The organism is Rothia sp. 18CD1-1 (genome assembly GCF_055285355.1).
The window spans coordinates 1-57,671 of the sequence record NZ_JBUZLI010000005.1; the positions used below are offsets into that span (position 1 = coordinate 1).

54 protein-coding genes, 2 tRNA genes and 2 rRNA genes (1 of these 58 running past the window's edge) are annotated in these 57,671 nt (G+C 53.6%); 31 read left to right on the plus strand and 27 right to left on the minus strand.

Going from position 1 to position 57,671, the window contains the following annotated elements:
* Positions 1–154: 154 nt before the first annotated feature.
* The 3 genes from ACS1BR_RS05280 to ACS1BR_RS05290 all read right to left on the minus strand — a co-directional run bounded on the left by ACS1BR_RS05280 (position 155) and on the right by ACS1BR_RS05290 (position 6,384).
* Positions 155–469, minus strand: coding sequence for a hypothetical protein (locus ACS1BR_RS05280; protein WP_463560769.1), 315 nt, complete (start codon positions 467–469; stop codon positions 155–157).
* Between the two features lie 150 nt (positions 470–619).
* On the minus strand, positions 620–5,098 hold the full coding sequence (locus ACS1BR_RS05285) for an FtsK/SpoIIIE domain-containing protein (RefSeq protein WP_463560772.1): 4,479 nt from the start codon (positions 5,096–5,098) through the stop codon (positions 620–622).
* A gap of 479 nt (positions 5,099–5,577) precedes the next feature.
* Complete coding sequence (locus ACS1BR_RS05290) at positions 5,578–6,384, minus strand: biotin synthase BioB (RefSeq protein WP_463560776.1); 807 nt, start codon at positions 6,382–6,384, stop codon at positions 5,578–5,580.
* A gap of 111 nt (positions 6,385–6,495) precedes the next feature.
* On the opposite strand from ACS1BR_RS05290, the gene ACS1BR_RS05295 reads away from it, so the two are divergent.
* The 6 genes from ACS1BR_RS05295 (at position 6,496) to ACS1BR_RS05320 (ending at position 10,594) form a co-directional block, all read left to right on the plus strand.
* On the plus strand, positions 6,496–7,020 hold the full coding sequence (locus tag ACS1BR_RS05295) for a TetR/AcrR family transcriptional regulator (protein WP_463560778.1): 525 nt from the start codon (positions 6,496–6,498) through the stop codon (positions 7,018–7,020).
* A gap of 72 nt (positions 7,021–7,092) precedes the next feature.
* On the plus strand, positions 7,093–8,466 hold the full coding sequence (locus tag ACS1BR_RS05300; protein WP_463560780.1) for a galactokinase: 1,374 nt from the start codon (positions 7,093–7,095) through the stop codon (positions 8,464–8,466).
* Positions 8,467–8,595: 129 nt separating this feature from the next.
* Positions 8,596–8,796, plus strand: a complete 201-nt coding sequence (locus ACS1BR_RS05305; protein ID WP_463560782.1) for a CsbD family protein — start codon at positions 8,596–8,598, stop codon at positions 8,794–8,796.
* Positions 8,797–8,912: 116 nt separating this feature from the next.
* Positions 8,913–9,215: a glutaredoxin domain-containing protein gene (locus ACS1BR_RS05310; RefSeq protein ID WP_463560784.1), complete on the plus strand. Its 303-nt coding sequence runs from the start codon at positions 8,913–8,915 to the stop codon at positions 9,213–9,215.
* The gene (locus ACS1BR_RS05315) at positions 9,215–10,045 is read left to right on the plus strand and encodes a shikimate 5-dehydrogenase (protein ID WP_463560878.1); all 831 of its coding nucleotides are present in this window, start codon (positions 9,215–9,217) and stop codon (positions 10,043–10,045) included. Before ACS1BR_RS05310 ends, ACS1BR_RS05315 begins: the two co-directional genes overlap by 1 nt.
* Positions 10,046–10,276: 231 nt before the next feature.
* Positions 10,277–10,594: a DUF3800 domain-containing protein gene (locus ACS1BR_RS05320; protein WP_463560786.1), complete on the plus strand. Its 318-nt coding sequence runs from the start codon at positions 10,277–10,279 to the stop codon at positions 10,592–10,594.
* 981 nt (positions 10,595–11,575) lie between these two features.
* On the opposite strand, the gene ACS1BR_RS05325 is transcribed toward ACS1BR_RS05320, so the two are convergent.
* Positions 11,576–12,190 carry a rhomboid family intramembrane serine protease gene (locus ACS1BR_RS05325; protein ID WP_463560788.1) on the minus strand — a complete coding sequence of 205 codons (615 nt, stop codon included), beginning with the start codon at positions 12,188–12,190 and terminating at the stop codon, positions 11,576–11,578.
* Positions 12,191–12,461: 271 nt separating this feature from the next.
* Positions 12,462–12,989, minus strand: a complete 528-nt coding sequence (locus tag ACS1BR_RS05330) for a peptidylprolyl isomerase (RefSeq protein ID WP_463560790.1) — start codon at positions 12,987–12,989, stop codon at positions 12,462–12,464.
* Positions 12,990–13,182: 193 nt separating this feature from the next.
* On the opposite strand from ACS1BR_RS05330, the gene ACS1BR_RS05335 reads away from it, so the two are divergent.
* A complete protein-coding gene (locus tag ACS1BR_RS05335; protein WP_463560792.1) occupies positions 13,183–13,701 on the plus strand; it encodes a hypothetical protein in 519 nt (172 codons plus the stop codon).
* A gap of 144 nt (positions 13,702–13,845) precedes the next feature.
* Here ACS1BR_RS05335 and rrf (ACS1BR_RS05340) read toward each other — a convergent pair.
* The 15 genes from rrf (ACS1BR_RS05340) to dnaA form a co-directional block, all read right to left on the minus strand.
* A 5S ribosomal RNA gene (gene rrf, locus ACS1BR_RS05340) occupies positions 13,846–13,962 on the minus strand.
* Positions 13,963–13,965: 3 nt separating this feature from the next.
* Positions 13,966–14,038, minus strand: a tRNA-Ala gene (locus tag ACS1BR_RS05345).
* A gap of 257 nt (positions 14,039–14,295) precedes the next feature.
* Positions 14,296–14,748, minus strand: coding sequence for a DUF3349 domain-containing protein (locus ACS1BR_RS05350; RefSeq protein ID WP_463560793.1), 453 nt, complete (start codon positions 14,746–14,748; stop codon positions 14,296–14,298).
* A 33-nt stretch (positions 14,749–14,781) separates the two neighbouring features.
* Positions 14,782–15,078 (minus strand): hypothetical protein, encoded by a 297-nt coding sequence (locus tag ACS1BR_RS05355; protein WP_463560795.1) that lies wholly within the window; start codon positions 15,076–15,078, stop codon positions 14,782–14,784.
* Complete coding sequence (locus ACS1BR_RS05360) at positions 15,075–16,349, minus strand: anion permease (protein ID WP_463560796.1); 1,275 nt, start codon at positions 16,347–16,349, stop codon at positions 15,075–15,077. Before ACS1BR_RS05360 ends, ACS1BR_RS05355 begins: the two co-directional genes overlap by 4 nt.
* Before the next feature lie 434 nt (positions 16,350–16,783).
* Positions 16,784–16,900: ribosomal RNA gene (gene rrf, locus ACS1BR_RS05365) — 5S ribosomal RNA — on the minus strand.
* Positions 16,901–16,999: 99 nt separating this feature from the next.
* Entirely contained in the window at positions 17,000–17,119 is a 120-nt protein-coding gene (locus ACS1BR_RS05370; RefSeq protein ID WP_463560798.1) for a DLW-39 family protein, read from the minus strand.
* Between the two features lie 18 nt (positions 17,120–17,137).
* Positions 17,138–17,211: transfer RNA gene (locus ACS1BR_RS05375), tRNA-Ile, on the minus strand.
* Between the two features lie 113 nt (positions 17,212–17,324).
* Positions 17,325–17,849, minus strand: a complete 525-nt coding sequence (locus ACS1BR_RS05380; protein ID WP_463560799.1) for a DUF3566 domain-containing protein — start codon at positions 17,847–17,849, stop codon at positions 17,325–17,327.
* Between the two features lie 59 nt (positions 17,850–17,908).
* A complete protein-coding gene (gene gyrA, locus ACS1BR_RS05385; protein WP_463560801.1) occupies positions 17,909–20,539 on the minus strand; it encodes a DNA gyrase subunit A in 2,631 nt (876 codons plus the stop codon).
* Between the two features lie 68 nt (positions 20,540–20,607).
* On the minus strand, positions 20,608–22,638 hold the full coding sequence (gyrB, locus tag ACS1BR_RS05390; protein ID WP_463560803.1) for a DNA topoisomerase (ATP-hydrolyzing) subunit B: 2,031 nt from the start codon (positions 22,636–22,638) through the stop codon (positions 20,608–20,610).
* A 335-nt stretch (positions 22,639–22,973) separates the two neighbouring features.
* A complete protein-coding gene (locus ACS1BR_RS05395) occupies positions 22,974–23,582 on the minus strand; it encodes a DciA family protein (protein ID WP_463560805.1) in 609 nt (202 codons plus the stop codon).
* A complete protein-coding gene (gene recF, locus ACS1BR_RS05400; protein ID WP_463560806.1) occupies positions 23,572–24,744 on the minus strand; it encodes a DNA replication/repair protein RecF in 1,173 nt (390 codons plus the stop codon). The genes ACS1BR_RS05395 and recF overlap by 11 nt, the downstream gene beginning before the upstream one ends.
* 38 nt (positions 24,745–24,782) lie before the next feature.
* Positions 24,783–25,910, minus strand: coding sequence for a DNA polymerase III subunit beta (dnaN, locus tag ACS1BR_RS05405; RefSeq protein WP_463560808.1), 1,128 nt, complete (start codon positions 25,908–25,910; stop codon positions 24,783–24,785).
* A gap of 440 nt (positions 25,911–26,350) precedes the next feature.
* Positions 26,351–27,973 carry a chromosomal replication initiator protein DnaA gene (gene dnaA / locus ACS1BR_RS05410; protein ID WP_463560810.1) on the minus strand — a complete coding sequence of 541 codons (1,623 nt, stop codon included), beginning with the start codon at positions 27,971–27,973 and terminating at the stop codon, positions 26,351–26,353.
* A 518-nt stretch (positions 27,974–28,491) separates the two neighbouring features.
* Between dnaA and rpmH the strand changes: the two genes are divergently transcribed.
* From rpmH to ACS1BR_RS05455, 9 genes are all read left to right on the plus strand, one after another.
* Complete coding sequence (rpmH, locus tag ACS1BR_RS05415) at positions 28,492–28,629, plus strand: 50S ribosomal protein L34 (protein WP_463560812.1); 138 nt, start codon at positions 28,492–28,494, stop codon at positions 28,627–28,629.
* A 57-nt stretch (positions 28,630–28,686) separates the two neighbouring features.
* Positions 28,687–29,097 carry a ribonuclease P protein component gene (gene rnpA, locus ACS1BR_RS05420; protein ID WP_463560813.1) on the plus strand — a complete coding sequence of 137 codons (411 nt, stop codon included), beginning with the start codon at positions 28,687–28,689 and terminating at the stop codon, positions 29,095–29,097.
* A 5-nt stretch (positions 29,098–29,102) separates the two neighbouring features.
* Positions 29,103–29,525 (plus strand): membrane protein insertion efficiency factor YidD, encoded by a 423-nt coding sequence (gene yidD, locus ACS1BR_RS05425; RefSeq protein ID WP_463560815.1) that lies wholly within the window; start codon positions 29,103–29,105, stop codon positions 29,523–29,525.
* 15 nt (positions 29,526–29,540) lie between these two features.
* Positions 29,541–30,518, plus strand: a complete 978-nt coding sequence (gene yidC, locus ACS1BR_RS05430; RefSeq protein WP_463560817.1) for a membrane protein insertase YidC — start codon at positions 29,541–29,543, stop codon at positions 30,516–30,518.
* A gap of 21 nt (positions 30,519–30,539) precedes the next feature.
* Entirely contained in the window at positions 30,540–31,064 is a 525-nt protein-coding gene (locus ACS1BR_RS05435) for a Jag family protein (protein WP_463560819.1), read from the plus strand.
* On the plus strand, positions 31,061–31,699 hold the full coding sequence (rsmG, locus tag ACS1BR_RS05440) for a 16S rRNA (guanine(527)-N(7))-methyltransferase RsmG (RefSeq protein ID WP_463560821.1): 639 nt from the start codon (positions 31,061–31,063) through the stop codon (positions 31,697–31,699). Before ACS1BR_RS05435 ends, rsmG begins: the two co-directional genes overlap by 4 nt.
* Before the next feature lie 97 nt (positions 31,700–31,796).
* A complete protein-coding gene (locus ACS1BR_RS05445) occupies positions 31,797–32,888 on the plus strand; it encodes an FAD-dependent oxidoreductase (protein ID WP_463560823.1) in 1,092 nt (363 codons plus the stop codon).
* Positions 32,889–33,259: 371 nt separating this feature from the next.
* Positions 33,260–34,114, plus strand: coding sequence for a ParA family protein (locus ACS1BR_RS05450; RefSeq protein WP_463560882.1), 855 nt, complete (start codon positions 33,260–33,262; stop codon positions 34,112–34,114).
* A gap of 278 nt (positions 34,115–34,392) precedes the next feature.
* Complete coding sequence (locus ACS1BR_RS05455) at positions 34,393–35,727, plus strand: ParB/RepB/Spo0J family partition protein (protein ID WP_463560825.1); 1,335 nt, start codon at positions 34,393–34,395, stop codon at positions 35,725–35,727.
* Between the two features lie 226 nt (positions 35,728–35,953).
* Here the strand turns inward: ACS1BR_RS05455 and trxA are convergent, their stop codons facing one another.
* The 5 genes from trxA to ACS1BR_RS05480 all read right to left on the minus strand — a co-directional run bounded on the left by trxA (position 35,954) and on the right by ACS1BR_RS05480 (position 40,966).
* Positions 35,954–36,280 (minus strand): thioredoxin, encoded by a 327-nt coding sequence (gene trxA / locus ACS1BR_RS05460; RefSeq protein ID WP_463560826.1) that lies wholly within the window; start codon positions 36,278–36,280, stop codon positions 35,954–35,956.
* A gap of 16 nt (positions 36,281–36,296) precedes the next feature.
* Positions 36,297–37,322, minus strand: a complete 1,026-nt coding sequence (gene trxB / locus ACS1BR_RS05465) for a thioredoxin-disulfide reductase (protein ID WP_463560828.1) — start codon at positions 37,320–37,322, stop codon at positions 36,297–36,299.
* 88 nt (positions 37,323–37,410) lie between these two features.
* Positions 37,411–38,706 (minus strand): serine/threonine protein kinase, encoded by a 1,296-nt coding sequence (locus ACS1BR_RS05470; RefSeq protein ID WP_463560830.1) that lies wholly within the window; start codon positions 38,704–38,706, stop codon positions 37,411–37,413.
* An 81-nt stretch (positions 38,707–38,787) separates the two neighbouring features.
* The gene (gene murJ / locus ACS1BR_RS05475) at positions 38,788–40,398 is read right to left on the minus strand and encodes a murein biosynthesis integral membrane protein MurJ (protein WP_463560832.1); all 1,611 of its coding nucleotides are present in this window, start codon (positions 40,396–40,398) and stop codon (positions 38,788–38,790) included.
* 64 nt (positions 40,399–40,462) lie between these two features.
* Positions 40,463–40,966 (minus strand): NUDIX hydrolase, encoded by a 504-nt coding sequence (locus ACS1BR_RS05480; protein WP_463560834.1) that lies wholly within the window; start codon positions 40,964–40,966, stop codon positions 40,463–40,465.
* 90 nt (positions 40,967–41,056) lie between these two features.
* Here ACS1BR_RS05480 and ACS1BR_RS05485 point away from each other — a divergent pair, with 90 nt between their 5' ends.
* The 9 genes from ACS1BR_RS05485 (at position 41,057) to ACS1BR_RS05525 (ending at position 52,037) form a co-directional block, all read left to right on the plus strand.
* Positions 41,057–42,469, plus strand: coding sequence for a CCA tRNA nucleotidyltransferase (locus ACS1BR_RS05485; RefSeq protein WP_463560836.1), 1,413 nt, complete (start codon positions 41,057–41,059; stop codon positions 42,467–42,469).
* Positions 42,470–42,620: 151 nt separating this feature from the next.
* A complete protein-coding gene (locus ACS1BR_RS05490; protein WP_463560838.1) occupies positions 42,621–45,032 on the plus strand; it encodes a nitric-oxide reductase large subunit in 2,412 nt (803 codons plus the stop codon).
* 2 nt (positions 45,033–45,034) lie between these two features.
* Positions 45,035–45,847, plus strand: coding sequence for a transposase (locus tag ACS1BR_RS05495; protein ID WP_463560840.1), 813 nt, complete (start codon positions 45,035–45,037; stop codon positions 45,845–45,847).
* Between the two features lie 44 nt (positions 45,848–45,891).
* Complete coding sequence (locus ACS1BR_RS05500; protein ID WP_463560842.1) at positions 45,892–46,704, plus strand: slipin family protein; 813 nt, start codon at positions 45,892–45,894, stop codon at positions 46,702–46,704.
* Between the two features lie 170 nt (positions 46,705–46,874).
* Complete coding sequence (locus tag ACS1BR_RS05505) at positions 46,875–47,855, plus strand: ABC transporter ATP-binding protein (RefSeq protein ID WP_463560845.1); 981 nt, start codon at positions 46,875–46,877, stop codon at positions 47,853–47,855.
* On the plus strand, positions 47,855–48,715 hold the full coding sequence (locus tag ACS1BR_RS05510) for a hypothetical protein (RefSeq protein ID WP_463560850.1): 861 nt from the start codon (positions 47,855–47,857) through the stop codon (positions 48,713–48,715). Before ACS1BR_RS05505 ends, ACS1BR_RS05510 begins: the two co-directional genes overlap by 1 nt.
* Positions 48,716–48,734: 19 nt before the next feature.
* A complete protein-coding gene (locus tag ACS1BR_RS05515) occupies positions 48,735–50,087 on the plus strand; it encodes a sensor histidine kinase (RefSeq protein ID WP_463560852.1) in 1,353 nt (450 codons plus the stop codon).
* Positions 50,088–50,155: 68 nt separating this feature from the next.
* On the plus strand, positions 50,156–50,866 hold the full coding sequence (locus ACS1BR_RS05520; RefSeq protein WP_463560854.1) for a response regulator: 711 nt from the start codon (positions 50,156–50,158) through the stop codon (positions 50,864–50,866).
* On the plus strand, positions 50,859–52,037 hold the full coding sequence (locus ACS1BR_RS05525) for a nuclear transport factor 2 family protein (protein WP_463560855.1): 1,179 nt from the start codon (positions 50,859–50,861) through the stop codon (positions 52,035–52,037). The genes ACS1BR_RS05520 and ACS1BR_RS05525 overlap by 8 nt, the downstream gene beginning before the upstream one ends.
* On the opposite strand, the gene ACS1BR_RS05530 is transcribed toward ACS1BR_RS05525, so the two are convergent.
* Positions 52,034–52,405 carry a TM2 domain-containing protein gene (locus ACS1BR_RS05530; protein ID WP_463560856.1) on the minus strand — a complete coding sequence of 124 codons (372 nt, stop codon included), beginning with the start codon at positions 52,403–52,405 and terminating at the stop codon, positions 52,034–52,036. The two genes, ACS1BR_RS05525 and ACS1BR_RS05530, sit on opposite strands and share 4 nt — an antisense overlap.
* 332 nt (positions 52,406–52,737) lie before the next feature.
* Here ACS1BR_RS05530 and rpsF point away from each other — a divergent pair, with 332 nt between their 5' ends.
* The 5 genes from rpsF to ACS1BR_RS05555 all read left to right on the plus strand — a co-directional run bounded on the left by rpsF (position 52,738) and on the right by ACS1BR_RS05555 (position 54,981).
* Complete coding sequence (rpsF, locus tag ACS1BR_RS05535; RefSeq protein ID WP_463560858.1) at positions 52,738–53,043, plus strand: 30S ribosomal protein S6; 306 nt, start codon at positions 52,738–52,740, stop codon at positions 53,041–53,043.
* Between the two features lie 95 nt (positions 53,044–53,138).
* Complete coding sequence (locus ACS1BR_RS05540) at positions 53,139–53,759, plus strand: single-stranded DNA-binding protein (RefSeq protein WP_463560859.1); 621 nt, start codon at positions 53,139–53,141, stop codon at positions 53,757–53,759.
* A gap of 83 nt (positions 53,760–53,842) precedes the next feature.
* Positions 53,843–54,079: a 30S ribosomal protein S18 gene (rpsR, locus tag ACS1BR_RS05545; RefSeq protein WP_168615119.1), complete on the plus strand. Its 237-nt coding sequence runs from the start codon at positions 53,843–53,845 to the stop codon at positions 54,077–54,079.
* Positions 54,080–54,100: 21 nt separating this feature from the next.
* The gene (gene rplI, locus ACS1BR_RS05550) at positions 54,101–54,550 is read left to right on the plus strand and encodes a 50S ribosomal protein L9 (protein ID WP_463560861.1); all 450 of its coding nucleotides are present in this window, start codon (positions 54,101–54,103) and stop codon (positions 54,548–54,550) included.
* A 104-nt stretch (positions 54,551–54,654) separates the two neighbouring features.
* Complete coding sequence (locus ACS1BR_RS05555; RefSeq protein WP_463560863.1) at positions 54,655–54,981, plus strand: hypothetical protein; 327 nt, start codon at positions 54,655–54,657, stop codon at positions 54,979–54,981.
* A 3-nt stretch (positions 54,982–54,984) separates the two neighbouring features.
* Here the strand turns inward: ACS1BR_RS05555 and ACS1BR_RS05560 are convergent, their stop codons facing one another.
* Complete coding sequence (locus ACS1BR_RS05560; protein ID WP_463560864.1) at positions 54,985–56,112, minus strand: NADH:flavin oxidoreductase/NADH oxidase; 1,128 nt, start codon at positions 56,110–56,112, stop codon at positions 54,985–54,987.
* 265 nt (positions 56,113–56,377) lie between these two features.
* Here ACS1BR_RS05560 and dnaB point away from each other — a divergent pair, with 265 nt between their 5' ends.
* Positions 56,378–57,671, plus strand: the 5' portion of a protein-coding gene (gene dnaB / locus ACS1BR_RS05565; RefSeq protein ID WP_463560867.1) for a replicative DNA helicase. 65 nt of this gene lie beyond the right edge of the window; the window shows 1,294 of its 1,359 coding nt (coding positions 1–1,294); the start codon lies at positions 56,378–56,380; its stop codon lies beyond the right edge, outside the window.

Below are 57,671 nucleotides of genomic sequence, written 5' to 3' on the forward strand. Positions count from 1 at the left end.
GAAGACCACGACGAAGGATTACCCGGACACGGATCCCCACCCGTCAAAGGCTCCCAACTACTCGGACGAGACATAATAAAATCCTTTCACTTTGAGGTGCAATATATCTTTATGGCCACAAAAATTTTCTTTGCTTTGATCTCTATTTTTTCTATTAGTTCTCTCTTGCCTTTTCTTTTGCATCGTCACTTCTGGGATCAAAGAGAGCCCCTGCCTGATCGGCGGCCTTGAACGCATCGTGAGCGTCCTGGACTCCATCACGGGCGTTGCTGTAGGAAGTTGTTGCGCTGGTAATCATGCCTGAGTCTTGGGGTTTCACCTGGTCGTTATGATGTGTCATCACGGGGTCTGAGTCAGACTCAGGACTTGCCGCGGCGGTATATCCCGCGGTCTCGATATCCGAGCGGGCGGATTCGAAGGCATCAATAAGAATTTGCAGGGTTTCATAATCGAAACGCAAGTCAGCCATGAATGTTCACTTTCTGTCAGAGCGGCAAGCAGCTTCCCTGCCCCGCTTTTCTTGAGCTTATCTGTCTTCCGAGCTAGTTTCTATGTTCAGGGACCCATACGGTTTCCTCTCCAAGATTTTCTTCCTGTGCGGTGTTGCGGGTGTGGTGGTTTAGTGGGCTATCTGGATATAGGTGATCTTTCCGTCACCGAGATTGACCAGTCCCCGCCCCACAGGTCGGGGTTGTTTCATAATTTCTGTGGTGATATGCAACCCGTAAGGTTTGAAATCTGATAGCCCTGAAGGTGCCAAGACACCACCGCGGCGGCGTTTGGCTATTTCGTAGGTCCACAGCAACATGCTTATACGGTCCCATTCGTCTATACCGTCAGCAGTAATAATGTGGGTGTTTTTAGTATTGATCGCGGTCCCCAGCCTTTGAAGCTCGTTAATGACCAGGGTATCGGTGATACTTGCTGCATCATCAACAATAAGCACCAGGTCCTGGATAGCCAGTGCTGTGCGGATAGCATCGGCGGTGATCTGATCCCCACTATAGTGAGCGATCAGGTTCTTATGCCCGGCCAAATCGGATAGGGGTGAGCGTAGCGGGGTTAACAGGACCACCGGGGCCCCGGCATCAAGACAGCACCGAGCCAGGGTTTTTAGGGCGGTGGATTTACCCGAGCGAGGTGGACCCCCGATCAGAAAGGTGGGTATTTCGGTCAGGTCAATAGCTGCCGGGGCTAGGCTTTCTCCCTCGATACCCAGTAGAGGCTTGAACGGCTCCAGCGCACCGGGTCCACCGGCAGCAGCTATGAGGTCTTCATACGTAATGTCTGTGGCCAGGTCCCTAAACTCTAGGGGCTGGTGGAAGACCGGTTGCTGGTTCTGTTGCCTTTCTGCTTCCCGACCGATCTCTGCGAGGGCTTGCGTTTGTGCCCGGCTACCGGGGTCCTTGGCCAGCAGGGCAATCTGGGTTTCCCGCCCGGTATTAGCCTCGAAGGCCCGACCGTTGGCGATAGTCTCGGGTAAGGTTCGAGAAATGATTCCTGCCGTGTTGTAGTCGGTGCGATTGGCGAGGCGCAGGATAAGTTTGTTATCGACCAGTGTGTTTGTCTGCGTGGACAGCAGGGACCTGTCCCCGGTAATAATCAGGTGAATACCCGCCGACGCTCCCTCCCGAAGGAGGGTGAGTGCGATTTGGCGGAGACTGTTCTGTACATCGCTTCCGATACCGTTGATAAATCCTTCCCACTGGTCGAAAAGGACCACCATATGCGGAATCCTATCCTTACTCGGGACGTGCCTACGCTGCTCGGCAACCGAAGCAAACCCGGCCTGAGCTAGCAGATTCCGCCGATGAGCAACCTCTCTCTCAAGATAGGACAAGAAACGTCTTAGAAGAACCTCCTGGGTTCTGGTAATAACAGTCTTACAGTGCGGCAAACTCAACAGCCCGGCCAGCCCACCATTACCAAAATCCACCCCGTACAAGTGCACATCATTCACCGAAATACGCGCGGCGATAGACCCGGCCAGAGTACGCAGGGTCTGGGTCCTCCCCGAACGTGGGGACCCCACAATAAACAGGTGGGACAGGGTCTCAAAATCCAGGGTCAGAGGCTTCTGAGTCTGAGACTCGGGAAAATCCTGAACACCAAAAGGAACCAACGGTAAGGCTGTGCTACCGTCACCGGCCCCATGATCGCCAGTAGTCCCGGTTTCAGAGAGAGCATCAACCTGATCCAGGGTAATATTCTCCGCCAGAGCAGGCAGCCAAGGACTGGGCTGGACCTCGATACCGCCCCTGTGAGTAGCCTCAGCCAAGGCCTCCACCAAAACCTGCACATCGGTCACCGGAGAATCCTCGACCGCGGTGTTTTTAGACTCGGGCAGCGGATACCCCAACCTATCCCAGGGCAGAAGGTGCACCAGAGGATCGGGAAGATGATCGGGGTCGAGTCTGGCACCACCCTCATTATTACCCGCTCCCCTCCTCTGCTGGGTAACGGGCCGCGGCCCTCCAACCCGCGACGCCTGGAAAGGTAGTAGAGGCTCCGCGCCCACCTTCATAAACGCCCGTCCTGGTGTGGTGGTGGATATCTCCGCCGCATCAGCACTACCAATCACGTCTTTACTCTCCAGGCTATTAGCCATACGCAAAGCAATCCGCAAATTAGTATTAGCCAAAATATCAGCAGTAATAGCCCCCTGAGGCCTTTGAGTAGCCATCACCAAATGAATCCCCAAAGACCTACCCCGCTGAGCAATATTGACAATACCAGCCACAAAATCAGGCAACTCAGCCTTCAGTGCCGCGAACTCATCAATCACCAAAACCAGCCGCGGTAACGGCGGCAACTCCTCTTCTCCTTCTTCTGCGGCCCGGCTACGAGTCAGGATATAGTCATCAATATCCTTAGCCCCAGCAGTAGCCAACAAATGCTCACGACGGCGTAACTCTGCTCTAAGCGAGACCATCGCCCGAGCCACCAGATGATCATCCAGATCGGTGACAATACCCACCGTATGCGGTAGCGCAGCGAAATCGGTAAAAGCAGCCCCACCCTTGTAATCAATAAGAACAAAGACCATCTCATCGGCCCGGTTAGCCAAAGCCAAAGAAGCGATTAGGGTTTGCAGTAGTTCTGATTTACCGGCCCCGGTCGTACCAGCAATCAGGGCGTGGGGGCCGTCGGTGACCAGATCAAAACTAAAAGGCCCGTCCATACTGACCCCGATCGTGGCCCTGGTCGAGCGAGGGGTTAGGGCCCAGGTACTCAGGATGGTTTCAGGCTCGGGATCGGTGAGATCAACCGTTTCTAGAAACCGGGCCCGGGCCGGTAACCCAGCATCAGCCTCATCAGTAGCATCACGCAAAGGAGCCAGGGCGCGACTAACCCGATAGAACCAAAAAGATTCGGGCATGTCAGCAGTAAGATTGGTGATAGCACTCTCGCGGTCACGCTTAAGCGTAACGGGACCCTTATCCTGTGCAGTCACGATAGCCTTAGACTCTTCCGGCAGATAATGCTCTTCAGTTTCGGTACAGACAGCATAAATACCGAAAGCCGGCCCCTCAGCAAGAAGACGGGCCGTGGCCGGAAACTGCCGCAGAGCGCGTGCATGATCAAAAACCACCACCACAGCCGGATAGGCAGTAACCGGGTTAACCTTAGACCCGTTGAATCCGGTACCGCTCTGCGCATCTCTCTGTCGCCGCTCAAGAATATCTATCAGCTCAGTCAACCGCTGGCTAATACTGCGAATATCATTGCCAATACTCACCGGACTCTTCCCACTCTTGGCATGGGGTAGCCAACGCACCCACTCCCAATAACCCTTGCTTTCAGACGTAGTGAGCACGGTGATACTCAAATCACGCGGACTATGGGTAATAGCCAGCTGGGCAACAGCCCAGGCCGCAATCTGTTGGGTACTGACAGGATCCCCGCAGATACCAACCACACCATAATCAATCAGGCTGACCGGCACCGGCACATCCGGTGCGGTAATTTTTTGGGTGCGACGGTGGTCAAGCTCTTCAGGCCGATAAAGACTAATATCGGTGGTAGCCTCGGTAACTCCGATCCGAAGATTCAGATAATCCGGGTCGACCCGGCGGCGTTCCCATAGCCGGGGCGTGGGCAGGGTCGCCATCAGACCCGCGGTCACCGGATCCGGTAAAGAAAGACGCTGCTCCTGGGTGTAATCCACCACCGCCTGGTTAATATCCCGATCAATGGCAGCAATAGTTCTACGATATTTAGCAATACGCTGCCGGTAGCTGGTTTTACCGTTCTTGCGGTTATTGATATAGCTGGCCACCATCATGACCGGCGACATCAGACCAAAAATGAGAAAGTAGGGCCGCTGCATCACGGCCGCCAATGTGATCGCCAAGAGTAAGGGAATGAGCATGGCCAGGATCGGCAGCGGGCTACGGGCAGTCTGCTCGGGTTCTGCGGGGTATTTGAAACTGGTTTCCCGCGGGTGAGGCAGTAGCCGCGGAGGCCGGTTAAAATCAATCAAACCCGGCTTAGACGACATGCTGATAGACGCTGGAACCGGAGGGGTCGCAGATATTTCAAAGATATACTCACCGATACGGATCCAGTGGCCCTCCTCCCAGTCCACCGGCTCGGTGACCGGAGTGCCGTCGAGTGACACCGCGCTGGTCTTGGTGGTGTTCTCAATCGTGCAGCGATCCTCCTCGACAGTAATAGCGGCCGAGGTGAGAGGTAGATCAGGGTCATCCAGGGTCCAGGTACAGCGGGAATCAGAACCAAAAGTCCCAACACCGGGAGTATCCAGGCAATAGTAGCTACCAGCATCGGGCCCAGACGTTTGGCTGATGATAAATGAACCGGTGAGGCGGTCACCGGAATATGCTCCTCGCGGGCGGTCCCTGATAGTCCCCTCCGAGAGTATGAGGGCCCCGTCGGCGATATCGAGTTCTGACCACGTCATATCAGACCCGCAGGTATAAGAGGTTCCCTCACCGGTCTCGGCGGCGAATGAGATATTTAGCCCGGTAGCCCGGTTGATAGCCTCTGCTACCCTGTGAGCCGGCGTGTCCCGGTGGGCATCAACCATAAGATGGATAAGTTCGCCGGTTTCTGCTTTCACGGAGATATGAACTACCACGTAACTAACTGTCTTTCACTACTGTGCCTGCACACGGGCGATCCGAATGGGCATGACCGCACCTTTTTGTTGCATTCACCAGTTACCCCCTGGTAAATTGCTTTACAAAGAAACTAATTTGTACTTGAAGGGTGACGGCACCATGGGGAGATGCCCCCACCCCCAAGCATGTTGCTTAAACTAATATGTTCAGCAGGGGCTTGTCCACCCCTTCTCACGCTCACCCGAGGCGCAAAAATTACCCCCAAAATGTCTACAAAACCGACATTCCTGCACTGTCTCTTACAGAGATGTCAGGCTATAAGTAAATAGCTCGGAATACATTTGACCATGCCAGAAACGCATTGTATTTGTGCCACAGAACGGGAAATGGCCACCAGCCGCCCCCACCTATACTGTGGGCCATTTGGGGGATAACACCGGAACCGGTTCCCGAAAAAATTTTTCTGTTAGAACCGATACACCCAACGAAATCCAGACTAGGAGCAGCAGCCGCCCCCGCAACCGGCGGCCGGCGACTTCTCAACATCTTCCACCGACCGGGACCCGCAACCACCCGAACCGCAACCGCAGCCACCTGCACCGCCGCAGCCGCCAGAGCCCTCGGCTGAAAACACCTCACCGGCATAGACGGAAGCATCGGCAACCCCCTGCCCCTCCAGGTAAGAAATATAATCCTCAACAAGGTTGCGATGCTCAGCGCCAAGAACACTCAACCCCGCACCGTCAATCATCTTCAAATCTTCAAAAACAGCTCGGGGCCCCAGCTCTCTATAGTCGCTCAAAAAGGTGGAATCAATCAGATGAAAGGCCAGCGACTGTAGAGAGCGCATATGCGCCTCTCTTCCGGCAATCACCCGCAGGCTCTTTGCCGGTGCCGCCAGCCGACATGCAGCCAGAACCCGGAGGCAGTACATGGGTGTCAAAGAATCAGCGGCGCTTGTGTCCTCGCCACCGGGTACCACAAAATCAATACTGATATGCGGCACCGAACTGTCGGCGGCTAGAGCAGAAATGCTGTGCGCCAGCTCTTCAGGAGTTTCACCGGCACCCACCCGCACAGCACCCCCGTGCGCGGGCGTGGAGGGAGCTTGCCTCCCGCCCTCACCCACGAGGTTGGTCACCTCCAGGGTGTTGTGGAAATAGGTTCGACGATACTCCGCCGCCACCTCAACCAGCGCAAAGGTAGCACCCGGGCCGGCATTGAGTATATCTAGAAGATCTTTTTCACCGGCGGTCTCCCCCGCGCGCATTTTCTGGGTAAGCTCTACAAAATTGAGTGTCATGTTTCCATTCAACCGCATTACGGGAGCACATACAGCCCCGCTCAGGCTGAGAGCATACAGGAATAATTTTCTGACACCTCCCGTCTCTTTTCACTGTTTTACAATGGGCAGGTGGCTCTCTCTCGCGAAATAATTTTGGATACAGCTTTTACCCTGCTCAAGCAGTACGGGCTGGCCGATCTTTCCATGCGCAGGTTAGCCACCGAACTCGGGGTCGCCCCCGGCGCTATCTACTATCACGTAAAAAATAAGCAGGAGCTGCTTGCTTCCCTAGCCTCACGCATGGTTGAGCACATCAGCTTTGAGGGCCAAGACCCGCAGCGGGCCCTGCTCTGCGGTGCCCTGGACCTCTACTCCCGCACGATACAGGTCCCCGAGTCGGCAGAAGTGATCCGCCTAGCCCTCGCCATTCGCCCCCAAACACTGGTTTTTATCACCGCCTCCAGCCAACTTTTAGCGCGGCTGGGAGTCAAAGAACCCGAGCTGGCAGCAAAATGTCTGCTTCACCTCTGCCTGAGCCTGATAGAAGAAGAACAAACCGGGTCGCTCTTGCGGTCCTCTCCCCCGCCGGTAACAGCCCCCAGCACCTACCGGGTCGCTGTACATAGCATCGTGGCCGGGTGGGATAGGGAATAACACTGTCCGTCTCAGCCTTATATTCTCGGTTGTTTACCCGATTCGGCAACACCTCGCACAGAAAGTTGATTCATGACATCCTTTGCCGCACCCCACTGGGAGGTTCTTCCCGACCACCGGAAACAGGTGGAGAAAGTTCGCTCCGCTTTCATCGAAAAATACGGGGTGGAGCCCGACGGCGTGTGGTCGGCACCGGGTCGCCTCAACCTGCTAGGTGAATACATCGACTTCTTGGGTGGCTCCTGTATACCTATGCCGCTCCCCTACCGAACCTATGTGGCCGGCAAGCTACGCACCGACGGGGTCTTGCGCGCCGAATCACTGCAAATGCCCGGTGATGAGCGCACCGTGGTGATCCGAGATATTCAGCCGGGCAGACTGAAAGGCTGGTTCACCTATGTAGCCGGTGTTGCCTGGGCTATGAACCAGGAAGGTGGAAGGGATATTTCGCTTCCGCTGAATTTTGGGGCCGACCTCCTGTTTGACTCCCGTGTACCGGTGGGTGGCGGACTCTCATCTTCGGCGGCGATTGAGTGCTCCACCGTGCTTGCCCTGCTTGATTTGTCCTGCCCCATCCGTGAGGGTTGCGACCAGTCTGAACCGCTTCCCTCCGATCGGGGGCCAAACAACGATTCTTTACGGGCCCGGCTCGCCCAGGTGTGCATAAGGGCTGAAAACGATGTTGCCGGTGCCCGCACCGGTGGGCTTGATCAAACTGCGTCTTTGAGATCTAAACCCGGTAAGGCTCTGGTGATTGATTTTCATGATTTTTCGATTGACCCGGTAACCGCCGATCTTGATTCGGCCGGTCTTGCTTTTCTGGTGATAAACACCAACACTCCGCACAAACTTGCCGGGGACCAGTTTGCTGCCCGGCGGCAGGCGGCCGAGGCATGCACCGAGGCGCTGGGTTTAACCTATCTACGCGATGCCCTACCCCGGGATCTTTCCTGCACCGGCCTCAATGAGAGAGAGGCCAAGCTCCGGCGGCTGAACCTGGTTGATGAAACCACTACCGGTGCCCTGGACGCTCTCGAGGGCACCCGGCAGCCGCCGTCTTTTCCCCGCGGGTGGATTCGCCATGTTTTCCACGATATGGCGCTTGTTGAGCGGGCGGCCTATCTTCTGAAAAATACGGGTGTTTTGGGTAGTTCCGCCTGGGAGGAATTGGGGCACCTGTTCACCGAGTCGTTTGTTTCTATGCGCGATGAGTTGAGAGTTTCTCGCCCGGAAATTGATCTTTGCGTTGACACCTGCCTTGCTGCCGGTGCCCTGGGGGCGCGCATTGTTGGCGGCGGATTCGGTGGGGCAGTTATGGCGCTGATGGAGAAGGATAAGCTCAATGACACCGCTGAGGCTGTTGCTCTTGCCTATGCTGCCGCCGGGTATGAGGCGCCGGAATTTTTGCCCATGGTGGCGGGGTTTGCGGCGGATAAAGATATGTAGTCCGCTGCGGGTTGAGTTCACGGGTAGAGTAATTCGACAACACGCTGGGTATCTACCGTTCTTATAAGTAAACTTATAGGTGGTGCGTGTGACCTTCGCAGGCGCCCAGAGATATCTAAGGAGATAATCATGAGTGCAGCAGATAAGTTCAATGAGTTTTCAGGCAAGGTCAAAGAGGGCGTGGGCAAGCTAGCTGATGACAGCAAGCTTCAGACCGAGGGCAAGGCGGATCAGGTGAAATCCAAGGTTGAGGGCGCTGTTAACGATGCCAAAGAAAAAGTAGAGGGCACGGTTCAGGGTCTCAAAGATTCTTTTTCGAAAAACGACTAGTCCACCCATCGCATAAACACTGCCCGGCAGCTTGTAGCTGCCGGGCAGTGTCGTTTAGGCTGGGCATGTTTGAGGGGTTTCCCCTCGTCTAGGCAACCCAAGTAAGGAGTACAATCATGCCGCGCACACAGGCCACGCAGGCAGAAGCTGAGCAGGTTATCAACAACGGTGGAGTAGTTATTTATTGGCGCCCCGGCTGCCCCTTCTGCGAGCGCCTTGATTCAGGTCTAGGGAGTGAGGGCGATAAGGCAACCTGGGTGAATATTTGGGAAGATAGCGCCGCAGAGGATTTTGTGAAGTCTGTCAATGACGGCAACGCGGTAGTGCCCACGGTAGTGACCTCCGAGAAATCTTTTGTTGCGTCGTCTCCTAAGGCCCCTAAGATTGTGTCGGCGCTACTCAAGAAGGCTGGTCAGTGATGGGGACTTTTGTGGGACGGCCGCCGCTGAACCGCGATACCGCGGTCTGTATTTCCCTGTCGGGGAGGCCATCAAATCACGGGATCAAATTCCATAATTATCTCTATGAGAAATACGGTCTCGATTTTCTGTATAAAGCCATGACAACCACCGATATTGAGGCCGCTATCGGCGGTGTACGGGCTCTTGGTTTTCGCGGTTGTTCGGTATCTATGCCTTTCAAACAGGCGGTTATTCCGCTGGTTGACGAGGTGGATCATTCTGCGTCGGTGATTGGTGCTATCAACACTATTGTGAATACCGACGGCTATTTGCACGCATATAATACCGATGTTATTGCGGTAGCTTCTCTCCTCGCCTCGCACGGGGTTGACCCGTCTTTGCCTTTTATTCTGCGGGGTTCTGGCGGTATGGCTCGGGCTGTTGCCGGTGCTTTTTATGATGCCGGTTTTGCTCAGGGGACAATTCTTGCCCGAAATGAGGAGACCGGGCGGGAGATTGCCGACCGTTACGGTTATAGGTGGGTTCCTCGTCTCGGGTCGTTGAGGGCTCCCATTCTGGTGAATGTTACCCCCATCGGTATGGAGGGCGGTAGCGAGGTGGATTCTTTGGCTTTCCCCGTGGAGGCTATTGAGTCTGCCCAGGTTGTGTTTGACGTTGTGGCTATGCCGGTAGAGACACCGCTGATTCGGGCAGCGCGGGCGGCTCATAAAGAGGTGATTACCGGCGGTGAGGTTATAGCCTTGCAGGCAGCTGAGCAGTTTCGTCTCTACACCGGTGTGACTGTTTCTGCGACCGATATTGCAGAGGCTGAGGCTCAGGCGAGCTAGGTGGGGCGGAATCTTCAAGATTCCGAGTCTCAACTATTTTTATTCATGCCAAGGTTTACTTATAAGGGTGTCACAGGACCACATCAAGCGTGATCCTGTGACACCCTTCCTAAAATCAGCCTCACTGTATACGTTCCTACTTCCCTAAAACATTGCCCACTTCTTCATACCTGTTATACCTGTGGAAGAATAGATGCTGGAAAATGAGATGCATGTCAGATAAGGGGATCAATGACTCGCCTTTATGCCTATGTTGATGAAACTGGTGATTTGGGAGCTAATTTTAGGAGCCCAGGAACCTCTAGATATTTTGGGATGGCAGGCATAGTTATGACTAAGCCAGGTGCGGCCGCTGCTCGTCAACTAGTGATGAGCTTGAAGCATGAATTTAAGATTCCGGCCGGTAAGAATCTTAGCTGGAAAGCACATGTTCGTGACCACGAGCGGCGCAAGTACGTTTCTCAGCGTCTCGCAACCCTAGAAAGCGTAAAGGTTATCTATGTTTTTACGGACAAAAAAGAAGTTCAAGGTGAAAAGGTGAATACGTAAAGGATCGTGGTTTCTTATACAACTATGTTGCGGGAAAGATGTTCAAAAATATCTTGTATGCCGCCAAACACTGGGATCAGGAACCCGAAGATCTAGTAGTAAGATTTTCCCATGTTAAAAATCTTGACCATGCTGCCGTGTCAGAACCGTATCTTCGAACCAAGGTAGATAAACTGCCTTCTCTGGAGAGATTATCTGAATTGAAATGGGTTGACGCTCGGAGATATAAAGAATCTGATGTAGCTGACTTATTTGCCGGGTGTTTACATGCAGCCTTGAAAAAGGACAGGTATGGGAACACCGAAAGCAGTTATCTTCGAACAGTTTGGCCCCTTATTCGTAATACCGAACAGTGCGAAACTGATTCCAAACACTGTGCGATCCCGCTGGGCGTGATGCCAATGCCTCATTACTGGGTAGTGGAAAAGATGGACTGGTCATGTGAGGGCTGTCCTGCTGTAAAAAGGTACCCTGCACCTCCTCAGAGCTGATCCACCTAAGGAGTGCGTTGGATGAACAACGCCAGACATCTGAGCGAGGTACAAGATACCTTTATTATTTATTGTAGTTCTTGTTGCACTATGGACACAAGATGTTGCACTTCTGCAAAATCTCGAACCCCACTACAGCATCGAAAGAATCTGTCTGCGGTGTAGGGCCCCAGCAGAGTGCACCAAAGTTTCCTTACCATTCTGTACCCTAGATAACCTACACTTCAACATACTAGTATCAATGGATTCAGGCTACCAGCTATGGGTACTGCCGCACCGCTACCTGCGTCTACGCGTGAAATTACAGAAATACACAGGCTGTTTCTCCGGTTTATCCACAGGTGGGGATAAACCTGGGGAAAATGGTTACATCCGTGTAATTACGCTGCAAACATTCCCTCTGCCCGCACTCCCAACGCCCCACAGCCTCTCCGCAAATTACAGAGATGTAGTTATTAACAGCTGTGGATAGATCCTGTGGATACAGGTTTTATGCGTCGTATCTTTTCACGGGTTTCCGCTGTGCAGGTTTGGTCAGCAGGAAGGCTACAGCAGCACCCGTGACCAGTCCACCCAGGTGCGCCTCCCACGAAATACCGGGCACAATAAAACCGTAGACAAAATTTACGGCAATCAAAATTAGAATCGCTGTGGCATCGTTTCCGCGCAGCCTACTGAGCACAAAGAAGGCACCAAAAAGACCAAATATTCCTCCCGAGGCACCAACAGTATTGACATTGAGCTGCCCGAGCAGCTCCCCAATAATCCATACCCCGGCAGATCCTCCGACGATGGAGAGCAGATACACCACAAGATATTTCCATCTGCCCATCATGGGTTCAAGGGCACGGCCAAAGAACCACAGCGAAAACATATTGAGCAGCAGGTGAGAAATATTTGTTTGATCGTGCACAAATCCGGCGGTGAGCATCCGCCACCACTGCCCTGTCACCTCAACATACAGGGGGTTGTAGAGAAAAGTGGTGATCACCAGGTAGTTGGGGATTATCCTTTGCAGCGCATACACCAGCACGTTAAGACCGATGAGTATGTAGGTGAGTACCGGTCTGGTAGCCGAAGATTTTATGGTGGGTACTCGACTCATGTATTTGTCCCGGCAGTCCACACACATCATTCCTACCTCTAGCGGTACTTGGCACTGTGGACAGGTACCGCGTCCACACCGCCCGCACCGGGTGTAGGCCACCTGGTCCGGGTGTCGGGGACAGACGGGAAACTGAGGCTGTTCCGAGCCTGCTGGATAAGAGGTCACAGTTTTTCTTTTCTTTCATCCACGGGGCGCAATACTCGATGGGTATTTCCGGTGTAAAGAAGCCCGCCCGGTGGCTACCGGGCGGGCTTGAAAACAGTTACAGCTATAGTTTTTTAATATCGATTGACGAGATAACAACGTCTTCAACAGGGCGGTCCATAGCACCGGTTTGCACGCCCTCGATAGCATCTACCACTTTCTTTGATGCCTCATCGTTCACCTCGCCAAAGATTGTGTGACGGCCGTTGAGCCAGGGTGTCTCAACGGTGGTGATAAAGAACTGTGAGCCATTGGTTCCTGGACCGGCATTCGCCATCGCCAGCAGGTAGGGCTTGTTAAAGGAGAGTTCCGGGTGAATTTCGTCTTTGAACTGGTAGCCCGGGCCACCGATCCCCTGCCCCAGCGGGTCACCGCCCTGAATCATGAACTCGGGGATAATACGGTGAAAGATAACGTCCTTGTAGAGGGGGCCTTCCTGCACTTCACCGGTGCGGGGGTGGCGCCATTCCTGGCTGCCATCGGAGAGACCGATAAAATTATCGACGGTCAGGGGGGCATGATTGCCAAAGAGATCCACCACAATATCACCGTGATTGGTGTGGATTGTGGCCTGAGCAGTTGCTTTAGTCATGAACACCATTTTTGCACGTGCCACTGTGCCTTAGCTAGAAAACACCCGGGCTTTTTCACTGAGCGGAAAACAGTCCGCAGACCGGGCTGGGGGCGGGCATTTTGCTGATTTACTCAGTAAGGTAGGGTACGGAACCGTTTATTTGCCGTGCGATATTTCTACGCGCGGCGTATCTGTAGGAGGTCACCCAATCATGGTATGTGGTAGAAGAAAGGCAGCTAAAGCTCAAAAGGCTACCGAGAAGTACCTGGCTAAGGCTCAGAAGTTCTCGGGGCGCAAGTCTGATAAGTTCACCAAACTTGCAGAGGCTCAAGCGGCTAAAGCACAGAAGTTTGCTGAAAAGCAGGCCGCTAAAGGTGCTCAGGTTATTGAAAATGTATCCCCAGCGTTTGAGGATGCTGTGTCGAAGGCACGTATTAAAGCCGGCGAAGTGGCTGCTGTTGCCGCAGAGAAGCTCAACGATATTGAGGTTCCCGCCCAGGCTGAGGCACTGATTGAGAAGGCCGGTGGCAACAAGAAGACTCTCAAAAAGGCACAAAAGCAGGCTGTAAAGGCAGCTAAGGCCTACGCTAAAGAGCAGAAGAAAGCTGCTCGAGGTGGGAATAAGGGTCTGCTGTTTGTGGGACTGGTGGCAACGGCCGCGATCGCCGGTTTTGCCGCATATAAGGCGTCACGCCCGGTAGAGGATCCCTGGAAGACTCCCGCCGCATAGGGGTTTTAGCCCGTTTATTTTATCGTGCTGTCCCCGTACCCGCTACATGCGGGTACGGGGACATTTTATGGGCCCGTTAGTTTTTCCTCAGAATATAAAAGGGAGTTCTCAAGCTCACTGCTTGAGACCTCCCACCAAAATATAGTTCGGCGATAACCTACTCTCCCACACCGTCTCCAGTGCAGTACCATCGGCGCGAAGAGGCTTAGCTTCTGGGTTCGGAATGGAACCAGGCGTTTCCCTCTTGCTATCATCACCGAAACGTGGAGGCGAGGGGACTCGAACCCCTAACCCTCTGCTTGCAAAGCAGATGCGCTACCAATTGCGCCACGCCCCCGTATCGGGTGTACAACAAGCTTACTACAGCTTTATTGCACATACAAACCCACTATAGCATTTTATCGGTTACTTGCACCACATATTTCTACATTTTTAACGAAAATTTAGTTGGGCACTCAACAGTGAGGGCACCCCGCGCCCGGAGTGCCCTCGCGCGCACCCGACTTTTTGGACTACTGAAACGAGCGCGCCTCTCACATTTGGAGAGTCTCTATCCCGCACCAAATCAGTAGCTTCAGCACGGGCTAAATCTAGTTATTCTTTCTCGGCCACCGGATCCGCCTCAAGAAGACCGGCCCTACTCGCCGCCTCCTCAGCGATCTTCAACTCATCGGTTGTTGGATCTTCGTAGCGAACATACCCTTTGGTATCGGTGGGCGAAACCGGGTCATCTTTCCCAAAATGCCCTTCGGCGATGAGTAACCCGTGGGCCCCCAAAATACGGGCGACACGGTCAATTTCTCGCGGCGTGGGAACCTCGTCAATCACCTTGCGAATATACTCGTTGATCCGCTGATCACTCACGTATTCCTCACCGCGCGCTGCCCGCGAAGCCATAAGACGGCGAATAACCTCGGTCAGCTGCTCATCGTCGAGACGGTGACGCAGAACCGCCATCACGGCGGCCCGGTCTTGAGGTGGAATATCCTCGGGGTATCCAACATTCAACCAGTCAATTACCCGGCCAACAATACTGCGGTGGGGCATACGGCAACTCCTTTGCTAGGAACCGTCATCGGACTACTCACCCGAGAGTCCAAAGAGGTTAAATCCGGTGGTGTGGTAGATAAAGTCTTTGGCGATCCAATAGATGGCAAAGACAATAACCAGCACGATAACAGCAAAGATAGCGTATGCGATCGCTTTATGCACGCCTGAGGGCTCTTCAATCTCAATAAGACGCCCATCCGCCGTGTACTCGGTGGTGCCGGCAAGCATTCTCATACCCAGGGCATAAAAGGCCGGTAGACCTGCCCCAAACACCAGACCCGCCAGAGCCACAGGGATGATTCTGCCAATAATCTCTAGAAGATTCACCGTGCACTCACTTTCTCTGACTCTGCTTTAAAGGTCTCTGTTTTTAGAGAAACTCTGTTCTCTCCCGAGGCCACCTCCACCGACTCCATCTCAACGACCACTTTGCTTTTCGCTTCAGATCGCCCATCCTCCCAGTCAGCGTTGACGTTTGAGGAGTCAACCGGCTCCCGCTTGGAGTGCAGGTACATCCAGGTGCAGAAACCAACCAGGATAAGGAAAACTACTAGTTCACCCAGCCACTCGCTACCGGTGAAACGGTTGAGGTAGTGGCCGATAAACCAGGTGATTGCCCCGATAGCTCCGGCGGCAGGGAGAGTAATGACCCAGGCAACCACCATACGGCCGGCAACGCCCCAGCGCACCTCGGCCCCTTTACGGCCCAGGCCGCTACCCAGGATCGACCCGGTTGCAACATGGGTGGTGGAGAGAGCCATACCAAAATGAGACGATGTCAAAATAATAGCCGCCGATGACCCCTCGGCCGCCATACCCTGCGGGGTATCAATCTCTACCAGGCCCTTACCGAGGGTTCGGATAATACGCCAACCACCCCAGTAGGTACCCAGAGCAATAGCCAGGGCGCATGACAGCTTCACCCAGAAAGGAATCTCAGCCTCGGGATCAATTTCACCCGCGGCAACCAGGGCCAGAAAGATAACGCCCATGGTTTTCTGCGCGTCATTGGTTCCGTGGGCCAGAGACACCAGGGAGGCGGTACCCACCTGGCCCCAGCGAAAACCCTCTTGCTTTTTACTATCAGATACCGGGCGCGAAATACGGTAGATAAGCCATGTTCCGACGGTGGAAACCAAAGCAGCTACCACCGGTGCTAGCAGTGCGGGAACAACAATCTTTGACGCCACACCGTCCCACTGCACACCTGAAGTTCCTATAGCGGCCAGGGCGGCACCGATAAGGCCCCCAAAAAGGGCGTGAGAAGAGCTAGAGGGTAGCCCCAAAAGCCAGGTCAGCACATTCCACAGAATACCGCCCACCAGGCCCGTAAAAACGATGAGCATGAGCCCGGAGTTGTCTCCCGATACAGCGTCGAGATCAACTATCCCCTTCCCCACAGTTTTAGCGACCTCCACCGAGAGAAAGGCACCGATAAGGTTGAGGACAGCGGATAGAGCTACAGCTACTTTGGGCTTCAGAGCACCGGTGGCAATTGAGGTTGCCATTGCGTTTCCGGTGTCATGGAATCCATTCGTGAAGTCAAAGGCGAGAGCCGTCAGCACCACGATAGTCAAAATGATGAGTTCAGTAGTCACAGTCTCGATTATGCGCCGATAGTTTTCATAAAGAAAACACCGGCAAGTACCGGAGAAACAGCGGTTTTAAACCACATACCCACAGCTAAAACAACATGACTCGACGGGCACACTCTACCCGCCCAGACTCCGGTCATCCTACTTCCCCGCAAATATTACCCAGATAAACTTACTGTCTTTGTGACCATTTTGTGATCAATAATGTGGCTTTCTTTGGGTTTCACCCGGGTATTTCGTAAAACCCACACCGGTCAACCAGCACGCCACAATACGTTAACTTTAAATTCATTTTCTCTGCACCGAGATAGTGGTCATAGCAAAGCTCATTCACAGCATCCACGCCCACCCAGCAAGTATAAGAACTACCAGAACCATGACCGCACAAAAAAGGGGAGGTCTCAAGCTCACTGCTTGAGACCTCCCACCAAAATATAGTTCGGCGATAACCTACTCTCCCACACCGTCTCCAGTGCAGTACCATCGGCGCGAAGAGGCTTAGCTTCTGGGTTCGGAATGGAACCAGGCGTTTCCCTCTTGCTATCATCACCGAAACGTGGAGGCGAGGGGACTCGAACCCCTATCTCTGCCGCTTTGGCGGCATAAGCGCTTACCCAACTGCGCCACATCCTCGGTTTTACAACCCTATAATACTATACAGAATCTGTCGACTCTTTCCAAGAATCCCTATTCTTTTTTTCATCCCTCATCCGGCGAACTACAGCGAAAGACGCTGCCGCAACCGCGAGAATCATAAGAATCTTCTTCATCATCTCTCCTCAAGTAGGGAGTGGGCGTACCAGGAATTGAACCTGGGACCTCTACATTATCAGTGTAGCGCTCTAACCGTCTGAGCTATACGCCCTTGATCCGCCCCTCAAGGACGAAATAAAACTTTACACGAGCAGAACAGAACTTCCAAATCGAAATTCAGTGTTCCCCACCACAGAATATTTCGCCTTGTCAGAGCAGACTCTCCTAGTCATCGGTCAGCGTCAGGCTCACCCCGCCCACCAGCTTCGCCGCCACGTTATAAAGTATCGCGCAAATAACCCCCAACAGGGTAAAAAGCACCACATTCACCACCGATATCAGCGTGGTATACAGGGCAACCTGCCCCAGGGACAGATACTCGGAAATATCAATCTGGTTTCCGGTAGTGCCAAGCATCGTCAGCATATCGTTGATCCCCTGGAAAGCACCCGTTGCCTGCATAGCAAGCCACAGCACCACCGAAGCGACAACAAAAACAATCCCCACAGCAACCGAAAGCAAAAAAACCAGCTTAGCCACAGAGAAAGTATCAATCCGCGCAACAACCAGACGGGCACGACGAACCTTAGATCTCGGCGCGGGACGCACCAGCGGCTTATTACCGCGACCGGTAGCACCTCGCTGCTGATTACTCCCGCGAGGATTAGCCGCACGGCTCCCCGTGCGAGTCCCCTGCTGAGCAGGACGACGCGCTGCAGGCTTACGCGCATTAGTACCGGGCGTAGTCACTAAATACCTCCGTGTGCATTGTGGACGGAAAAGTCAGTAGGCACTGACCCCCGCTCATTTTAACCATTTTCTAACGGTACTTGATTTTCCGTCTCCATGCTGGCATCTGAAACAGATTCTAAAGAACCACCCTCAGATACCGGTTCTGCCCCCTCTGCCAAATCTTTCTCAAGGTCCCGGTCCTGGTTACGGGCAACACCCACAATATGATCGCCCCTACCCGGCTTAGCAAAAATAACGCCCATGGTGTCGCGGCCCTTAGCGGGAACCTCGGCAACAGCGGTGCGCACCACCTTGCCGGACTGCATCACCACCAGCACCTCATCGTCGTCCTCAACAATAAGTCCACCCACCAAATCTCCGCGATCTTCGGCGAGCTTGGCAACCTTAATACCCAGACCACCGCGACCCTGCACCCTGTACTCCTCGACCTTGGTCCGCTTAGCATAGCCACCCTCGGTCACCACAAAAACATAGGAGTCATCGGTCACCACATTCATGGATAGAAGCTCATCGTCATCCCGGAACTTCATACCGCTCACACCCGAGGTAGCCCGCCCCATAGGCCGAAGCGCCTCGTCGCTTGCTTTGAAGCGCAGAGACTGACCCTTCCGTGAAATCAGCATCAGATCATCTTCGGAGGAGGCAAGACGCGCAGAAACCAACTCGTCGCCCTCACGCAGGTTGATGGCAATAACACCGGAGGTGCGGTTGGTGTCATAATCAGCAAGCCGAGACTTCTTCACCAAACCGTTCTTGGTGGCCAAAACCAGGTAGGGGGCGTCCTCATAGGACTTGAGCTCCATCACCTTGGCAATGGTCTCATCGGGCTGGAAAGCAAGCAGGTTTGCAACGTGCTGCCCCTTAGCGTCACGGCCCGCTTCCATCAGCTCATACGCCTTGGTGCGATACACCCGGCCAAGATTGGTAAAGAACAGGATCCAATTGTGCGTGGTGGTTACAAAGAACTGTTCCACCACATCATCACCGCGCAGAGAAGCGCCCTTAATACCCTTACCGCCGCGGTGCTGCGAACGGTACTGGTCGCTACGGGTGCGCTTCACATAACCGCCACGGGTAATAGTGACCACCATTTCTTCTTCAGGAATGAGGTCTTCCATCGACATGTCACCGTCGTAACCCATGAGTATTTTGGTGCGGCGCTCATCCCCGTAGCGGTTAACAATGTCTCCCAGTTCCTCAGAGATAATAGAACGCTGGCGATCCTCAGAACCGATAATCTCTTTATAGTCACTGATCAGCCGCATAAGTTCATCATGGCGGTCCTGGATCTTCTGACGCTCCAGAGCAGCCAACCGGCGTAGCTGCATATTGAGAATAGCCTGCGCCTGTTCCTCATCGATACCCAGAAAATCCATGAGACCCGTGCGCGCCTCATCGGCTGTGGGGGAGCGACGGATCAGCGCAATCACCTCATCCAGAGCATCCAGCGCTTTCAAGAGACCACGAAGAATATGGGCCTCAGCCTCAGCCTGGCGTAGGCGGTACCTGGTCCGGCGCACGATCACTTCAAGCTGGTGACTCACCCAGTGCCGAATAAAAGCGTCCAGTGAAAGGGTACGCGGGACACCGTCGACAATTGCCAGCATATTTGCCGAAAAATTTTCCTGAAGCTGCGTGTGCTTGTACAGGTTATTGAGCACAACCTTGGCAACGGCATCGCGTTTGAGCACAATCACCAGACGCTGACCGGTGCGGCCAGACGTTTCGTCGCGAAGATCCGCGATACCGGTGATCTTTCCGTCTTTCACCAGCTCGGCAATCTTGATCGCAAGATTATCGGGGTTAGCCTGATAGGGTAGCTCGGTGACCACCAGGCAGGTACGGCCCTGAATTTCTTCAACGTTGACAACCGCCCGCATGGTAATTGACCCGCGCCCGGTGCGGTAAGCGTTTTCGATGCCCTTATGCCCCAAAATGGTGGCACCGGTGGGAAAATCCGGTCCTTTAATACGCTGGATCAGAGCCTCAAGAAGCTCCTCGTTGCTAGCCTGCGGATTCTGTAAAAACCACTCCACGCCCTGAGCAATCTCACCAAGATTGTGCGGCGGAATATTGGTTGCCATACCCACGGCAATACCCGAAGAACCGTTAATGAGTAGGTTAGGAATACGAGAGGGAAGAACGGTCGGCTCCTGGTTCTTGCCGTCGTAGTTATCCTGAAAATCCACAGTGTCTTCGTGAATGTCACGCACCATTTCCATGGCAACCGGAGACATCTTGGTTTCGGTATAGCGCGGAGCTGCTGCACCGTCATTACCGGGCGAACCAAAGTTTCCCTGTCCCAGGGCCAGCGGGTAGCGCATAATCCAGGGCTGGATCAGGCGAACCAGAGCATCGTAGATGGCAGAGTCACCGTGAGGGTGGTACTGGCCCATGACCTCACCAACCACGCGCGCGCACTTGTTGAAGGAGCGATCCGGCCGGTATCCACCGTCATACATGGCGTAGATAACTCGCCGGTGTACCGGCTTGAGCCCATCTCGAACATCGGGGAGGGCACGCCCAATAATAACCGCCATCGCGTAGTCGAGGTAGGAGCGTTCCATTTCCATACGCAGATCAATCCGGCTGATACGGCCGTGAGGCCCGACCGAATCTTCAAGAGCACTACCTATAACCTCGCCCTCTACCGGGAGGTTAGATTCGTTCTGGGTTTCGTCACTCATAGGAGCTATCCGTTTCTTTTATCATCCTTGATTTATATTCCTTGCAAGTTATGTGTCCGGTTTATCCGCTAAATATCAAGGAATCGAATGTCTTTTGCGTTCTGCTGAATGAACTCGCGGCGAGACTCAACGTCCTCACCCATGAGCACGGTAAAAATCTGGTCTGCGGCCGAGGCATCGTCCATAGTCACCTGCAATAAAGTTCGAGTTTCGGGGTTCATGGTGGTATCCCACAGCTCGGTATAGTCCATCTCCCCCAAACCCTTGTAACGCTGAATACCGTTGTCTTTAGGGATCCTCTGGTTATTAGAAAGACCGCGCGCAAGAACCTCATCACGCTCAGCATCAGAGTAAACATAGTCATGGGGAGCATTTGACCACTTAATGCGATAGAGAGGAGGCTGCGCTAGGTAGACATAGCCCGCCTCAATCATGGGCCGCATAAATCTAAAGAGCAGAGTCAGCAGCAGGGTCGTGATGTGCTGGCCATCAACATCAGCATCAGCCATGAGCACTACCTTGTGATAGCGTGCCCGAGCAATATCAAAATCATCACCGATCCCGGACCCAAAAGCCGTAATCATCGACTGAATTTCCTGGTTAGAAAGCGCTCTATCCAGACGCGCCCGCTCAACATTGAGGATCTTTCCCCGCAACGGAAGAATAGCCTGAGTATTGGGATCCCGCCCCTGAACAGCAGAACCACCGGCAGAGTCACCCTCCACCAAATAAATCTCGGAGATGGTCGGGTCTTTGGAGGAGCAATCTTTGAGCTTACCGGGCATGGAACCCGTCTCCAACAGCCCCTTACGTCGAGTGGTCTCACGCGCTTTACGCGCGGCAATCCGGGCCGAAGCAGCTGTGATAGCGCGACGAATAATCTCTCGCGCCACCTGCGGGTTACGCTCAAACCAGTCACCCAAATGATCGGTCATCTCACGCTGAACAAAAGTCTTCGCCTCGGAGTTACCCAGCTTGGTTTTAGTTTGGCCCTCAAACTGCGGCTCCGAAATTTTGACGGAGACAACCGCGGTAAGACCTTCACGCACGTCCTCACCGGTTAGGTTATCGTCTTTGTCACGGAGCAACTTATGGTCGCGAGCGTAACGATTAATCAGCGATGTCAGGGCCGAGCGGAATCCCTCTTCATGGGTTCCCCCCTCGTGAGTGTTGATAGTATTGGCGTAGGTGTGAACCGATTCCTTATAGGCGGAAGTCCACTGCATGGCAACTTCCAAGCTCATCACGCGCTCAGTATCTTCCGCTTCAAAAGAAATAATCTCTTCGTTAACAACATCGAGCTTTTTTGAAACATTAAGAAAGTGCACGTAGTCAAGCAGGCCGTTTTCGTACATGTAGGTAACGGTCCTGTGCCCGTCTGCATTAGCACCCACCTGGTTGAGCTTGGGTGCCTTCTTCTTTTCCTCCTCGCCTGTCACCTCGTCACCCTCGTGCATTCCACGCTCATCGGTGAGAGAAATCGACAGCCCCTTATTCAAAAAGGCCATCTGTTGAAAGCGAGCACGTAGCGTCTCAAAATCAAACTCGACAGTCTCAAAAATTTCGGGATCTGGCCAGAAGGTTTGGGTGGTTCCGGTGGCATCAGTTGCCTTACCGCGGGCTAGCTCACGTTCGGTCATGCCGCCCCCGGAGAAAGAGATATCCCACTGATAACCCTGCCGGCAGACCCGTGTTTCAACCCTGGTCGACAGAGCGTTAACAACGGAGATACCCACACCGTGCAGACCTCCGGATACAGCGTAACCGCCGCCACCGAATTTTCCGCCGGCATGCAGAATAGTCATCACCACCTCAACGGTGGGCTTGTGCTCGGTGGGGTGCTCGTCAACGGGAATACCGCGGCCGTTATCGCTCACCCGCACCGCACCGTCTTCTAAGATGGTAACTTCAATATGATCTGCGTAGCCGGCAAGTGCTTCGTCAACGGAATTATCTACAACCTCGTAAACCAGGTGATGTAAGCCGCGTTCGTTAGTGGACCCGATATACATGCCCGGACGTTTTCTTACTGCTTCGAGTCCTTCAAGCACAGTAATGTCAGAGGCACCGTATTCGTGGGATGTTTCTTCAGCTGCCACAGGTTCTTAGGCTCCTTGTATGAGTGTCAGCGCGCCCGAGCACTGTACCTTCTGGGTAGGTACGGCATAAAAACGCACCCAAAACATTGTGTTTTGGCGGGTTCTCCCGCGGGCCAAACCGCATGTTTTAAGTGCAACTTCATGGTGGTGAGCGTGCGCTATATCTACCCTAATTCTAGCTGAATTTGCCCTATTTTTAGAGTTTTTAAGCTCGATTCAGCAGCAAAAGAACACCGCATGACGCCTATACAGCCCTACAGGGCACTTTTGAGAGCCTATAGGGCATCGTATGTGGGTGGGGCTCATCAACGCCATCAGCTGTGTCAGAAACGAAATTATCCGTAGGTGTCGCGGGGGCCCCGCCCACCGGGTGCTACTCTACGCCCCCGTTTCCAGCTGGGAACATGAGGGCCGTTGATCACCAGACGAGAAACCACGCCCTGCCCCAGTTCACGGTCAAACATGGCAAGAATCTCTCCGCGCATCAGCTTTACCTGGGTTGTCCACGCCGTACTATCGCAGCGGACAACCACGGTGGAATCCTGATAGCTCTCGGGTTGTACGTGCTGGGAAAGTTCTTCGCCCATCAGCTGATTCCAGCGCGCTAAAACAGATGAAACCGCCACCGGTTCCTTCCATCCACGGCTACTTATCAGCGACTCGACAACACCGCCCAAAGGTTTAGGGTCACGGGTAGAACGTCCGGCACCGGTATAGCCGCCCAGTCTGCGCGGATCCCAGCCCGAGTCTCGGTAGCGGTGCCGACGTCCTTTCGCGGTAGCTGACTCTATGACCGAACCAAAGTCTTTAAGGATTTTTTTTGCCGCGTTCCCCGTCAGGCGCCCCTCACCGCGGTCTGCTGCGGCACGACGGAGTCTGTAGAGCAGAGCCGCAGGAGCATCTACCGCGTCTTCAAAACGGTGGGGGTCTTTTTCACCGGTCACTGTTTTCTCCGTATTCTGCCCGACCAGGCTCAACACGAATTATTGCCGGTTCTCCCAGCTCTTCCGGTATATCGGTGGCTACGGCACAGGTCACCAGAACCTGTTCCGCCCCGGAGACGATAGCCCCCAAACGGTGCCGGCGGGCTTCATCGAGTTCAGCAAACACATCGTCAAGAATGAGAATAGGGGAGTTTCCCACTGTTTCTTGATCTTCTCGATGCACATACCATGAGCCAAGCCGCAGAGCCAATGCCAAAGACCAGGTTTCCCCGTGGGAGGCAAACCCGCGGGCGGGAATACCACCCAGTTCAAGAGCTATATCATCGCGGTGGGGCCCGACGAGGGTTACTCCGCGGTCAATTTCTTCTCTTCTTTTTTCGCCAAACCCTCGCAGTAGAGCTTCAGTATAATAGTCGGTCCCCATACGTGCCGCCCCGGGGAGTAGGCTGCCTGACATCGTTGGAAAAATTGTCGACTGGTAAGAAATATTTACCTCTTTTGTGCCGTCGGTAAGCTCCCTGTAGGCCCTCTGTACCTGGGGTATAACCCGGGTGAGCACACTCAGTCTGGCCCGCATCAGGTGGGACCCGGCCTCTGCCAGCTGGTCGTTCCACACATCCAGGGTTCTCAGTTCTTCATTGGACGTTTTTCCTCCGCGCATGGTTTTAAGTAGCGAGTTGCGCTGACGTAGGATCCTCTCGTAATCTGCGCGATAGGCGGCAACGGCAGGGCGTAGAGCCACCGCCAGGTCATCGAGAAAACGCCTCCGAAACAGTGGCTCGCCTTTGACCAGCTGGAGGTCTTCGGGGGAGAAGAGAACCGTTGAAACTATACCGTGTGCTTCCCGGGCCCGCACCGGTGCTGCCCTGTTGATCCGCACCCGGTTGCTCTTTCCCGGCGAGATTTCAAACTCGGTAACGGTTTGCTGGGAAGCACGGATTACCCTGGTACGGATATAGGCACGCTGCGCTCCCACACGCACCAGTGAAGAATCGTTGCTCACTCGGTGAGACCCCAGATTGGCTGTATAGTCGATCGCCTCAACTATATTTGTTTTGCCTACGCCGTTTGCACCGAGAAAAACCGTCACACCGGGGGATAGCTTAAGGTTGAGCAGGGTATATGTGCGGTAGTCCATCAACGAAATATGGTCGATGTACAACGTGTACCTTTCGGTGGCTTCTGTTGGCAGTCCGGTATTTACTGTTGGGGGAGTCTCACCGGCATGAGTAGATAACGGTAGTTTTTCTCATCATCGTCAAGGGGATCGTTTTGGCCGGAGAGCACAGCAGGCTTGGGGGGAGTGGTGAAGGAAAATCGCACAAAATCAGTGCTGAACGTGTTGAGACCTTCGGAGAGATACACCGGGTTGAAGGCAACCGTGATATCTTCTCCCTCAAGCTGGGCCTGGAGGGTCTCGGTTGCTTGAGCGTCTTCGCCGGTACCGGCATCGAGGGTTACTTGCCCCTGGGTAAATGCGAGCCGTACCGGGGTGTTACGTTCGGCGACCAGGGAGACACGGCGAACTGACTCTATAAGGTCTGATGTCCTTACGATGGCGTGGATAGGTGTTGCTTCGGGAAAAAGCGAGCGAATTTTGGGGTATTCCCCGTCGACAAGCAGGCTGGTGGTACGCCGGTTTTCTGACTCGAATCCGATGAGTTCGTGGGAATCTGACAGAGCAATGTTGAGATTCCCCGACCCGCCGAGAGTTTTTGCCACCTCGGTGATTGTTTTTGCTTTGATGAGCGCGGCCGTTGAAATATCCGTTTTATTCGGACTCCAGTTCAACTCGCGCATGGCCAACCGGTAACGGTCGGTTGCCAAAAGCACTATCGTATCCGCCTCGATTTCCATCCGTACACCGGTGAGGATAGGTAGCGTGTCATCTTTAGAGGCCGCAACGGCAACCTGGCTAACTGCGCGGGCAAATTCCGATCCCTCCACAGTCCCAGATACAGCGGGTAGATCCGGTAGCTCCGGGTAGTCACCGACAGGCATGGTTGCCAAATTAAAGTTTGCTGCACCGCAGTTGAGGTGCAACTTAGATTCATTCGTTTCAACGGTAACTTCGCTGTGTTTGGGGAGTGAACGGCAGATTTCAGCCAGCAATCTGCCAGAAACCAGGCTGGTTCCTTCTTCACTAATATCTGCTTCTACATGAAGTTTTGCCGACGTCTCATAGTCAAAGCTGGCAATGGTTACTTCACCGTTTTCAGCTTTGATCAGAAGACCTGCCAGTACCGGCACAGGAGGACGGGGTGACAGTGATCGGGCAGTCCAACCAACTGCGTCGGTAAGTGCTTCACGATCAATAGTAAATTTCACCGGGGCTCCTGGTCTCCATACGGTCTAGTGGTGTAGCTGCCACGGTACAGGCAGACTGTGGTTTTTCAGTTTACCGGATATTTCAGCTGGGAACAGATCTGTGTAATTACACGGTGGGACGGCAATCGACGGTGCTCTAAAGAGCTTGTAATTACAGGCTCTGGGAGGTGGAACGAACCACGATGGGCGAAAAATGTTATTTGTTTTCTTTTTTCTTAAAGATGAGTAGTGTTAATAACCCCTGTGAACACTGTGGAAAACGACCGTAGACCCCGGATTTCCGCCAAAAGTGCTTGTTGATAGAGTGTGGACTACCGCAAGCAGGACTGTGGGGCTTAAGTGGATGAATAATTATGCATAATTTTTTACCCACAGCTTCCGCATAAGTATGCACTTAACATCCACAGACATAGGCTGTAACGACACATGTTATCCACAGGCTACTTTTGGGACCGCTGCTCCTGTTTAATCCTGTTGGTGAGCTCGGTAACCTGATCAAAGATCTGCTGCCTCTCAGACATCAGCTTGCGGATCTTGCGGTCTGCGTGAATCACAGTGGTGTGATCCCTTCCGCCAAACTCCTGGCCGATCCGCGGTAGCGACATATCGGTAAGCTCTCGCAACAGATACATGGCAATCTGCCGGGCCGACACTAGGGTACGGTTACGAGACTTCGACTTGAGATCGTCAATGGTGATATCAAAATACGACGCGGTGGCCGTAAGAACCTGCGACGCGGTAATTTCCTGCGCGGAATCGTCGGTAATCAGATCTTTGAGCACCAGCTCAGCCAGGGATCTATCAACCTTCTGCTTATTCAGCGAGGCAAAAGCAGTCACCCGGATCAGTGCACCCTCAAGCTCCCGAATGTTGGTGGTGATATTCGAGGCAATATACTCCATCACGGTATCGGGGACATCCAGAGACTCGTTTTGGGCCTTCTTCCGCAGAATAGCTATGCGGGTTTCCAACTCCGGTGGCTGGACATCGGTGATGAGGCCCCACTCAAACCGTGAGCGCATACGCTCGGCAAACCCCGTGAGAAGTTTGGGGGGCATATCCGAGGTGATCACCACCTGCTTCTGGTGGTTGTGTAGGGCGTTGAAAGTGTGAAAAAACTCTTCTTGAGTATGCTCCTTACCCGCCAAAAACTGGATATCGTCGATCAAAAGCATGTCTACATTGCGGTAAATCTGTTTAAAGGACGATCCCTCATCGTCGCGGATCGAGTTAATAAAGTCGTTGGTGAACTCCTCAGAATTGACATAGCGCACCCTCAGATTGGGGTAGAGGTGTTTGGCATAGTGCCCGATAGCGTGCAGCAGATGGGTTTTTCCCAGACCGGAATCACCGTAGATAAAGAGCGGGTTGTAGGCGCTTGCCGGGGTTTCAGAGACAGCGAAAGCAGCCGCGTGGGCAAAGCGGTTAGACTGCCCGATGACAAAGGTATCAAAAGTGTATTTTGGGTTGAGGCGGGCCGAAGATTCCCAGACCGCCTCAGAATTTTCATCATCCGGAGTAGCAGGTGGCAGATCAGTGCCGGGATAGTCGGTTGAATCTTCACCGGCAAGAGCGGGGTCCTGGGCAAAACTGGGGCTAGATTTCCCCAGTTCGGCCTCTAAATCCTCCAGCGATGGAGTAGAAGACGATTTCTGACCGCTACGACTGTTTGTTTGTCTAACCTGCTCATCTTCGTCCGAGGATACTCCGGGGCTACCGGAAGTTTTTGGTTGTTCCACAACCGGTTGAGGATGTTCCTCCCGCAGGCTGCTATCTTCGCTGTCTTGCTGTCTATCATCGAGGCTCATGTCAATCACGATGGCCTCCGAGGTTCCCTCGCCGAAAGCATCGGAGAGAGCTTGTTTCAGCTCGGTATTAATCTTCTTCTGAAAAACCTCTCGCGTGTACTCGTTGGGAACCGCAATCAGCAGCACGTTTCCCATGTAGGCCTGGGGTTGGGCCAGCCCAATAAACCCACCTAAACGAGGTCCAACGCTTTTGCGCAGCTGAGTCATCACGTGGTTCCATCGAATCAAAATATCTTCGTTGAGGGATTCACCCATGACTCTCCTAGGCGTTGTGGTGGTACGAGACTATAAAAATTGTAAGGCATAAAACCGCCACACATCTGTTTATCCACAGACTTTATACACAGGTGGGAGAGCTTGTGGGGTATAGGTGGAAATCTCTGTGGATTTCTGTTGATAACCGGGGTGGGTAGTGAGGAAAACCCCGCATATCTATCGGCATACAGTGTGCACAGTCGTCCCGCAGCTTCTGTGGAAAACTTCTATGCAGGGTGAGTGTGCGGGGTAGAATCAACCTCTGTGGACAGTACCTTATACACAATCTGTGATTAAAGACCTACCCTGAGCAGGCTTGACCAAGCTCTCGTAACGTCATAGAGTTTCTATTCGTATGTGTGTGTCAGTTCGCACCCCCTACCGCTAGATCCGTCAGAGGTTACGCTGGCAACGCGGGGAGCCGTCTACAGAACACACAAGCCCAAGAAAAAGCGTCAACCTGTTTCTAACCACTGGCAATAGGGTTGCGCCCCTACCAACGTTGTGGAGTTACAAAAATGAGCAAGCGGACCTTTCAGCCGAATAACCGCCGTCGTGCAAAAAAACACGGCTTTCGTCTTCGCATGCGCACCCGCGCAGGCCGCGCTATCCTAGCAAACCGCCGGGCCAAAGGCCGTACCTCCCTGTCGGCATAACCAGCTCCTTCCCCTATCGGCAGGCCGTACCGGCCGTCGAAACCGAAAGGAGAACACGTGCTGGATCAACAGCACCGCATGCGGACAAAAGTCCAATTCTCAGAAACTACACGTTCCGGTGTCCGATCAGGACGCCGGAACTTAGTTCTATATGCACTCAAAAAACCACCGCAACCGGCCCTAGCGGGATTCATTGTCTCCAAAGCAGTAGGAAACGCAGTAACCCGCAACAAAGTCAAGAGACGCCTGCGAGAACTCGCCGCAGAGACAATAAAAGATAATCCGCAAGGTCTCTACCTGGTAGTCCGTGCATTACCAGCTTCGGCACAAGCAAGCTGGGGTGAGCTGGCAGCTGATTACAGGGCAGCCAGCACAGGAGTCCTTGCTAAACTTGCTAAGCAAGATAAAACTTGGGCAGTAGCACACAGCCTAGAAACTGCCACCGTAACCCCGGGAGAGGAGCAATAACCCCTATGGGAGACCACTCCAACTGTGCCCGGCAACAGCCACCCTCTGGCACGCAGCTACTCGATACCGCACCCCACGAATTTTTGCACCCCCGCAGTATCGGTGAAGCGTTCTGGACCCTCCCTCAAAACCTTGTTATCGCTTTCCTCAAAATCTATCGGGCAGTTATCTCTCCGCTCTACGGAAACGTGTGCAGATATTTTCCCAGCTGTTCAGCCTACGCCCTCGAAGCGGTTACCACGCACGGGGCGGTTAGGGGACTCTCACTTACCGTCCGGCGACTGCTTCGCTGTCACCCCTGGGCGGCCGGAGGAATAGACCACGTTCCACCCGGAAAACGAACCTTTGTTCCGGGCAAAGAACCAAAAATTATACTGTTGAACCATCCGCAGCTAGCAGCGGATACCCATACAAGGTGCTCGTCATGAGCCAAGGAGAACTAGATGTTTGACATCATCCTCTGGCCCTTCAAATGGATCGTCTCGGCGATTCTCTGGGCATTTCACACCGTCTTCACCGCGCTAGGTTTAGACCCAACTTCAGGGCTCACCTGGATCCTGGCTATTGTTGGTCTCACCCTGGTGATGAGGACTCTCACTATCCCGCTCTTTGTCAAACAGATAAAGTCAATGCGCGGTATGCAGGAGCTTCAACCCGAGCTGGCAAAGCTGCAAAAAAAATACAAGGGTAAAACAGACCAGCTCTCCCGCCAGGCAATGGCGCAGGAGCAGATGGCACTCTACAGAAAGACGGGTTCAAACCCCCTATCTTCCTGTATGCCTATTTTGGTGCAAATGCCGATCTTCTTCGGCCTCTTTCAGGTACTCAATGGTGTACCCTCCGCCGCGGCAAACAATGAAAGCATCTTGGTACTCTCCGCCGAGATGGTCAAACAGTTCAACGACGCCTACATTTTTGGCCAGGTACCCCTGTTCTCGAGTATGACCAATCCCGGCGACGGTAACCACGCCATGACCATTGTGGTTGCTGCCGTGCTGGTGGTGCTCATGTCTGCGTCAATGTTCTACTCCCAGAAACAGCTGGGAGCAAAAAATATGTCCCAGGCGGCAAAAGAATCTCCCATGTACCGTCAGCAGCAGCTGATGATCTACATTTTTCCCATTATTTTCCTGGTGTCCGGTATCAACTTCCCGATCGGTGTGCTTGTCTACTGGACTATCTCTAACTTCTGGTCTGTGGGCCAGCAATACTGGGTTATCAAGAACAACCCCACCCCCGGATCAGAAGCAGAACGCGAACTCAATGAGAAGCGTGCCGCCAAGGGTCTGCCCCCTATCGGCAAAACTAAAGAAGAGCACGAGAAAGAGCTTCAGGAAGCCAGGGAGCGCGCCAACCGCGGCCAACGCCAGCAGCCCATAGGCAAAAAGCGCCAAAAAAAGCAACAGAAAAAGAAGAAATAATTACCCTTCAGGAGAGAAACAGTGTCTGAACCAACCAAAAATCACGGGGTAGAAGAAGATATAACGGCTCTTGAAGAAGAAGGCGATATCGCTGCCGACTATCTTGAAGAGTTCCTTGACATCGCCGATATTGACGGTGATATCGATATTGAGGTGCGCAACGGTCGCACCTACCTATCGGTGGTCACCGATGATGAGGACAGCCAAGAACTTGAGGCCCTGGTAGGCCGGGGCGGAGATGTGCTCGATTCACTTCAAGAGCTCGTACGGTTGTCGGTACTATCGGCCACCGGTAACCGTTCACGGCTGATTCTAGATATTGCGGGATACCGTGCAAACCGTATCAAGCGTCTGGCTCAGCTGGCTGAGGATGCTATAGCGCAGGTCAAAGAAACCGGTGAAGACTACCATCTGGAACCTCTGGGCGCCTACGAGCGTAAGCTTATTCACGATCTCGTAGCAGAGAACGAGCTTCACAGTGAGTCTGAGGGGGAGGGCAGCAGCCGCCATATCGTGATTTCTGTTCCGGAGGGAGCAAATCTTTGACCGAGGACCCAGAGCTGACCGGTACAGAGCGTGCAGCGGCGCAGAAGGTGTTTGGAGATCGTCTACCGTTAGCGCAACGGTATGTTGGTCACCTTGCCGACAGCGGGATAGAGAGAGGGCTTATTGGGCCCCGTGAAGTACCTCGCCTATGGGGTCGACACGTGCTTAACTGTGCGGTGGTTGAGGAACTTATTGCCGAAGGTGCCTCTGTTATCGATGTGGGGTCCGGTGCCGGCCTTCCCGGCCTCTGCCTGGCCCTTGCTCGCCCGGATCTTTCTGTGACTCTCATAGAGCCTCTGGAACGCCGTGTTATCTGGCTCGATGAAGTGGTTGAAGATCTAGGGCTCGGAAACGTGACCATTGTGCGTTCGCGAGCTGAGCAGGCCGTGGGGCAGGTGGAAGCCGACTATGTGACCGCACGGGCGGTTTCTGCCCTGGTGGGCCTTGTGGATATTACCCTGCCGATCTTACGCGGTACCGGAACCTTGCTGGCTTTGAAGGGTAAGGCAGCTGCGGAAGAGGTTGCTAGGGCGAGAAAGAAACTCGATAAGTATGGTGCCCGCGAAGTGGATATCCTTACCGTTGGCACCGATATTCTTGAAGAGCCGACCACCGTGGTGAGGGTAAATCTGTAGCGGTTTATTTTCTGTGCCCTCCCTCTTTCAGCTGAAAGAGGGAGGGCACTTTTTTGATAGTGTACGGCGTATCGGAATATTTGATGCAGGGGAAAACATGGCCTATCAGATTGTGGAAGAACAGGTTTTTGACGACGGAAAAATTTTTGACAGTGTGGTGATCGGTGCCGGTCAGTCAGGTCTTGCCGCCGCCTATGAACTTGTACGCCGGGGGATAGATTTTATAGTTCTCGATGCTAATGAGCGGGCCGGTGGTGCCTGGCAGCATCGCTGGGATTCCCTGACCATGCACGATGTTCACGGTGTTGCCGACCTTCCGGGTTCGCAGGCTCCCGAAGAATCAGATAAACAATCTAATAAGGTTGTTCCTGAGTATTTTTCTCGATACGAGAAAGAACATAACCTCCCGGTATTCCGCCCGGTGTCTGTTTTTTCTGTTGAAAATAGTGGAGACAATCTACGTCTCTTGACGAGTAGAGGGACGGTAGAGAGTAAAACCTTGATCAATGCGACAGGTACCTGGACACGGCCCTTTATTCCCTACTACCCGGGTATGCGCATATTTGAGGGAGAACAGTTTCATACGGCTAACTATCCGGGGGCTCAGCACTTTGTGGGAAAACGAGTGCTTGTTGTGGGCGGTGGCGCATCGGCTGTGCAGTTCTTGGGAGAGCTGGCACACTATACCGAGGTGCTCTGGGTGACCCGTAGGGAGCCGCAGTGGTTGAGCGGTGCTTTTGACGGTCTGAAGGCAGTGCAGAAGGTGGAGAAAGCTGCGACGGAGGGTGCAGCTCCCGCGAGTGTTGTGAGCTCTACCGGCCTATTTTTGAGACCTCAAGAATACTATGCGGCAACTTTAGGTGTATATGATCGTCGGCTTCCTCTGTTTTCCTCTCTTGAAAAAGAAGGCGTCCGATGGGCTGATGGATCTTATGAACGTGTTGATTCAATTATTTGGGCAACCGGTTTTCGCCCGGCGGTAACCCATCTTCGCCATTTGCATCTGAAATCTGCTGACGGTGGAATTACGCTCAAAAAAGTACCGGTGGATGTTCAGGGGGCAACCACCACCGTCGCTGACCCCAGGGTGCAGATGGTGGGTTACGGTCCTTCAGCATCAACGATTGGTGCTCGCCATGCAGCACGATGGGCTGCAATTGCTGTGGAAGATTTTCTATCCCCGTCCTGAATAGGGGAGTGTTTCACGTGAAACAGGAAGCGGATACTTAAACCCGGTGCTTGTTCATCGAGAGGTTGCCCGGAGGAAGCAAAGAATTTTAGGTTTCTGCAGGTGTTATACAACCTATATACGGTTATTAATAATTTATTTTCCCTTGTCAGAAGAATGCGGGTACCCTTAAAGAGAGAACCTAGACTGTATTGGGAGTTTCTGTGAACACACGCCTCAACACCCCCGACTTCGGTATGCCGCCGGAACCGAAACACGCAACCACAACCGTAAAACCCGATCGCGGGCAGCATGTTTCACGTGAAACACGAGAAAAACTTGAGCGCACGGCACACAGTCAAAACATCAACACCCCACTGGTGAAAGAGATTATGAGCGAGAAAAAGAAATTTCAAGACCTTGAACAGATAACACTTCGTAAGCCCGACCGCACGAGAATTTTCACCATCTCCAACCAGAAGGGGGGAGTGGGGAAAACCAGTACAGCGGTTAACCTTGCAGCTGCTCTAGCTACCAAGGGTATGAATGTGCTCGTCGTTGATAATGACCCGCAGGGTAATGCTTCCACAGCTCTCAATATTGAGCACGGAACAGATATACAGAGTACCTATGATGTACTGATTGACGATTTGCCGCTTGCAGATATTGTGCAGAAATGCCCAGATGTTGATCGACTGTGGCTGGCACCGGCCAACATCGATTTAGCTGGCGCTGAAATTGAACTTGTCTCGATGGTTGCGCGGGAAACCCGGCTCAAAGCAGCCCTGGCGGATTATGCACAGTGGCGGGAACAAAATGATCTACCGCGTCTTGACTACGTTTTTATTGATTGTCCTCCTTCGCTCGGCTTACTCACCATCAATGCTTTCTGCGCGGCACAGGAGGTCCTTATTCCGATTCAGAGCGAGTATTATGCTCTTGAGGGGCTGAGTCAGCTTCTCAAAAATATTCAGATGATCCAGAAACACCTAAATCCTGATCTTCATATCAGTACCATTTTGATGACGATGTATGATGGGCGCACAAACCTTGCCTCGCAGGTTGCTGATGAAGTTCGCGAGCATTTCCCCGAGGAGGTCCTTGACTCACTCATTCCGCGGTCGGTTCGTATTTCTGAGGCTCCCAGCTACCAGCAGACGGTGATCAGCTATGATCCCACATCTAGCGGGGCACTAGCCTATATCTCTGCCGCTATCGAGATTGCAGAGCGAGGGGAGACTCAATGACACGTGTCTGCACTAAGCACGCTAACGTGCAGGTAGGCACAAGAATATAAATTTATACATATAACAACTAATATACGTAGAGAAAAATCTATTTTCTGTAGATGCAGAGTTTTTATTTATGATTTTGACTCTCTGAGAGGTGATTGTTGGGTGCCTTGATGGTCGTCTAGTGCTCGGTGGGATGATGTTTCACGTGAAACATCATCCCACCGCTATGTTATGACCATGGTTCTCGCTTACACTTGAGGGAGAGAGTTTTTGAATTCAGGAGGATTGAGATGGCAGAGAAGCGCCGGGGTTTGGGGCGTGGGCTTGGAGCCCTTATCCCTGATAACGTTAAAAATGAAGATACGGGCAGATCAGAACCGGTTGTAAAGGGTAATACTGGCCCAAAAGATCCATCGACCACATCTCAATCGGACATAGTCAAGAAGACCGCGGGGTCAGCCTCAAGCAGTAAACAAGGAACCGTAAAGAAGGCCCCCCAGCAAAAAAGAACGGCTACTAAAGAAACTCTGGATACTCCGCAGACTCAGCAAAAAACGGGAGAGGAGACTAGCTCTCCCATGCTACCGGTAGACATGAATGAAAACGCTCCGGCTGAGCGGTCTAAGCAGAAGACCCAGAATGTTTCACGTGAAACAAAACAGACTAGAAAAGGGAAAATATCTGTTAAAGACGGGCAGAAGAAGAGGGCGGATATGGGGTCTGCTCTTCGTAACACGACATCAACACGGCGTCCTGTAGATTTTTTCTTCGGGGAAGATGATACACCGACAGCAGATACCCTTGTTCCCGTACCGGGTGCAGAATTTGCTGTTATTAAAATCAGCGATATTCATCCAAACAGGAAACAACCCCGCACAGAGTTCGATGAGCAGGAAATGGAAGAACTTGCACACTCCATCAGGGAAATAGGGGTTCTGCAACCTATTGTTATTCGTCCGTCGAATGAGAACGGAAAAGAAAAATACGAGTTGGTGATGGGGGAGAGGCGGTGGAGAGCTAGTCAGCGGGCCGGGGTTGATACGATCCCTGCTATTATTCGTGAAACTCAAGACATTGATCTGCTGCGTGATGCCCTGCTTGAAAATTTGCACAGGAGTCAGCTTAATCCGATTGAAGAGGCCGCTGCCTATCAGCAGCTCCTCGAAGAATTTGGTACTACCCAGGAGCAGTTGGCTCAGCGTATTGGGCGTTCAAGACCTCAGATCTCTAACACTATTCGTCTTTTGAAGCTTCCTGCGCTTGTTCAGAGGCGTGTGGCTGCAGGGGTACTTTCATCCGGTCATGCGCGGGCTTTGCTGACGATGAAGAGTCAGGCGGAGATGGAGAAGATAGCGCAAAAAGTGGTTAAAGAGGGTCTATCTGTGCGTGCAGTTGAAGAACTGGTTGCAGCTTCAACGGAGATTCCTCAGAAGGAGAAGAAGACCCCTCAGCCTCAGAAACATCATGAGCGTCTCGACTATGTTGCCGATGCTTTTGCGGATAAATTGGATACCAATGTAAAAATTCAGCTTGGTGCTCGTAAGGGGAAGATGACGATTGAGTTTGCATCAGTGGAAGATCTTAACCGGATTATTTCCCTCCTTGATCCGAATATTGAGGAATAAACTAGCTAAATAGGTAGTTTTTCAATCTTCACTCCGTCAGAAAATTTCTAGAGGAAACAGCAGTGTTACTTTTGTCGGTAACATGGTGGGAACTATTCTGGGTGATCCGGTGACAATTCCTATGAACTTGATACTGTCGAAAGTAGCGTAGCCGCCAATCCATAAATTATCCGGGCCCCGGGGAAAACCCCGGGGCCCGGATGAACAGAGAAACTATAGCCCTTACTTATGCCTCAAGGTACTTGGCAAACTCTTTGACCAGGGCAGCCTTGGGCTTAGCACCCACGGTCTGATGGTCAACCTCACCGTCTTTGAAAACATAGATAGCGGGGATCGAGGTAATACCGTATTTCATAGCTGTCGCCGGGTTGTTCTCAACATCGAGTTTGACTACCTTCACTTTGTCAGAGTACTCTTCACCGATTTCATCAATAACGGGGCCAACCATGCGACAGGGGCCACACCATTCCGCCCAAAAATCAACAATTACCGGTTTTTGGGATTTAAGGACCTCTTCACCGAAAGTGGAGTCAGTAACCTGTTGAGCCATCATAAAATCCTTTCACACTCTAGAGAGATTCTATATAGTGTTGGGCATCCAGAGCCGCAACACAGCCGGAACCGGCGGCAGTAATAGCCTGCCGGTAGGTGGGATCGATAACATCACCGGCGGCAAAAACACCGGGAATAGATGTGCGGGAAGAGCGGCCCTGAACAGCGATAGTCCCTGCATCGGTAAGTTCCAATTTTCCCTCCACCAGAGAAGTGCGGGGATCAGAACCGATGGCAACAAAGACACCCTCTACGGCAAGCTCAGACTCTTCACCGGTTTTTGTGTGAGACAGGGTCACAGAGGTAACCTTATCCTCACCGTTAATACTTTTCACCGTAGAATCCCAAACCACCTCAATCTTATCGTTTTCGAAAACACGCTGCTGCATGATCTCTGAGCCCCGCAAAGAATCACGGCGATGCACTAAATAAACCCGAGAAGCGTGGTTTGTCAAGTAGAGAGCCTCCTCCAGGGCAGAATCACCGCCTCCCACTACGGCAAGTACCTTCTCCCTAAAGAAAAAACCGTCGCAGGTGGCGCACCAAGAAACACCGTGTCCAGAAAGACGCTGCTCCCCCTCAATGCCCAGCTTGCGATACTCGGAACCGGTAGAAATAATCACGGCCTTGGCCAGGTAGACAGAACCATCACCGGTTATGACCTTTTTCGTATCACCGGAGAGCTCCAGCACCTCAACATCCTCGTAGCGAATATCTGCACCGAAACGCTCGGACTGCGCACCCATGGTACTCATCAACTCGGGGCCCTGAATACCCTCAACAAAACCGGGATAATTTTCAACATCGGTGGTGGTCATCAGATCGCCACCGGGGGAGACAGATGACGCAAACAGGAGAGGTTTCAGATTCGCCCGGGCGGCATAAATAGCCGCGGTGTAACCGGCAGGGCCCGACCCCACAATAATGACGTCGTGCACGGTATCATCAACTTTCTGTTCCCGCCCGGTATCGTCGGCAGCCCCAAGATTCAGACCAAAACCGTTGCCACTGCCAAAAACATCACCCAGAGGATTGGTAGTCACGCGCCTTCCTTTCAACTAGAAAACTTATCACCGGATAGAACCCGGTTGCACACAGGTTTATTCCGCGGTCACCTCACAACACAAGAAACTAGTTGGAAGGAGTCACCTCAGAAATCCGGGCACCGTAGGTGTATCCGGACACAATGGGCTGAGATAGATTGGGCGCCGACGTGAAATTGATAATCACGTATTTGACACCCTCACCCTGCCTATCGGTGTTCAGCTGAACCTCGACACTGGACCCTGTGAAAGAACCGGAGCCCACCTCGGTTGCACCCGTCAAAGAAGCAGAATCATTGGTATAGACGGTAAAAGCCCCACCGGTACCCGAGACCTGCTCAATGGTCAGAGAAGAAACAGTGGTTTCCTCCCTCAACTCATAGGCAAGCGCAAAAGAGTTGATAACCCCACCAAAATTCGCGGAGGCAAAAGCGTAACTTGTCCACGCAGTTGAGCTATTACCGTCTATAGTCTGGGCAAGAGTGCCATCCTGGTCAGCCATATACGAACTATTCGAGGGGACCAGGCGAGTAACACCGGTAAAGCGGGGGGAAGTCCTCTGCGTCGCCGATGCCGATGGTGAAGACGTTGCCGAAGCAGAAGCACTTGCACTCGCCGAAGCGGGAGTAGAAACCGCTGTAGATACATCGCGATCCGACGCCTCCCGATCAACCATACCGTTGAGGCTGGTAAACACCGCAGCAACACCTATAACCAGCAAAATAGCGGCAGCAATAGCCACTATCCAGACACCGCTGCGACTATCCTCCTCATCATCGAAATACGCCTCATCGGGGTACTCTTCATACTCCTCATAGTCACCGTCATACGAGTCATCGTAGGAATATTCGTCATCATATGAATTGTCCTCGTACCCCTCCCTATCCCGTATCCGGTTAAGCGCTATTTCCTCGGTCGAATCCTCATGAACCAGACGGATAGCAGAAATAGCCGCAGGGACCGGAATAGGAGAAACATAGGGGGTCTGCCCGGTAGCCAAATCATCGCCAAAAATCTCCTGCCCCAAAGCCTCCTGAGTTTCTGACGAGGCCGCCACCAGATGAGAATCGGCCAGCAAAGTATCGAGCAGGGTGTCCGGACGAGAATGAGAAGTCACCAAATAGGTTCTGCCACCGGTATTACCCAGATCAAGGATCTGCACGCTAGAGCGTGTATTGGTTGCCAGGGTGCGAGCATTAGAAATCAGGCGGCTATTATGCTCGGGGGAAGAAACAACAATTGAGACCTTACGGTTCAGAACCTGATCCATGCCCTCAAATACAAAGTCGCCATCGGCGGTGTCAACAGATGAAGCAACCACCTTATAGCGCTCTCCGAGCACGGTATTGAGCGGTATAGGGTTTGAAGGTTTCTGCGTCAACATGCCCTCCCGAGGCTGGTTACGGTTCTTAGGTTCGTGTGAGAGTCTATGGGAATTTTACTTCACCCGGTCCAAGATATGTGGTTAGAGTCTGGTAAAAGGAAGTTTGCTACGAATCGGTGCCATGAGCATATCGAGCTCCCGCACCCGGAAAATATGCAAGAAAATATAGTAGGCAAAAACCATAACAGTACCGCCCACAAGAATGGTAACCAGGGCGTTGAAAGACCCTCCCCAGGCAAAACCGGAAGAAGAATAGCCACCAAACATCCACAGCACCAGGGCCCCCACCAGCCCCGAAAAGAAAGAAGCCAGAGCAACTTTGGCGTGGGTCAGCACAATATTAGCCCCGTCGTAGTCACCAAAGCGGCGCTTAAGCACAATATGGTTGAGTATCACCGCAATAATATTTTGTAGAGCGTAGGTGGCGGCAAGACCAAACACAATATAGTGCGGATCAAGCATTGACGACAGAAAACCCATGACAACGATAGCCACAGCGGCCACAAGCTGAATATAGAAAGGGGTCCTCGCATCCTCCTGCGCGTAGAGCACCCGGCCCATCATGAAAGAGACAGTGAGAAAGGGCCCGCCCAGAGCAATGATAGCTATGGTCTGACCAATGAGGGCTGCGGAGACAGTACTACCATTACCGAAAAGCACACCCACGGGGCCGGCAAAAACCACCAGAGCAACAGCGAGAAAAACGGTGGCGAGAGATGCTACCCGCAAACCGGAGGAAAGGGCGGCAACCACGGTGTCATCATCGTCGGACTGGGAGGCTCTTGACATACGGTTGAAAAGGTAGGTGGCAATTGAGAGGCCCACCACCCCGTGAGGTAGCGAATAGAGCATCGATGAATAGTTCAATGACTGGATACCGGGAACCAGGGTGCCGTCCGTTGAAATAACATTTGATGCCGTCTGCGTGAGATAGAAAAAAGCGAGATTGGAGACAATACCGGTGGCCAGAGTCCACCCCGCCAATTTTGCCGAGGCGCTGAGACCTATACCGCGCCAACCGAACTTGGGCCGGATCCTCAGCCCCGTGCGACTCAACGGATACAGCAGTACCAGGGCCTGAATCACCACACCCAGGGTGGAAGAGCCGGCAAGAACGAGGGTTTGTGCGCTGGTCCAGGTAGAAACATCGTGCAGGGGAGGCACGGTATTCGTTTGCCTGCCAAATGCCATAATGAAAAAAATAAGCGAGACAATAGCCACCATATTATTGATCACCGGAGACCACATGTACCAGCCGAAAGCTCCGCGCGCGTTAAGCACCTGACCGATAATCGTGTAAAAACCGTAGAAAAAAATCTGTGGCAGACACCAGAGAGCAAAAATCAGGCCCAGCGACCGCTGCTCGGGAGTCCACTCGCGCCCCATCACCGAGATAATGGGCCAGGAACAGGCCAGCACAACCACGGTTACCGCGGCAATACCCACGGTAGCCAGAGTCACCAGACGAGAAATAAAATCCGAACCACCGTCGTGATGCTGGGCAGCCTTAATAATTTGTGGGACCAGAACAGCGTTAAAAATACCACCGGCAACCAAAACATAGATCAAATTGGGAAGGGTATTGGCGGTTTCAAAAATCGTGCCCATGGCCGTACCCGTACCGATAGCATAGGTAACCAAAATGGTCTTAACAAAGCCCAGCACCCGGGAAACCATGGTTCCCGATGCCATGATAGCGCTAGAGAATGCTCCCGTACGTCCCACTGAATGTGCCCTTTTCTGCTAGCTCTAACACCTAAGAGAGCTGGTGAATAATGTACTCGCGTGCAATTTCAGCGATGCGACGCTCATTTGGGAAAGAAAGCCTCTGACCCAGATCGTCGATGTTCACCCATGCCACATCGACAGCCTCGTGGTCGGGATCTTTCTCGGTCGTCAGAAACCCGCCCGTGGCAGCAAGAAGAAAATGGTGTACTGTCTTGTGCACTCGCCGCCCCGAAACCGTAAACCAGTAATCGATATTACCTAAAGACGCCAAAACATCGCCGGTGATACCCGTTTCTTCTTCAATCTCGCGGGCTGCAGCCTGGACGCTGTTCTCATTGTCCTCGGGATGCCCCTTGGGAAGGCACCATTCAAGACGGCCGCCCCGATTGATCCTGGCGATAATAGCAACGGGAAGATCCCTCTTGTCAAAATCAACAATCACACCGCCGGCGGAGACTTCCTCAACCGTGGACAACATCGAAACGGGCGTAACCGCTCGCTCCTTGGGAGCCTTCGGCAGTGGAAAAGTCATGTCTCTACCTTAACCGATAGAGCCGTGTAAGTCTGATTAAAGCCCGCGATGTGGGTGCAACGGTGATTTATCTGGCACGATTAAAGAACTATGGCGAACCTTTTTGACTCTTCTGTTATTCACCCCCGTGCCCTGGCCCTGGGGGAGCTTTTTGATACTGCCGGCTATGAGCTTTCGCTCGTGGGCGGGCCGGTAAGAGACCTGTTCCTGGGGAACACGGCAACCGACCTAGATTTCACCACCAATGCGAACCCCGATGAGATTCTTGAAATCACCGGGGACTGGGCGGACACCACGTGGGAGATTGGAAGAGACTACGGGACCATCGGGATCCGTAAGGGCCATGACCTGATTGAGATCACCACCTACCGTGCAGAGGCCTACGAGGCGGATTCGCGTAAGCCTACCGTAGCGTTTGGGAACAGCTTGCAAGAAGACCTTTTTCGCCGCGACTTCACTATCAATTCCATGGCTCTGCGCCTGCCCACACTTGAGCTTGTTGATCCCTACCACGGTATCCGTGATCTCACCGAAAAGGTTATCCGGACACCGGGGCGGGCCGAAGACTCCTTTTCCGATGACCCGCTACGTATGATGCGGGCTGCCCGTTTTGCCGCCCGTTTTAATTTTGAGCTCGCCCCGGACGTCTTTACCGCCATGAAAAATATGGCTGAACGCATAACGATTATCTCAGCGGAGCGAGTGCGAGACGAACTGATTAAAACCGTCAATGCGCAGAACCCTGCTCGAGGTATTAGCCTGCTCGTTGACACGGGGATTGCCGACTATGTGCTTCCCGAAATTCCCGCCCTCAAACTTGAGGTTGACGAACACCACCGCCACAAAGATGTCTACCAGCACTCCCTCAAGGTACTCGAGCAGGCCGCTGCACAGGAGACAGGGGTGGACGGAGCTGTACCCGGCCCCGATTTTATTCTGCGCTGCGCCGCACTGATGCACGATATCGGTAAGCCGGCAACCCGTAGGTTTGACTCTCATGGTTCGGTAAGCTTTCTACACCACGATGTGGTGGGGGCAAAACTGGTGAAAAAAAGGATGAGGGCTCTACGGTTTGATAAGGAGACTATCGCGGCGGTGGCCCGACTGGTTGAGCTGCACATGCGGTTTTACGGGTACGGGGATTCGGGGTGGACCGATTCTGCGGTGCGCCGCTACGTGCGCGATGCCGGTGACCTTCTTGAGCGGCTGCACCGCCTCACGCGTGCGGATGTCACCACCCGCAACAGGCGCAAAGCTGAACGTATTTCCCGGGCCTATGACGACCTGGAGCGGCGCATTGGCGAGCTTGCCGAGCAGGAAGAGCTCAACGCCCTGCGTCCGGACCTCGACGGTCAGCAGATTATGGATATTCTAGGTGTTTCACCCGGACCTATAGTTGGTAAGGCATATAAATTTTTGCTCAATATGCGCCTGGATGAGGGGGAGTTGGGGCAGGAGGAAGCAACCCGCCGGCTCAAAGAATGGGCAAAACAGAATATATAGAAACGGTGGGAGGGACACCTCCTCTTTTTTGAGAAGAAGGGGGAAAGAGGATCCCGTGGTGGTGCCGTGTTGATTATTTGCATATTTTATGCGAATTTTAGAAGTGGGGATTATCCCTCCAGCACATACACCCTCGTAGAGAGACCCTCTCGTGATCAAGAAAGTATCAACAGCCACCCGGCTAGCCACAGAACAACGAATCGACCAGGTTTCAGCCTACGCGGGCAAAGGCTGGGTTCAGGGTCTGGCCCTCGTGCTACTGGCCAGCTTCACCATCATGGCTATTCTGGCAATGCGCACCTACGCGCTCTCCATGCCGCTTCCCGACAAAATCGTCGATGATCAGGGAAACGTCATCGCCACCTCAGAACAAATCACCCGCGGCCAAGAGATATTTCAGAGCCGCGGCCTGCAACAGTACGGCTCTGTTCTGGGACACGGCGGCTACCTCGGCCCCGACTTCACCGCAGAATATCTGCACCTCACCACCGAACACGCCGTTGAAAAATACCGTAGTGAAGGGGTGCAAGAACCGCGCGAAGCGGTGAAAAATGAATGGCGCGCCAACAACTATGACGAAAATACCAAAACCCTGCGCTGGACAGACCAGCAGGTAGAAGAATTTCATCGCATGGTTGACCACTACACCGTTTATCTCGGTGAGCAATCCGGTGAAAACGGTATGTTCCCCAATGCCCTCAAAACCGATCAGGAATTTTACGACACCACAGCTTTCTTTGCCTGGACAGCCTGGGCGGCAGCGGCTGAACGCCCCGATCACAACTACACCTACACCAATAACTGGCCCAGCGAAGAAAACGTGGGCAACACACCCACCGCAGACCTCATGGTCTGGTCGACACTGTCGCTAATCGCGCTTATTGGCGGTATAGGAATCATCTTCCTTATCTATGGACGCTGGTCACGCACTATCGGCTGGCACGGCGAAGAAGCACCGGTGCTTGATTTCCGCCAGCCCAACGACGTGCGACTCACCCCCTCGCAGAAGAACGCCGGACTGTTTTTCATCGTTATTACCGTGCTCTTCTTTATTCAGGTGATGGTGGGGTCACTCACCGAACACTACCGGGTTGAGCCCGAGGCGTTTTACGGTGTTCGCTGGATTGCTGAACTGCTGCCCTACACGGTCTCCCGTACCTGGCACCTACAGCTTTCCCTGCTCTGGACAGCCGGGGCCTTTCTGGCCGGAGGTATTTTTATAGCCCCGCTCATCACCCGCAGAGAACCCAAGAAACAGGGTCTACTCACCGTTATTCTGTTCATCGCGGTCGTGGTGGTGGTGCTGGGATCCATGCTCTTTGAGTGGCTCTCCCAAAAAGGCTTTATGCCCGCAGGATCCCTCTTCTCCCAGCAGTGGGAATTTCTTGATCTGCCCCGTATCTTCCAGATAGCGCTCACCGCCGGAATGTTCCTCTGGATAGTGATCGTCTACCGAACTCTGCATTCCCGGCTCAAAGGCACCAGAAAAGACACCATGCCCTGGCTCCTTCTCTTCTCGGGCCTGGCCATACCCATGTTCTACGCGGTGGGCCACATGGCAAGCTCGGGTACCCACATCTCCGTGGCAGAGTTCTGGCGTTTCTGGGTGGTACACCTCTGGGTTGAGGATTTCCTTGAGCTTTTCACCACCGTGATGGTTGCCTACATGTTTGTGCTCCTGGGTGTTGTACGCGAGCGCATAGCCATAGCCATTATCATGATGGACGCCATCCTCTACTCTTTCGGTGGTGTTATAGGGACCCTGCACCACCTGTACTTCTCAGGAACCCCCTCCGAGCAGATGGCTTTCGGTGCTTTCTTCTCGGCGATCGAGGTAGTACCGTTGACCTTCCTCACCGTTGAAGCCTGGGGTTTTATGCAGTTGGGTTCGCGCCAGTACACCAACAAAACCAAACCCTTCCCCCACCGTTGGGCTGTCATGTTCCTGGTGTCTGTGGGGTTCTGGAATTTCTTAGGTGCCGGAGTCATGGGGTTCCTCATCAACCTGCCTATTGTCTCCTACTACGAGATCGGTACCGCACTCACCGCAAACCACGCGCACGGAGCCATGATGGGTGTGTACGGGTTCTTAGCACTTGCTTTTGCGGTCTTTGGTCTGCGCTATATCGTTCCCGAAAACAGGTGGCCTGAAAAGGGGTTGCGCTTCTCCTTCTGGGCGCTGAATATCGGGCTGATCTGGATGGTCTTCATTTCTCTTCTTCCCATGGGTATTTCCCAGCTCTACGAATCGGTTAACACGGGCTACTACGAGGCCCGAACCATCGATTTCATTAACAACAGCGCCAACTCGCTGATCGAGTGGTTGAGAATGCCCGGAGACATTATCTTTATACTGGGTGTCTTCCCGCTGTTGTGGATGTCCTGGCAGGCTCTGCGTCACTTCTTTGGAAAGAAAGCTAAGCCCACCACGATGGAGCTTATGGATCCGCCGCTGTACGAGGTGATGACCGAAGAGCGGCTTGAAGAGCTGGCTGCCCAGGAGCGGGCTGAGAAATTGCCGGCTCAGATGAGTCCCTACCGCAGCGATCGTCGGAAGGACTAGCAATGCCCGCGCAGATCTGGGGTGTCACCACCCTTGTGTGGGTTGCCTCCGCGTACGCCCTGTTCCTCGTGGGGGTGGGGTGGACTTTTGATCGGCTAGCCAGAAAATCGTCGCAGAGGTCTGTGGCTAATCGTACTTTTGGTTTTCACTATCACGAATCGCACGATGCCTGGCAGTGCCCCGAAGACCAGTGGCTGTGGCCCACCGCCTACGATAAAGAGAACCGGGTAATGCGTTACCGGGCAAATGCCAGTATCTGCAATACCTGCCCGCTTAAAGCGACCTGCACCGTATCCCGTCAGGGGCGGGAGATTGTGCGCGAGATAGATCCCTGGCCATACTCGGATAGCGGGAGATTTCACCGGGGCCTAGCGACGGTTGTTGCCCTTTTCTCCCTGGTGATTATGGGTATGGCAATGATCCTCTTTCACTCACCGGTGGAAGTGATGGTGGAGGTTGCTACAGCGGTGGTTTGTCTGGCTTTTACCGCGCCGCTGGGGCTGAAACTACTGCATAACCCGGCCAATCTCGACGGGCTGGGAGTAACGCACGTGCGCAATGTTTCCGCCCGGGAATCGACCGAGGTCCTTATGGATCGTTTTGAACAGAAGTGGGGCGGGGTGTCTAACGAACGGCAGGCTAAGGCCGAGAGGGAGCGGGAGCTACTGCCGCTGGTTGCGGTTTCGAGTGGGCGACGCCGTGGCTGGAGCGGTACCGGGGAGGCTTCGCTGCATCGTTCCACCGCTGAGGCGTTGGAGCGGATGAATCTGGAGCGTAGCCAGCGGGACCAAAACACCGTGGCCGGTGAGGAATAGAGAATTGTGGAGCGGGTTGTTCCGGTCCGAGAGAAAGGTTAAATATGTCAGCGCCGATAATTATTGTGCTGTGTGCTGTGGTGATTCTACTGGTGTTGTTTCTTGCCTCAATTCGGGTAATTCCCGAGTACGAGAGGGGTATAGCTTTTCGGTTTGGCCACGTGCGGCCCGTGCTGAACCCGGGCTTGCACCTGATTTTTCCGCTGATTGATTCGCTTCAACGGGTGGATTTACGGGTGATTACCCTGACAATTCCGCCGCAGGAGATTATCACCAAAGATAATGTTCCCGCCCGCGTGAATGCCGTGGTTCTTTTTAACGTCACTGACTCGCAGCGGGCGGTCCTTGAGGTGGAGAACTATGCTGTTGCTACCTCCCAGATCTCGCAGACAACCCTGCGCAGTCTTCTGGGTCGTGCTGAGCTCGATGATCTCCTCGCCCACCGAGAAAATCTCAACGCCGATTTGCAGACCATTATCAACTCTCGGACTTCCGGTTGGGGTATAGATGTTTCTCTGGTTGAGATTAAAGATGTTGAAATTCCCGAAGCCATGCAGAGGGCAATGAGCCGGGAGGCTGAGGCGGAGCGTGAACGGCGGGCAAAGATTATTTCTGCCCGGGGCGAGCTTGAGGCTTCCGACGAGCTGAAGACAGCGGCGGATACGCTGAGTCAGTCTCCGGCGTCGTTGCAGCTGAGGTATTTACAGACCCTGTTGGAGTTGGGTGCAGACCAGAATTCTACGGTGGTTTTCCCGCTGCCGCTGGATATTATTGGGCCGCTCATGAACGGTATCAAGCCGGTCATTGAGCCGAAGGATGAGGACAACCGGTCAGAAGACGGCAACAAAACCGGGTAAGAGGCTAGGAACCGGTCCCGGTCCGCGAAGAACGGGAACCCTATCACCTCCCCGCCCAGGATTGAAACATAAATCATAAAACCCTCTCCGGTTAGAGGAAAAAACGGGGGAGACCTTTTAGGCTTAAGAACAGCACATAGAGAACCAACTATTGGATCTAAGGAGATAGAGTGCTTGAAGTCAGGTCTCTCACCAAACGGTACGGGGATAAAACCGCCGTTGACAATGTAAGTTTTACTGTGCCGGATGGCAGGGTAACCGGATTTTTAGGCCCCAACGGTGCTGGCAAATCTACCACTATGCGCATGATTGTGGGGTTGGAAAAAACAACCTCGGGGTCTGCTCTGGTCGACGGACAGGAATATGTTTCCCTTCCTTCACCCCTTTCATCGGTGGGTGTTCTCCTCGATGCAAAGGCCATGCACCCGGGGCGGTCAGGCTACAACCATCTGCACTCACTGGCCATGACCCACGGCATTCCTCGCCAGCGTGTTGATGAGGTTATTGAGATGACGGGTCTTTCGTCCGTGGCGCGGAAGAAGGTTAAAGGTTTCTCGCTGGGTATGGGTCAGCGTATGGGTATAGCCGCCGCGCTGCTGGGGGACCCCCAGAACCTTATCTTTGATGAACCTGTCAACGGCCTAGACCCCGAGGGCGTCATTTGGGTGCGTAACCTGGCACGATACCTGGCTTCAGAGGGTAAAACCGTGCTTATTTCCTCCCACCTGATGAGTGAGATGGCGCAGACCGCAGACGACCTTGTGGTGATTGGACGCGGTAGGGTACTGGCGCACTCGTCGGTGCAGGAGTTCTTGGAGCTTGCCGATAATGATCGGGTGCTGGTGCGCACCGATGAGCGTGAACAGTTTGAGCGCGTTCTGAGGGAGAGATCTACCGCTGTTGAGGAAGTTGAGACCGACGGTCTTATGGTAACCGGTATGCAGGGCCGTGACCTTGCGCGCTTGGCGCAGGAGTCCGGGGTGCTACTTCACGAGATTACTCCGCAGATTGCCACTCTTGAAGACGTGTATATGAATATGACCAGGGAAGAAGTTGAGTACAGCTCATCACAGCTGGGATCGGAGAAGACTGACGCTGTGTCTGAGCCTGCTGCCCCCTGGGATAAACCTCAGACAGAGGAGGAGAACTAATGACCACCACTACGTCGACATCTGGGTCCGCCCACACCCGTGTATCGCGGTACGCGCAGAAGAAACTCAATTTTATGGGCACAGTGGGCTCGGAGTTTCTCAAGTACCGAACCCTTATTACCAACTGGGTGATGATTTTTATAACCCTTATTGTAATGGTTGGTCTGGCTGCTCTAGAGGCGTTGGGACGCAATTTTCTCTACGCTGAAATGAAGAGTGGTGGCCAGGCCCCTCTGGAAATTATCGATACCTACAAAAATTATTCTGCCGCTTTGGGCGGTGGGGGCATAAGTATGGCGAACATGCTGGTTGCCTCGATGGCGGTTGTATTTATTGCCTCTGAATATTCAACCCGGTCTATTCAAACCACTCTGATCGCTGTACCCAAGCGTTCTATGGTATATCTGGCAAAAATTGTTGTGGTTACCCTAGTTACTTTTGTTCTCGGATATATCAGCGCAATAATTTCTTTTTTCGTAGGCCAGATGGTTATTGACCCAGATATTAGGGTTTCGGTAAATTCGGGAATCCTGCTCAACTGGTTAGCTATTTCCGCCTATTTTGTTTTTATGTCTTGGCTTGGTCTGGGAATGGGAGCATTATTGCGCAATAATGCGGGCGCTATTGTCTGCATCGTGGTGCTCATCTTTATTTCTGCTATTGTTTTTTCCTTCTTCCCCTGGGAGTGGGCAAAAGATTTTAGTAACTATCTTCCTATGGCTATAGGAGATACTTTTATTAGGTATGGACTGCCTGATGATGCTGAGATAGGTTACGGTAAGGCCGGCCTGGTTCTCGCGGCCTGGGGTGCTGTCCCTGCCCTGCTCGGCTACCTTCGCTTCCGTTTTACAGATAGCTAGCAAGAGATAAAGAGAACCGTTGAATTCGATATCTCCAGGTGCTGCCCCTCTCTCTGAGGGGCAGCAGTTGCTTGCGCAGCGGCGCGGCCCGGTGCGGCTCTGGATGCAGAAGCATCCTCGCAGTATTAACCTTATTCTGGCTCTCGCTAATATTTCTTATTTATTAGCAACCGTCGTTGTTATTTTTGTGAGGAATTATGGGGCACCTCTTGAGGCTCCTCCGGTAGAGGAGGTAATCTATTTTGTGCTGGTTTCCTTTTTGCTTACTCTGGGGATTTTCTACAGGGATAGGTATCCCGCATTTCTTTTTTGTGCAGCGGTAGTTGCAGATCTTTTTCAGGCGATACTTCAGGATGAGGTGTCTGAAAATGAGATGGGTTTTGGTGCGGTGAGTGGTATTACCGTAGCCATATTCCTTTATTCTCTCGCTTATTTTTGCTCCTGGCGGCGAATACTCACTGTTTTTTTGATGTGTATGGTTATCGACGGTGCAGCAATTATTACCGCAGTCTACCGTGTTTCTATCTTTTTTGAAGATAACGTTGTTGATGAAGCCGCATATAATTCGGTGCGAATATCTCTTATAGTGAGTAGGTTCCTGCTCAGGGTGTCTATCGGTTTGGTCATCATCCTCATTGCCCGTCAGGTTCGTAAAAACCGCGACTTTGAGGCAGAACTCCTTGTCACCTTTGAAAAGAACCAGCAGCTTGCCGCTACCGAAGAGAGGAATCGGATTGCGCGGGAAATGCACGATGTGGTTGCCCACTCTCTCACCGTCATGATCGCCCTCGCAGATGGCGCCCGTATCGTCGGTAAGAAAGACCCGCAACGGGCGGGGGAGGTACTGGGCGAACTTTCGGCGACGGGCCGGGCAGCACTCGCTGATGTTCGTCGTACGCTGGGGGTACTGCGGGAAGCCGAGGGAGAGCCTGTCCCTCTGAAACCCGTTGAGGGCGGAACCGAAAACGCTGAGGAGAATCTTGCTGAACTGGTGAGATCGTTTGCTTCCACCGGATTACCCGTGCAGTTTAACCACGAGGGACAGCCGATCCCCACCGACCACAATCTGCGTTTGAGTATCTATCGCATTGTGCAGGAATCCCTCACTAACGCCCTTCGCTACGGTGAAAATGTGCGCTCGGTAGAGGTCACTCTGCGGGTTGAGCTACCCGATATTTGGATTCGTGTGGTCAACGACGGTGTGATGTCCAGCCCACCGCGACGGAGGGTAGATCCCAGCGAGGGGCTCGGAAGTGGAAAGGGTATTGCCGGTATGCGTGAGCGTGCCGCCCTCTACGGGGGCAGCGTTGAAGCCGGGGAAAACAGCGTGGGTGGTTGGACTGTGCGGGCACACCTCTTATGGCGTGGATAAATAGCTAAGAATCTTCTGTGCTGACTAGAATAAGAGAAATCCCCGGGGCATGAGAAGGAAGACCTGTTGTGAGCGAAACTACCGCACCACTGCGCGTGGTTCTTATTGATGATCAGCCCCTCTTGCGCATGGGTTTTCGCATGGTTTTGGAAGACTCGGGAATAACGGTGGTGGGCGAGGCAGGTAACGGTGCCGAAGGTGTCGACGCTGTTCGGGATCTGCGCCCGGACATCGCGCTCATGGACGTGCGCATGCCGGTTCTCGACGGTATCGAGGCAACCCGGCAGATCACCGCAAACACCGCGACAAAGGTTATTATCCTGACCACCTTTGACCTTGATGAGTATGCTTTTTCAGGTCTGAGAGCGGGGGCCAGCGCCTTCATTCTCAAAGATACCCAGCCCGAGGAACTGGTGCGAGCGGTTCGTGTGGTTGCCGGCGGAGACTCGATCGTGGCACCGAGAATTACAGCCCGCTTGGTCGAAGAATACGTTCACGGCAGTAAACAATCTGTCGATATCCTTGACAGAATATACAGTGATTTGGTTGATTCTCTCACTCCCAGGGAACAAGACACCGTGCTAGCTATTGCCCAGGGACTCTCCAACGCCGAGATAGCCCAAAAATTCTTTGTATCCGAGACCACGGTCAAAACCCACGTGCGCTCTATCCTGTCCAAACTCGGTTTACGCGATCGTGTGCAGGTGGTTATATTTGCCTACGAATCACAAATGACCAGCCCCGGAGGGCACCTGAGGGAGGGTACGCCCGGTGTCTAGGCCGCGTAAACGATCAGCGGAAATTCTCAGCCGTGCCGAGAAAATCTCTGTACGGCGTCGCCTTACCCTGGTGGCTTTGCTGGTGGTGGTTTTTGCCGCTGTACTTGTGTCTGTGAGCAACTATATTTTTCTTGCTCACACCCCTGAAAAGGCGGTAAAAAATTATTTGAACTCCCTCCAGAGCGGGAACTATTTTGCGGCAGCTGACCGTTCCGCCTACGGAGATAGTTCGGCTGTCTTCCTCAAAAACTCTATGTACCGGGCAGCCTCCGGCAGAGTAGAGGACTATAAAATTCTCTCCATTGATGAGAACGGGGATAGGGCTATCGCGCATGTGAGGGTGACTGTGCAGGGTAGTAGCCGTGAGGTTGAGCTGCCGCTGATCAGAGAGCACAGGTCGGGGCTCTATAACGACACCTGGAAACTTGACGGTGCAGCGCAGGCCAATGAAATGCTCACAATACCCGTTGCCTTTGATCGAATAATGGTGAACGGGAAATCACTCAAGCTCAATACTTCTCGTGCCCAGCAGGGGGAGTCTGGCTATAGCTGGAAGGTGCCCCTGCTACCCGGAGAATACGTTTTTTCCCTCCCCGAAGATTCGTATTACAGGATTGTGGGCGGTGAGCAGGTGGTGAAAATTGACCTGCTTCAGAAAGAGGTTGCTCCACTGAACCTCGATGTACGCCCGTCAAAACGCATGTGGAGGGAAACCGATTCCGCGATCGATTCGTGGCTGAGCAAGTGCGAGTCTTCAAAATCGCTGGCGCCGGTCAACTGCCCGGCATCAGCAGCATATGATTCGTTGGGTCGCCCGCTGGACAGGGTGCTCCAGTCGGAAGGCTCGGACCCGTCACGGCAAACCGAGGGTCCTCTTTCAACCCCCACCTCCACAGACCGAGCAAATATTACCGATGTGGAATGGAAACTGGTAAGCCGCCCCTCGCTGCGGCTCCAGCAAAGCCTAGAATCCGCAGAGACATGGACAGCCACACGACAGGAACCGGCGGTATTCGAACTCACCTACCGGGTCAACGGGGAGGATCGAAGCGAGACCGTTAGGGCTTCTATCGACGTCAAAGTCGTTTCATCGGGGAGCTCTGCCACAATATCTGTGGGCCCGGGTGAGTTCCCGGAAGAAACGGAGGAACCGGGGAAAGACGAAAGCTAGTAAACCCGGCGGTTTGCGAGCGAATTGATAATCCCCACCCGCAGCGGCATGGTGAAAATGTCAATGAACATCAAAATTCCCCACAGGATGAGCGGTATCCAACCAATAATCAGGGCCGTGGTGAGCGAGCCCAGGGTGAAGAGAAGCAGATAGACGATGCCCATGATCGGCTGGCGCAGATAGAACTTGTGGATACCGAGACCGCCCAAGAAAAACCACAGCACATAGGCGAGCACCAGGGATTTCTGCTGGATAATGTAGGTGGGCCCAGAGCCCGGATTGCCCAGACCGTAGCCGGGGCTGAAAGGATTCCGCTGGTTATCGCCGTTGATATACCGGGGGGTGTAGTGTTCGGGACGCTCAGACATAAAAACTCCTTACAAAGCTAAAGCTATTGAGACTCACGGTAGTGCTTACACGGTTAAAACTACCTGGCCTCCTCCACCGTCGACACGGTTTCCAACCCCTTTTCGCACAGGGCGTTACCCGCACGATCCCCGGCCGCAGCAGTCCCCGGTGACTAAAACAACTGTGACCTTGCGCCATTTTTTCTCTCCAGCAGTGGATTGAACCCGCCGTGGGGTAGAGTTGGGGGAGTCTGTGTTGCTCATCGGCCAATTACCGCTAGCACACAAACCACAGTAAGAATCTCCTGCTATGGAAATCCCATAGCCGTTTAGCCCAAAGGAGGGGTTTAATCATGCGCGCATACGAGCTGATGGTTATCCTCAACCCCGAGGTGGAGGACAAGGCTGTCGAGCCCACACTCTCCAAATTCCTCGAAATCGTAACCAAAGACAACGGCACCGTCGACAATATGGATATTTGGGGCCGCCGCCGTCTCGCCTACGAAATCCAGAAGAAAAACGAGGGAATCTACGCCGTCGTCAACTTCACTTCCACCCCGGAAACCGCCGCAGAACTGGACCGCGTTCTTTCCCTGAATGAGTCCGTCATGCGCACCAAAATTATTCGTCCGGAAGACCAGAAGATCTCTTCCAAGTAGGTGAGAAGACGGTGCCGGCTCGACCGCCGATAGCGGAAAGGTCGGGTACAGCGTGAGAAATTTTCTACTAGCTTGAACTAAGGACTGGAGGCCTCATGGCTGGCGATACCGTTATCACGGTTGTCGGTAATCTTACCGGCGACCCGGAGCTCCGCTTCACCCCCAACGGTGCCGCGGTAGCTAACTTTACGATTGCGTCCACCCCCCGCACCTTTGACCGTGCATCGGGTGAATGGAAAGAGGGCGAAACCCTCTTTCTGCGAGCGTCGATCTGGCGTGAAGCTGCTGAGAACGTTGCAGAAACCCTGCGCAAGGGTATGCGCGTGATCGCCCAGGGCCGTTTGAAATCTCGATCCTACGAGACCAAAGAGGGCGAACGCCGCACCTCAATGGAGCTGGATATCGAGGAAATTGGTCCGTCACTGCGTTTTGCGTCGGCCAATGTCAACCGCAACCAGCGCTCCGGAGGTAACTTCGGCGGTGGCCAGGGCGGCTATAACGGTGGTTCCAACTATGCCGGAAATCAACCGGCCGGTGGCGGATACAATGCCGGTGGACAGCAGGCTAATTTCGCGGGCGGCAGCGGCGGAGGCTACAATCAGCAGGCACCCGCCCAACAGCCGCAATCACCGGCCCCAGCAGCAGACCCGTGGGGTGCACAGTCCGGCGGTAACTACGACTGGGGGGCAGGGGCGGATGACGAGCCGCCCTTCTAAACCTGTCCACCTCACACCAATAATTATTCAACCCATCCCGCGGTAGACTCCGCGGGCTCCCACACAATCTAAGGAGCACCACGATGGCTAAGGCTGAAATTCGTAAGCCCAAACCAAAGCAGAACCCGCTGAAGGCTGCTGACGTAACTGTTATCGACTACAAGGACGTTGCACTTCTGCGTAAATTCATCTCTGATCGCGGAAAGATCCGTGCCCGCCGGGTCACCGGTGTGTCCGTGCAGGAGCAGCGCAAGATCGCCCAGGCTATCAAAAATGCCCGCGAGGTTGCTCTGCTTCCCTACTCCGGCGCCGGTCGCTAAAGAGAAGGAGAGTAGAAGAACATGGCAAAGATTATTTTGACCCAAGAAGTAACCGGTCTCGGTGTAGCTGGCGACGTTGTTACCGTCAAAGATGGCTATGCCCGGAACTACCTGCTACCTCGCGGTTTTGCGGTCACCTGGACCAGGGGCGGCGAGCGCCAGGTTGAGTCCATTAAGGCTGCCCGTGCGGCCCGTGCTCAGGCTTCTCTTGAAGAGGCGCAGACGCAGGCTGCCCGGTTGGCGGAGGCAACCGTGACTCTCGCCCATAAAGCGGGTGCCGAGGGGCGTCTCTTTGGTTCTGTGAACCCTGCCGCTATCGCAGAGGCTATTGAGGCTGCCGGGTTTGGTTCCGTCGACAAGCGGGCAATCAACCTTGAGAAAGCAATCCGATCAACCGGTGTTTACTCTGTATCGGTGCGTTTGCACGACGATGTTGTGGCAAACGTTGAGCTTGATGTTGTAGCCGCCTAACCTGGTTCTCAGGATCGATACGGCCCTTTATACGCCGCCTTCCCGTTTACGGGGAGGCGGCGTTTTTGTGTACTTTGGTCAAGTGTTTTGGGCATACTGTATTTATGCCTTCTCGATCAACGCACACCTCGTCTGCTCGCCCAGCACTACGCCCGAGCACTCAGACTTTTCTCGTGGGTGCTCTTGCTGAGGGTATTGCGGTGGTGATGTTACTGGTAGCGGTATTTGCGGGTGCGGGGTCCCCCTCGGCGGTGATAGCTACCCTACTCATCTGTTCTATTGTGGGGATTATTGCTTCAGCTCTGGCAACAATCCTGGCCCTTGTGGGCCTGATCCGCTACCGTAGCATGTGGGTGTGGAACCTTCTGCTGCTAGTATGCTCGATCATTTTTAACCCTTTTCTCTGGTGGACGCTTCTGGCCTTTATTTAGGGGTTAGAAGCGTGCCCGCCACAGCGGTGTTGCGTTGGGTAGCTGGTCGGCGGGTACCTGAAGTTCTACCGCCGCACGGGTGGCCCAGTGGGGGTTTCCTAGTGCGGTGCGGGCGAGGGAGACGGCGTGGGCTTGGTTGGTGCGCAGAATGGTTTCTGCCTGTACAGCGTTATCGATCATGCCCACGGTGCTTACTACCGTGTTGGTATCTGCCAGCTCGTCGAGAATATTCTGGGCTAGCGGAACCTGGTAGCCAAAGCCCAACGGGATGTTTTTATAGTCGGTGAGTCCGCCCGATGAGACGTCAACCCAGGTGAAACCGTGCTGTTGATTGAGCTCACGAATAAGAGGTGCCGACTGATCAACGGTCCAGCCCCGCTGACCGCTTTCCTCCAACCAGTCGGTACCGCTCAGCCGAATACCGAGCACCTTGTTCTGCGGCCAGACCCCGGCAACCTCTGCGGCTATTTCCCGAACAAAACGGGTGCGGTTTTCTTCGCTGCCACCGTATTTATCGGTGCGATGGTTGGTGACGGGTGAGAGGAACTGGTGGATCAGGTAGCCGTGTGCCCCGTGCAGCTGAATCGCATCGTAGCCGGCGCTGTCGGCGCGCTGTGCTGCGGTAGCGAAGGAGTGCACGATCTCTTCCACCTCCTCTGTGGTGAGCCGGTGGGGAGCGTCGAGGTGGGGGAAGATGGGTGAGTCCGTGGACGATACCGTTGGCCATCCGCCTTCGGCTGCGGAGAGGGTGTGATCTTGGGCGCCCGGACGCCAGGCGGGGGTTGAGGCTTTGCCCCCGGCGTGGGCGAGCTGTAGGGCAATTTTTGCTCCCAGCGAGTGCACAAAATCTACGATGCGGCGGTGTTCGACGAGCTGGTCGTCGTTCCAGAGACCTAGGTCTTGGGGGGAAATGCGGCCGCGTGGTTCCACCCCGGTGGCCTCGACGGTGATGAGTCCGAATCCGCCGGCGGCAAGTGACCCGTAGTGCATAAAGTGCCAGTCAGTGGGTATGCCGTCTTGTTTTTCTACGGTGTACTGGCACATGGGGGCAACAATGGTGCGGTTTTTTAGGGTGAGGCCGTCTCCGGTTCTGGTGGGTAGGGTGAGTTTTTGAAAGAGTTTTGCTGGCATGAGTGTCTCCTGTTCGGTCTGGTTTTAAGCCTATACCCTGTACCGGAAGCGGTATAGGGGCCGGGGCGGCGTACGATTGGCGAACATGGAAGGAGGAGGGATTGGCCGGAGGGCCGATAGCTGATGGATGCCCTGTTCACCTAGTGACTCTTCTCAAAGAGAAAGGCCGGTCCCGCTCACCTGTCCGGTGTGCGAAGATGGAAGCTACCTGATTCTTAGAAGCCGAAAAGGTGCCGGACCGCGGCGCCTCCAGTAGAGGTTAGATGTGTCTGAAGATTCTGATTACGGGGTACGATCCCTTCCCCACGATGAAGTCGCCGAGCAGTCGGTACTCGGCGGTATGATGCTTTCCAAAGATGCTATCGCCGATGTGGTTGAGGTCCTTGCCGGTAAAGACTTTTACAAGCACAGCCATGAATGCATCTATGAGGCAATCATTACTCTCTACGGGCACGGCGAGCCTGCTGACGCAGTTACCGTTGCCGATGAGCTCAACAAGCGTGGTGAACTGGGTACGGTGGGCGGCGCCGCCTATCTACACTCTCTTATTTCGTCTGTACCAACAGCGGCAAACGCCGGTTTTTACGCTGATATTGTTTCGGAGCAGGCGGTGCTTCGCCGGCTGGTGGAGGCTGGTACCAAGATTGCCCAGATAGGCTACTCGGCAGACGGCGAGGTGGAAGGTCTGGTGAACCAGGCCCAGGCAGAAATCTACGGTGTCTCTAGCGGCCGGCAGAGCGAAGACTATGTGCGGTTGCAGAGTGTGCTTGATTCAACGGTCGATGAGATTGAGGCGAATGGGGCCCGTACCGGCGGTGTGCACGGGGTGCCCACCGGTTTTATTGAGTTTGATGAGCTCACTGCCGGCTTGCAGGCGGGGCAGATGATTGTGGTTGCGGCTCGCCCGGCGATGGGCAAGTCTACTTTTGCTCTGGATATCGCCCGGTCTGCGGCGATCAAAAACAATATGACCACCGTGTTTTTTTCGCTGGAGATGAGCCGCAATGAGATTGCAACAAAGATTCTCTCGGCAGAGGCTTCGCTGAACCTGAGTGACTTGCGTAAGGGTCAGCTCGATGATGAGCAGTGGGCTAAGCTGGCCAATGCGATGGGCAAGATCGGTGATGCCCCGCTTTTTATTGACGATTCTCCCAATATGACCCTGATGGAGATCCGCGCCAAGGCTCGGCGGTTGAAGCAGCGCAATAATCTTCAGCTGATTGTGCTGGACTATCTGCAGCTTATGAGTTCGGGAAAGAAGGTGGAGTCTCGCCAGCAGGAGGTTGCTGAGTTCTCGCGTGCACTCAAACTTATGGCTAAAGAGCTTGAGGTGCCGCTCATTGCGTTATCGCAGCTTAACCGTGGTTCTGAACAGCGCACCGATAAGCGTCCCATGGTGTCTGATCTGCGTGAGTCGGGTTCAATTGAGCAGGATGCGGATATGGTTGTTCTCCTGCACCGCGATGATGTTTACGATAAGGAGTCTCCGCGAGCCGGTGAGGCAGATTTGATCGTGGCTAAGCACCGCAATGGCCCGACCAAAACCATTGCCGTTGCTT

Excerpts from the sequence above, each read along its gene's own strand:
- rplI (WP_463560861.1), top strand. The coding sequence starts at position 54,101 with ATGGCAAAGATTATTTTGACCCAAGAAGTAACCGGTCTCGGTGTAGCT.
- ACS1BR_RS05335 (WP_463560792.1), top strand. The coding sequence starts at position 13,183 with ATGGTATGTGGTAGAAGAAAGGCAGCTAAAGCTCAAAAGGCTACCGAG.
- trxA (WP_463560826.1), bottom strand. The coding sequence starts at position 36,280 with ATGATGGCTCAACAGGTTACTGACTCCACTTTCGGTGAAGAGGTCCTT.
- ACS1BR_RS05350 (WP_463560793.1), bottom strand. The coding sequence starts at position 14,748 with ATGCCCCACCGCAGTATTGTTGGCCGGGTAATTGACTGGTTGAATGTT.
- gyrA (WP_463560801.1), bottom strand. The coding sequence starts at position 20,539 with ATGAGTGACGAAACCCAGAACGAATCTAACCTCCCGGTAGAGGGCGAG.
- ACS1BR_RS05485 (WP_463560836.1), top strand. The coding sequence starts at position 41,057 with ATGGCGAACCTTTTTGACTCTTCTGTTATTCACCCCCGTGCCCTGGCC.
- yidC (WP_463560817.1), top strand. The coding sequence starts at position 29,541 with ATGTTTGACATCATCCTCTGGCCCTTCAAATGGATCGTCTCGGCGATT.
- rpmH (WP_463560812.1), top strand. The coding sequence starts at position 28,492 with ATGAGCAAGCGGACCTTTCAGCCGAATAACCGCCGTCGTGCAAAAAAA.
- ACS1BR_RS05315 (WP_463560878.1), top strand. The coding sequence starts at position 9,215 with ATGGGGACTTTTGTGGGACGGCCGCCGCTGAACCGCGATACCGCGGTC.
- ACS1BR_RS05455 (WP_463560825.1), top strand. The coding sequence starts at position 34,393 with ATGGCAGAGAAGCGCCGGGGTTTGGGGCGTGGGCTTGGAGCCCTTATC.
- ACS1BR_RS05280 (WP_463560769.1), bottom strand. The coding sequence starts at position 469 with ATGGCTGACTTGCGTTTCGATTATGAAACCCTGCAAATTCTTATTGAT.
- ACS1BR_RS05495 (WP_463560840.1), top strand. The coding sequence starts at position 45,035 with ATGCCCGCGCAGATCTGGGGTGTCACCACCCTTGTGTGGGTTGCCTCC.
- ACS1BR_RS05500 (WP_463560842.1), top strand. The coding sequence starts at position 45,892 with ATGTCAGCGCCGATAATTATTGTGCTGTGTGCTGTGGTGATTCTACTG.
- dnaA (WP_463560810.1), bottom strand. The coding sequence starts at position 27,973 with ATGGGTGAATCCCTCAACGAAGATATTTTGATTCGATGGAACCACGTG.
- murJ (WP_463560832.1), bottom strand. The coding sequence starts at position 40,398 with ATGGCATCGGGAACCATGGTTTCCCGGGTGCTGGGCTTTGTTAAGACC.
- ACS1BR_RS05330 (WP_463560790.1), bottom strand. The coding sequence starts at position 12,989 with ATGACTAAAGCAACTGCTCAGGCCACAATCCACACCAATCACGGTGAT.
- yidD (WP_463560815.1), top strand. The coding sequence starts at position 29,103 with ATGGGAGACCACTCCAACTGTGCCCGGCAACAGCCACCCTCTGGCACG.
- ACS1BR_RS05480 (WP_463560834.1), bottom strand. The coding sequence starts at position 40,966 with ATGACTTTTCCACTGCCGAAGGCTCCCAAGGAGCGAGCGGTTACGCCC.
- ACS1BR_RS05310 (WP_463560784.1), top strand. The coding sequence starts at position 8,913 with ATGCCGCGCACACAGGCCACGCAGGCAGAAGCTGAGCAGGTTATCAAC.
- rpsR (WP_168615119.1), top strand. The coding sequence starts at position 53,843 with ATGGCTAAGGCTGAAATTCGTAAGCCCAAACCAAAGCAGAACCCGCTG.
- ACS1BR_RS05540 (WP_463560859.1), top strand. The coding sequence starts at position 53,139 with ATGGCTGGCGATACCGTTATCACGGTTGTCGGTAATCTTACCGGCGAC.
- ACS1BR_RS05305 (WP_463560782.1), top strand. The coding sequence starts at position 8,596 with ATGAGTGCAGCAGATAAGTTCAATGAGTTTTCAGGCAAGGTCAAAGAG.
- ACS1BR_RS05510 (WP_463560850.1), top strand. The coding sequence starts at position 47,855 with ATGACCACCACTACGTCGACATCTGGGTCCGCCCACACCCGTGTATCG.
- ACS1BR_RS05325 (WP_463560788.1), bottom strand. The coding sequence starts at position 12,190 with ATGAGTCGAGTACCCACCATAAAATCTTCGGCTACCAGACCGGTACTC.
- ACS1BR_RS05530 (WP_463560856.1), bottom strand. The coding sequence starts at position 52,405 with ATGTCTGAGCGTCCCGAACACTACACCCCCCGGTATATCAACGGCGAT.
- ACS1BR_RS05290 (WP_463560776.1), bottom strand. The coding sequence starts at position 6,384 with ATGACACTCAATTTTGTAGAGCTTACCCAGAAAATGCGCGCGGGGGAG.
- ACS1BR_RS05445 (WP_463560823.1), top strand. The coding sequence starts at position 31,797 with ATGGCCTATCAGATTGTGGAAGAACAGGTTTTTGACGACGGAAAAATT.
- ACS1BR_RS05560 (WP_463560864.1), bottom strand. The coding sequence starts at position 56,112 with ATGCCAGCAAAACTCTTTCAAAAACTCACCCTACCCACCAGAACCGGA.
- ACS1BR_RS05370 (WP_463560798.1), bottom strand. The coding sequence starts at position 17,119 with ATGATGAAGAAGATTCTTATGATTCTCGCGGTTGCGGCAGCGTCTTTC.
- ACS1BR_RS05555 (WP_463560863.1), top strand. The coding sequence starts at position 54,655 with ATGCCTTCTCGATCAACGCACACCTCGTCTGCTCGCCCAGCACTACGC.
- rpsF (WP_463560858.1), top strand. The coding sequence starts at position 52,738 with ATGCGCGCATACGAGCTGATGGTTATCCTCAACCCCGAGGTGGAGGAC.
- ACS1BR_RS05450 (WP_463560882.1), top strand. The coding sequence starts at position 33,260 with ATGAGCGAGAAAAAGAAATTTCAAGACCTTGAACAGATAACACTTCGT.
- ACS1BR_RS05320 (WP_463560786.1), top strand. The coding sequence starts at position 10,277 with ATGACTCGCCTTTATGCCTATGTTGATGAAACTGGTGATTTGGGAGCT.
- ACS1BR_RS05300 (WP_463560780.1), top strand. The coding sequence starts at position 7,093 with ATGACATCCTTTGCCGCACCCCACTGGGAGGTTCTTCCCGACCACCGG.
- ACS1BR_RS05470 (WP_463560830.1), bottom strand. The coding sequence starts at position 38,706 with ATGTTGACGCAGAAACCTTCAAACCCTATACCGCTCAATACCGTGCTC.